This is a genomic window from Bacillus sp. NEAU-242-2 (assembly GCF_027853835.1).
In the GTDB taxonomy this organism is placed as follows: Bacteria; Bacillota; Bacilli; order Bacillales; family Bacillaceae; genus Bacillus; species Bacillus velezensis.
Genome location: NZ_JAPNNY010000007.1, coordinates 1 through 57,671 on the forward strand (window position 1 = coordinate 1; position 57,671 = coordinate 57,671).

The window sequence follows — 57,671 nt, forward strand, 5'->3', positions numbered from 1 at the left end:
CTGATGCGCTCTTCCGGGTAGTCGGGGTCAATCGGCACAAATGCCGCGCCCGCTTTTAAGACGCCGAGTACGCCCGCGGCCATTTCCAAGGACGGTTTCGTTAAAATGCCGACACGTTCGTCAGCCGAGACGCCGCAATCCATGAGAATGCGCGCGATCCGGTTCGCCCTTGCGTTCAGCTCGCCGTACGTCCATTTCGCGCCGTTGTATGCCGCGGCCGGCCGGTTCGCGTGGCGGGCGGCCGTTTCTTCAAAGAGACGGTGAACCGTTTTGTCCCGCGGCACAGAGAGTGTTTTTCCTTTCCATGCGTCAAGGAGGGCTTGTTTTTCTGTTTCATTCACCAATGAAAGCTCAGAAAGCTTCGCAGCCGGATTTTCCGTTGCGGCTTTTAACAGTTGAAGCCAATAATGCTTCCACGTCTCTGCCGTTTCCGGTTTAAACAGCGCGGTGTTATATTCAAGCACAAACGTTAAGCCTTCGTCTGTGTCCTCAGCCGTCATCGTCAGGTCAAACTTGGCTGTTTTTCTGTCAAACGGATGGTGCTTCAGCTCAATTCCTTCCATGACCAGATCTTCAGCATTTGCATTTTGCATTGAGAATACCGCATCAAACAGCGGATTTCGGCTCGTATCACGCTGCACCTCAACCTTTTGCAGAAGGTCTTCAAGCGGATAATCCTGCGCGTCAAATGCATGTAAAGCGGTTTGTTTCACTTCTTTAAGGTAGTCCGTGAACGTTTTGTCCGCTTCCGGATACGTACGAAGCGCGAGTGTATTCACAAAAACACCGATGACGTTTGCGAGATCCGCATGTGACCGTCCCGCAACCGGCGAGCCGACAATGATGTCATGCTGTCCGCTCAGTTTTGAGAGAAAGGCGCTGTACGACGCCAGCAGCACCATGTACATGGTAGAATCCGTTTGTTTCGCAAGACTGCGAAGAGCCGACGTCTGTTCCTCAGTCAGAGAAAAGACCAGCTTGTCTCCTTCAAAGGTTTGCACGGCCGGACGGCTGTAATCAGCCGGCAGCGTCAATACCGGAAGCTCGCCGTCAAGCTCCCGAAGCCAATGCTCCTCCTGCTTGCGGTACTGCTCTGATTGAATAAATTTCTGCTGCCATACCGCATAGTCTTTATAATGAATCCGCAGCGGCTCAAGCGTTTCGCCGCCATACAAGCGGGACAGTTCATCTATCAGCACGCCGACTGAAGCGCCGTCCGAAATGATATGGTGCATATCAAACAGCAGCAGGTGGTCATGTTCAGCCAGCTTGACCAGCCCCGTTCTGACGAGAGGAAGCTGATCCAGACGGAACGGCCGGATAAAGCTCTGAATAATCTGTTCAGCATCTTCTTCAGAGGCTTCATAATATTCCATGTCGATATCAGCTTCCGCCCATATACGCTGAACCGTTTCTCCATCCTTTATGTCAAATGTCGTTCTGAAGGCTTCATGGCGTTCTGTCAGCTGTTTCATAACGGATTTCAGCTTTTCTGCATCAAGCTTTCCTTTTAAGCGGAGCACAGACGGCATGTTATAGCTTGTTTCAGCGCCTTCCAGCTGCTGAAGCACGAACATCCGCTTCTGCGGTGAAGAAACCGGATACGTTTCCCGCTCGGCCGCCGGTGCGATGCTCTCAGCCGCCTTCCGTTCAGCCCCTTCAATCAGCTGCGCCAGCCCCGCAGCCGTCGGAGAAGTGAACAGATCCTTTAAGGTAAGCTGCACGCCGAATGTCTTCTGGATAAGGGCCAGCAGTTTCATCCCCGCTAACGAGTGGCCCCCGATCTCAAAGAACTGATCATGGACGCCGACCCGTTCCATTTGCAGCACCTCAGCCCAAATATCCGCCAGTTTTTGTTCTGTTTCATTGCGCGGCGCCGTATATGACACGGCATTCGCTGCGGTCACATCCGGCATCGGCAGCGCCCGTCTGTCGATTTTTCCGTTCCCTGTAAGAGGCAGTTCATCCAATTGAATAAAGACGGACGGAATCATATAAGCCGGAAGATCCTTCGCCGTATGCTCCCTCAGCTCCCGGGAAGAGATTTCCCTGAGGCCGACAAAATACGCGCAAAGAAGTTTGTCACCCGCGCCTTGATCCACAGCGAGCACAATGCATTCCTGAATCTGGTCATGGCTTTGAAGCTGATGCTCAATTTCGCCAAGCTCAATCCGCTGACCGCGGATTTTCACCTGATGGTCGATACGTCCGATAAACTCGATATCGCCATTCGGAAGCCATCTGGCCAAGTCGCCCGTTTTATACATCCGTTCACCTTCCTTAAACGGATGCTTTACAAATTTTTCTTCCGTCAGTTCAGGACGGTTGTAGTAGCCTTCTACGAGACCTTCCCCGCTGACGCACAGCTCTCCCGCGATACCCGCCGGCTGAATGCGTCCGGCTGAGTTCATAATAAAGACTTCCGTATTGCTGACCGGTTTACCGATCGGAACGGAGAGCGTATCCTCTTCAATGACATCCACCGGATGGTATGTCGCAAACACCGTGCTTTCCGACGGACCGTACATATGAAGCAGTCTTCCTTTTCCGACTGCCGCCAGCGCCTTTTTGACATGTTCTACAGACGCTCTTTCGCCCCCGAACATGATTTTCCGAAGCGTCGTCAGACAGGACGGCTCCATATCAACAAGCAGGTGGAACAGGGCCGTCGTAATCATCAGAATGCTGACGTTCTCCCGTTTGATCACACGGGACAGGCGCGACATGTCCAGCACCGTATCTTTCGGGACGATCACAAGCTTTGCACCGTTTAACAGCGAACCGAACATATCAAACATAAAAGCGTCAAAGACGTAGTTTGACAGACCGAGCACTGTATCCTCTTCAGAAACGGTCAAATAGTTCGTGTTTTTTACCGTCCGCAAAATGTTGGCATGTGTGACGATGTTTCCTTTCGGCGTTCCCGTCGTGCCTGATGTATAAGTGAGATTGGCAATCGTTTTGGAATCAAACGGCAATGCTGGATTGCGAGAGTCCTTTTCATAGCTCGCCTCATCATCAGCAAGCACAATGACGCCTTGAAAACCGGCCTTTTCCGCAAGCGGCTTGAGGCTTTGCTGAGTCAGGAGCACATTCGCCCCGCTGTCGCGGAAGAAATGCTGAATCCGCTGAACCGGATGCTCAGGATCAATCGGCACATAGGCGGACCCCGCTTTTAACACAGCCATAATGGAAACAATCATGTCCATTGACCGTTCACATAAAACAGCCGCGGTTTTCCCGCCGCCTCCGACCGAAAGAATATGCCGCGCAAGCCTGTTGGCGCGTTCATTCAGCTGCTGATACGACAGAGTTTCCCCTTCGAACTGAAGAGCCGTCCGGTCAGGGTTCTTTCGGGCCTGTTCTTCAAAGATCTGCACGATCGTTTGCTCTTTCGGGTATGCCGTGCGCTCCGGATTGAACCGCTGTAATTGGTTCAAAGCCTCCCGTTCAGAAAGCAGATCATATTCGCTGATTTTCGCATCCGGCTGAGCTGCCGCACTCTCCAGCAGACGGACATAGTGCGCAAGCATGCGATCCGCAGTTGAGCGCTTAAACAGCTTCGTGCAATAATCCAAATCGAGCGCAATGCCTTCCGCTGTTTCCCGGGCCTGCATTGTCAGATCGAATTTAGCGATATTGAAGTTGGTTTCATGAAGAGACAGCGTCAGGTTGCCGATCTCCGGAATTCCGTCCGAAGCATTTTGCAGACTGAACATCGTGTCAAATATCGGATGCCTGCTCATGTCCCGGGGCACGTTCAGCTCCTCGGTCAGCCACTCAAACGGATAATCCTGATGGAAAAACGCGTCCAGCACCTGCTTGCGCACATGACCTAACAAGCCGGCAAATGTCTGATCCTGCTTCACGGAGCTTCGCAGCGCAAGCGTGTTGACAAACATCCCGATAAGCCCCTCGGTATCAGAGTGATTTCTTCCCGCTGACGGTGTTCCCACGATGATGTCTTCCTGTCCCGAATACTTAGAAAGCAGCGTATAGTATGCCGATAACAGCACCATGTAAAGAGTGGCTCCGTTTTTCTCGGCAAGCTTCTGCAGCCGTTCCCGCAGCATTTTCGGCAGCTTGACGGACACGCGGTCACCTTCAAAGCTTTGCACCTGCGGCCGCGGATAATCAGGGAGCAGCTGAAGCACCGGCAGTTCGCCGCTGAAGACTTCTTTCCAGTACGCCCGCTCCTTCTTGTAGCCTTCTTTCGCCCGTTCCGCCTGCCATACGGCATAATCTTTATATTGAATGCGCAAATCAGGCAGCTGATTTCCGCCGTAGATGTCAGCCAGTTCCTTCAGCATGATGGAAATAGACACCCCGTCAGAAATCAGGTGATGCATATCAAACAGCAGCATATGGCGATTGTGACCGAGCGTTTGCAGGCCGATTCTGAACAGCGGCGCCTCAGATAAATCAAAACGGCGCACAAAGTCCTTCATGACCTGTTCATTCGTTCTTCCGCGCGCTTCGATCATTTCAATATGAAACGGAACATGTTCGTGAATCACCTGTCTCGGCGTGCCGTCCTCTGATTGAAACGATGTTCTGAGCGCTTCATGCCTGCTGATTAAGGCAGAAAATGCACGCTCAAGCTTTTCACGGTCTAAAGCGCCCTCAATCATGGCCGCAGCCGGCATGTTATATCCGACTCCCGCGTCTTCAAATTGGCTCGCGATATAAGTCCGCTGCTGAGCGAGCGAAAGCGGATAGCTCGCCTGCTTCTCAGCCGGCTCAATCGCACTGAATGCCTGTCCTTCGTTTCGGTTTTCCGCATAATCGGCAAGCGCCGCAATCGTCGGATGCTCAAACAAGTATTGCAGCGGAATTTCAACGCCCATTTGCTTATGAATTTTCGTCAGAAGCGTCATCGCCTTTAATGAATGACCGCCTGACTCGAAGAAATGATCATAAATGCCCGCCTTATCCATTCCGAGGACTTCCTGCCAGATGACGGTGAGCGTTTCCTCCGTTTCATTTCTCGGCGCGGCATATTCGGATGAGCTGACAGCCTGCACATCAAGCGCAAACAGCTTTTTGCGGTCCGCCTTACCGCTCGGCGTGAGCGGAATTTCGTCCGTTTTTGTAAAGTAAGCGGGCACCATGTAATCTGGAAGGTGCTTGGACACATACTCCCTGTACTCGGCAGGGTGAAACTCGGTTCCTTTTTCCTGAACGATATATGCGCAAACATCTAAGCTGCCCTGCTGATCCGGCCGTGCCAGCACGACGGCCTGCGCCGCGCCCGGAGCTTTTCTGAGCACCGTTTCAATTTCTCCCAGCTCAATACGGTAGCCGCGGACTTTCACCTGATCATCTTCACGGCCGATATATTCGATCGTCCCGTCCGGCAGCCAGCGCGCCATATCACCCGTGCGGTACATGCGGCCGCTTCCGTTAAACGGATCTTGCAAAAACTTCTCTGCGGTCAAATCCGGAAGATTTAAATAGCCGCGGCCTACACCGTCACCCGCGATATACAGCTCACCGGCCGTGCCGTCGGGCTGAAGCCGCTGGTGCTTATCCAATATATACAAACGGGCGTTGCCGAGCGGTTTTCCGATCGGAACGTACGCCGCCTGTTGATTCATTCCGTTATCGGCTGACACCTGATGCACGGATGCATCTACGCACGTTTCTGTCGGCCCGTACACATTCGTCAGACGCGGCGCCCTGCCCGATTGATGAAAGAGCGTCATCAGCTGTTCAGCAACAGCGGCGGACAGGCCCTCTCCCCCAATGAGCATGTGGCGCAATTCAATTCCGCTGACATCTCCCGCCGCAACCATCATCTGCAGATGCGCAGGGGTTCCGTCAGTGGCTTCAATCCGGTTTTGACGATAATAGTCCAGCAGTGCCGAGCCATTCGTTACAGTCGTTTTCGGCACGATATAAAGCGTCTGTCCCAAAAGAAGCGAGGCAAAAATCTGTTTGACGGACGCATCAAAATGAAACGGAGCCAAAAGCGCCATTCTTAATGTCTGCTCACCGCATTGATAAATCTCCTGCTGCAGTGATTGCACCAGATGATGAACTTGCCGGTGCTCAATCATCACGCCTTTCGGCCGCCCGGTTGTACCTGACGTGTAGATGATGTAAGCCAGCCGGTCTGATTGTGTGCTGACACCGTCCGCAGCCGTTTCAAACTGAACAGCCTCGTCAAAATCAATCGGTTCGGCATCCGATACAGGCGCCTGTATTCCGGCCTCCGTCAAAACAGCCTTCGCTCCGCTGTCCTCCAAAATGTACTGAATCCGATCCGCCGGAAAATCAGGATCTATCGGCACATAGGCGCCGCCCGCTTTCAAAATTCCCAATATTGCCGCAATGACACGCTCAGAACGGCCAAGCAGCACCGCGACAGGAGTATCGGCTGATATCCCGGCTTTAAGAAGGCGTCCGGCAATTCGGCCTGACTGTTCATGCAATGTGCGATAGGACAATGTTCGGCCTTCATACACCACCGCCGGTTTGTCAGACAGTGACTTCACTTTCTCTTCAAACAGCCCCGGTATCGTCATCTCCCCGCGGTAATTCACCGGATTGCCGGAGGCCCGTGTCAGCAGCCGCTCTTTCTCGGATTCAGAAAGAAGAGTAAGCTCATCAATTATGCGATCAGGAGATGAAATCGCATCTTCAATCAGCGTGATCAAACGTTCAGAAACAGATACAATCTCCTCTCCCTTGAATATGTCGCTGCGATAGTCAAAATCAATCGTCAATTTCCCAGTGTCCCATCGTTCCTTCACATGAATCGAAATATCATTTGTACCGCTTCCGCTGAAAATAGGGTCTGTCAGGAAGGACAGATTCTCTTTTTTCTGCCACTGCATCACCTGGTACTCCAGAGCTACCGTAAACAATCTGCTCAGCGAACTTTTCGAAGCGCGCAAATCATTGACAAGCAGGTTATACGGATATTTTTGGTGGCGGAGAATTTTCATCAGATCCTTCATCCGGCCTTTAACGAATTCCAAGAACGACTGTCCTCCGTCAACGCTTGTCCGCACAGGCACCGTAGATACGAACATCCCGAGCATCTGCTTTTCTTTCGCATTCGTCCGGTTTCCCATAAACGTACCTGTGACAACGTCATCCCGGCCGGTCACTTTGTAGAGATAAGTGATCAGAGCTGATTGGAACAGAGATAGTACGCTGACTTTATGCTCCTCGCAGAATGAATGAATGCGGCCATATAAGTCGTGAGGAATTTCTTGAGAAAACCGTTTCGCATCAAGACCCGCATCTGCCTGGCTCCGTTTCAGGGACACAAGCTCCGGCACGGTCTCAAACTGCCCGTTCCAAAAATCCCGATCCTTTTTAAACCGCTTCGACTGCACATATTCCTGCTCAGTCAGCACATGCTCGATAAAGGAAGGAATCTCCGTCTGTTCCTCACTTGATCCGCCCGAAAGCTCCAAATAAATATCAGTAATCGCATTGCCCAGAATCGTCATGGAAATCCCGTCTGAAATAACGTGATGCACATTAACGTAGAACCAGACCTCATTTTCGCTGATGGTATACACGGAAAAACGGAATAAATCCTGATCATATAATGCCAGAGGCTTGCTTGCCTCGTCACGTCCCCATTTTGACAGCTCTTCCGCAGAGCAGCCGGCTTGCCTGATGTCTGTATGTTCGATAGTCAGCGGACGGTATTCGCTCACATATTGAACGGGCTCCCCCTCATCATCAAGCCGCAGACGGATTCTCATCGACTCATACCGCCGGACGAATTCCTGTATCGCTTTCTCAACGTAATGAGCCTGTACGCCGTCATCAGAAATGAGTTTCCCGAACCCGGCAAGATTTGAAATACTTGTGTTCGGATAGAATTTTTCTGTATACCAGATACGTTTTTGAGCATTTGTTAAAGGATAAAAAGTTATTTCCATATGTGTGCGCCTCCCCTTTTTAAGATAAAATTGTCAATTCTCCCTTAGAAACAGCCTCCCTCAATGTCCCTAACTCATTATCAAGCCAAAAGAACCACTTACCTCCAAAACGATCCCGATTCAATCACCGCCGAAATCCGCAATCCACTCACCCGCACAGTCCGAAATGCGGCTCAAATTTATGAGAAATCAAGACAAGAATCCAATGTTTGTAAGCAACAGGGTTTACCTATTTCTTCATGAATTACTATATATCTACTTACGTTCACTTTATATGAAATTATTGTTTTTATCACCGAAAAATGGGTGAAAAGTTTCATTCGGCACACCGAAAAAAATTCCGACAATTCCAGAGGGTATTTTGCGGCATCCCGCAATTTATTTTTAAAAATATTATTTATGTAAAATTAAAAATCTTTAAACTATAGTATAAATCTTTCGAATATCCAGTTATGGCAGAATGAAAATAGTTTTCATATATTAGCTGATGGGGAAAAAACAGCGCAAGAACCGAAACAGGAGATTTAATCGTTCGCAATATGATTTCATTAAACCGCAAAAAAAGCACTCTATTTTACATAGAGCGCTTCAAAAAGATTCCTTTATTGCAGTTTTATCAATGTTGATTAATTCCATATATTCTTTTCCCCACTTATACATGGCATCCAAAATCGGCATAAGGGTCTCTCCTTGCTCCGTTAATGAGTACTCCACTTTCGGAGGGACGACAGGGTAAACTTCCCTGTGAACGATCAGATCCTGCTCCAGCTCCCTGAGCTGATTCACAAGAATTTTGTGCGTAATATCCGGAATTAAAGCTTTCAGCTCATTAAAACGCTTTGTCCCTTCTTTTCCCAGGTGCCACATAATCAGCATTTTCCACTTCCCGCCTATCACGGCAAGCGTCAATTCCTTTTCGCAATTAAACGTTTTCTTATCCATTCGGCTCACGGGCCATTCTCCTTCCTCTTACTTTTTGTACGTTCGTCATCTATTCATACACGCTTACTTTTTTACACAACTTTCATCAGTTTATACTACCACGCAGTTTTGCTGAAACAAAGCGCATTGCCTGCGGGGACAGTATCCTCAAAGTAACTATTAGACTTCAAAGTGCGTACTTCTCAACATGCGGGGCACTCTATAGAATGTAAATACACAAAAAAGAGGAGTGGATATAAAGTGGAATTACAGCTGGCATTAGACTTAGTGAATATCCCGGAAGCAATTGAACTTGTGAAAGAGGTCGAACAATATATAGATGTTGTAGAAATCGGCACTCCCGTTGTCATTAATGAAGGCCTGAAAGCCGTACAGGAAATGAAATCAGCCTTTCCTCACTTGAAAGTGCTTGCCGATCTTAAAATCATGGATGCAGGCGGCTACGAGATCATGAAAGCGGCAGAAGCGGGCGCCGACATCATCACCGTTTTAGGAGCGACAGACGACTCAACGATCAAAGGGGCGGTTGCCGAAGCAAAAAAACAGCAGAAAAAAATTCTCGTCGACATGATTAACGTAAAAAACCTTGAAACACGTGCAAAAGAAATTGACCAACTCGGTGTTGATTATATTTGTGTTCACACAGGTTATGATCTTCAAGCAGAAGGAAAGAATTCATTCGAGGAACTGACGGCGATTAAAAAAGCGGTCAAGAGCGCTAAAACCGCAATTGCCGGGGGCATTAAACTTGATACGCTTCCTGAAGCCATCAAACAAAACCCAGATTTAATCATTGTCGGCGGAGGCATTACGGGAGCTGACAATAAAGCGGATGCTGCTGCTAAAATGAAACAGCTGATTTCACAAGGATCATGAAAACGACTGAATACTTACATGAAATACTCAATGAAATATCCCGCACCGCAGCATTAATAGCCGACAGTGAAGCTGACAAGCTTGCGGATCAGATTTTATCAGCAGATCAAATCTTCACGTCCGGAGCGGGGCGTTCCGGCTTTATGGCTAAAGCGTTCGCCATGAGGATGATGCACATCGGCCTGAACGCTTACATCGTCGGGGAGACGCTTACCCCTCCCCTCCAAGAAGGCGGTCTCGTCATCATCGGCTCAGGCTCAGGCGAAACAAAAAGTCTGCTTCATACGGCTGAAAAAGCCAAAAGCCTTAACGGCATCATCACTGCATTAACGATTAACCCCGATTCAAGTCTCGGCAAACTTGCGGATCTTACGATAACGATTCCCGGCTCTCCTAAGGAAGAGACCGGCGGAGACAGAAAGACGATTCAGCCGATGGGTTCTTTATTCGAACAAACTCTTTTGCTGTTTTACGATGCGGTTATTCTAAAAATCATGGAGAAAAAAGAATTGAATTCAGCAGACATGTTTACAAAGCATGCGAATCTGGAATGATTTGCTGACGGCCTTCTTATCAGATGGCCGTCTTTTTATCGTCTTGTTGCGCACGGTCATGCAAGCCAAGGTTTTCGGGTCGGACACTCGCAGACGAAGATATCCTGCCGGTGAGCTTATCGCTATAATAAGTCAATTGACGATACGGCCGCAACCGTTCATTTCTGAATAGAGAAACGGCAAAAAACACTTTCTGATCGGATATTTAATGAATAAAATTGATTTGTGCGGATGGTTTTACAGATATTCAGCTGAATTGCGGCTGAGAAATATATTTTAACAGCTTTACAGCCGGCTGATTCTGCTTTATTCTTGGACCAGCTTTACAGCAATTTAAAACTGGAGGTGATTGATACTCTTGAAAACATTAAAAGCACTGCTGCTTGTTCTTATCATCATTGCCGGAGCAGTCGCGGCCCTGATCAAGGGTGATCTTTTCTCAGATAACGAGCAGACCGTTCAGAAGAGTGATTACGATAAAGTAATCCTATTTCCGTCCGATCGATATCCGGAAACAGCAAAGCATATTAAGGACGCGATAAAAGAAGGGCATTCCAGCATATGCACCATTGACAGAGACGGAGTACATAAGCGGCGTGAGCAATCTCTTAAACATGTGCCTGTCAAAACGGGATACGATAGGGATGAATGGCCGATGGCGGTTTGTCAACAGGGCGGAAACAATGCCTCCGTAGAATATATTTCTCCGGCAGACAACCGCGGAGCCGGCTCTTGGGTCGGACACCAGCTTACCAATGATCCCGACGGAACGAGAGTATTATTTAAAATCAAGTAAAAAAACAGGAGGAACAGCGCATTGAATAAATCATGGAAACCGCAAGAACTGGCCATTTCTTATCATCAATTTACAATCTTCCAAAAAGATTCAGAACCGCCTGTTATCGATTGGACCGATGAAGCCATTGAAAAAGGATATGCGGAAGCTGACGGAGCTGTTTCATTTGAAGCAAGGAGAAATACGAGGGCATTTATCGTCCTCAGGCTTAACACAAGTGAACCGGTACTATCCTATGAGAAAAAAGCGACTGTTCCCTTTGAGGCTGTAAAAGATGGAATTGAGATTGAAAGCGTGATGTCAAAGCGGCTTTTCTTTAATATTCCGAAAGGCCGATACAGCCTTACCTGTTATTCAGTGCCTGCCGAAATATCCGATCTTCATGCAGATACGTATATTATTGATGCAGACGCAATGTAAAAGAAAGCCCTGAGAGAATCATATTTCTCTCAGGGAACTTTCCTATAAACTTTTACCGTTTGTTTCAATTACATTCTGGTACCAATAAAAACTTTTTTCCTGATCCGTTTCAAATCCTTTTCATCTTCTTTATCTCGATTGATTATACACAAAACCGTAGCGTTTTTGATAGCCGTTCAGCCAGCTTAACAGATCCGTGAATGACCAGCTGCAGCAGCCGATGAGATGAACTCCGTCACTAATAGCCACTCTGCACTGTTCACCCATACTGAAGGTCCTTTACCGTCTTATTCCAAGCTCCTTCAACCTGATAGGCAGACGAAGCTGCCCCCCCATAGAAATGTATCAGGGAACAGACCCTGTTTTTTATGTACCATGTGTTTCATCCTCCTGATGCGTATGATATTGATATCACACGTTATGAAACTCATTTCAGAGCAATCCCGATAAAAAAGCATCCGGCTTGCCGGATGCTTAAGAATGATGATGCCGCTTTTCCAATTTATGAGGCGGAGGCTTCGGGACAAAGCCATTTTGTTTCATCATATTAAAGCGCCTGTCCATATGCTGTTTAATATGTTCTGCTTTTTCTTTCGGCAGGACCCCGTACTCAACATATTTGGATATGACATGTTTGCGTTTTTCGAGCACTTCTTTTTCAAGTGATTCAATTTCTTTTTTCTGCTGTTCCGTGAGTGACATTGTTGAAGGCATTTTTGTTTCGGCGTGTGCCGGCATTGTGAAAACCATTGCTGTAATGAAAAACGCAGCTAAAGACAATGCAGCTTTTTTCATGACTCTCTCCTCCTTTAACGTTTGTTATATGTTGCTCCCTCATCCACTTTTTATGCAAAAAAAAGAGCGAAGTTATTCGCTCTTTTCAATCGATTCGTCCGGCAGCGCGTATGTGACATACGTTCCCGCTACAAAATCGTGGATTGACCGTTTGTCTTCTCTCATTCCGACCATGAATGCGCTCACGATCACACCGATTCCAAACGTCACGCCATATATCAGGCCGCCCACAAGCACTCTCAAAATCATAGTGAGAAAGCCTACCTGAGTTCCGTCTTTTTTGACGATGCGGATACCGCAGATCTTTTTGCCGATAACATAACCGTTCCAGTATACAGGGAGCAAAATACCATAAAGAGTCAAAATGATGCTGATCATTGCGCTCTCATTCGGATCTTTTCCTGTTGCCAGCATAAAAATAATCGCCAAAGGCACTGAAGTAATTAAATAGTCGAGTACAACGGCTCCCAATCTGATCCAAAATCCCGCCGGTCTGTAAATATTCATCATGTTTCCCCTCGCTATGGCTTCAAAATCACTTTAATGTTGCCATCTTCTTTTTTGTCAAATATATCATATGCAGCAGGAGCTTCCGCAAGACTCATTTTGTGTGTAATGATATCCGTCGGATCAATTTCATTTTGTTCAATCATTTGATACAGCATCGGCATCAGATGAATAACGGGTGCCTGGCCCATTTTTAAAGAAACGTTGCGTGTGAAAAAATCGCCGAGCGGAAAGCCGTCCGCTTCAGAAATGTATGCGCCCGTGAGCTGCACGGTTCCGAACTTCTTAACGGCTTCTGATGCTGTAAGAATCGGGCTGATCGTTCCGAACTGATTCGGTTTTTGCTCTGCTTTTTCTTTTGAAAGCGGCGTGCCGTCCATTCCGACACAATCAATCACTACATCCGCGCCCCCTGACGTTTGTTCGTGCAGCAGTTTCCCGATCTCATCATGTTCTGAAAAATTGAAGGTCTCTGCTCCGTTTATGCGTCTCGCATGTTCAAGGCGGTGCGGGACTTGATCAACTGCGATAACCCGTTTAGCTCCTTTTTTCCACGCGAATTTTTGCGCCATTAAGCCGATCGGACCTGATCCTAGAATAACGACTGTATCTCCTTTCTTCACTCCGCTGTGCTGAACGCTCCAAAAGGCGGTCGGCATGACATCTGACAGAAGCAGCACCTGCTCATCTTCAAGCTCACTGTCTGCCGGAACCAGAAAAGAAGAGAAATCAGCGTAAGGAACACGTAAATATTCAGCCTGTCCGCCGGGATAATTTCCGTTAAACTCCGAAAAACCGAATAAACCGCCGGCATCTGTATGAGGATTTGGATTTGATTCATCACACTGGCTTTCCATCTGGTGCTTGCAATAATGACATTCTCCGCAGCCGATGTTAAAAGGAATCACGACCCGGTCGCCTTTTTTCAGCTTTTTGACTTGACTGCCCGTTTCTTCAACGATTCCCATCGGCTCATGCCCGACAATATAACCCGGATCGGCGGGTATTCCGTTTTTATATAAATGAAGGTCTGAACCGCATATCCCGGTTGCGGTAATTCGAACGATGACATCTCTCTCATCTTGAGTGGCGGGTGCCGGGACTTCTTTCACTTCCATATGTTCTTTTCCTTGGTATGTCAATGCTTTCACACTTGGTCAGCTCCTTTTTCATCACTCCTTCCCTTTTCACCTGCTTCTAAACTTGGCCGGTATGCTATTCAGCCCGCTGAATATCCCATTGAAAAGGATCTTCAAGCTGCGACCAGTCGGAATCGAACTCAGACGGCGTGAGCAGGCACTGATCCAATTCCTTTGTAATGGCGGCTTCATCTAAATCTGTTCCGATAAACACCAGGTTCGTATGACGATCTCCGAATTGGTCGTCCCAATCTTCCAGAATCTCCGGTTCCTGCTGTTTGATCTGCTCCTGCTCAAGTTTCGGCATTGCCGCCACCCAATAAGAAACAGGCTCAATCGAAACCGCCGGACCCGCCTGAGACATCAGCAGCGCAAGGCTGTTGCGGGTTGCGCACCAAACAATTCCTTTTGCGCGCACAATGTTGTCAGGCATTGATTGATGCAGCCAGCTGTCAAAACGAACGGTATGAAACGGCAGACGCCGCGAGTACACAAACGAAGTGATGCCGTACTCTTCCGTTTCCGGAGTGTGCGCTTCATGACCTGCCGTCAGTTCCTTTATCCACCCTGCTGATGAACTCGCTTCCTCAAACTCAAATAAACCGGTATTCAATATGCATTCGGCGGGCACTTCTCCGCGGACGGACCGGATCAGTCTGGCACGGGGCTGTAATGCGCAAAGAACCGTTTCCAGCTGTTCAAGCTCTTTTTCGCCCACCATGTCGCATTTATTTAAAATGAGCACATCACAAAACTCGATTTGGTCAATTAATAAGTCGGCAATCACCCGTTCATCCTCTTCTCCCGCCGCTTCCTTCCGGTCAAGAAGGGTGTCACCGGACTGGAAATCATGCCAGAAGCGGTTTGCATCCACCACGGTCACAATTGTGTCCAGCCTGCAGAATGTTGTCAGATCAATGCCCATTTCTTCATCTATATAAGAGAATGTCTGGGCAACGGGAATCGGTTCGCTGATCCCTGTTGATTCAATGACAATATAATCAAACCTGCCGTCTTTCGCGAGTTTCTCAACTTCGACTAATAAATCTTCACGCAGCGTGCAGCAGATACAGCCGTTGGATAATTCCACGAGTTTCTCATCCGTCCTTGACAAACCGCCTCCCTGCTTTACCAAGCCCGCGTCTATATTTACTTCGCTCATGTCATTGACGATGACGGCAATTTTTAAACCGTTGCGGTTTTGTAGAATATGATTCAAAACGGTCGTCTTTCCGGCACCAAGATAGCCGCTCAATACTGTAACCGGAATTTTTTTCATATCAATAGCCTCCTGACAAAATAGAATGATTACGATTTATATCCCGCAACTCCCTTATTATCACGATGTACATGGCTACAAATCGTAATTGTTACTATTTATTTTGATATATTCTCCGTTAAAAATCAAGTAAAAGTCAGACATCATACATTGTTTGTCCCCATCCATTGGTCTGACACGCAAAACGTCAACGATTTAATTGGTGAAGCCTTCGATCCGGACTGTAAAATGCCCGGTTTTAAGATGTGTGCGGTACGAATCAGCCCTATCTAATTTTTCATAAAATTTTTAGATTTTTTCGTATTTTTTGTTACATTTCATAACATGCATCTTAAATATTTGTTTTTGCTGTGCTACGCTGAAAAAAACAAAGATAGGAGCGGATCATCTGATGGGAAAAAAACAGCTAGTCCTTGTTGGAAATGGAATGGCCGGGGTAAGAGCGATTGAAGAAATACTGCGTGTTTCAAAAGATGAATTTGAGATTACAATATTCGGGGCCGAACCTCATCCCAACTATAACCGAATCCTTCTGTCAAAAGTGCTGCAAGGCGATACCGACATTCAAGACATTACGTTAAACGATTGGAACTGGTACAAAGAAAACAACATTCAGCTGTACACCGGTGAAACAGTCATCAAAGTTGACACGGAAAACAAAACCGTCATCACCGATGCAGACAGAATCCAGCCTTACGATGAACTCATCCTGGCGACAGGCTCTGTCCCTTTTATCCTTCCGATTCCGGGCGCAGACAAACAAGGCGTCACGGCATTCCGAGACATAAAAGATACCGACACGATGCTCGCCGCGTCAAAACAATATAAAAAAGCAGCCGTCATCGGCGGAGGACTGCTGGGTTTGGAAGCCGCGCGCGGACTGCTGAATCTCGGCATGGACGTGTCTGTCATCCACCTCGCCCCATTCCTGATGGAGCGCCAGCTTGACGCAGCGGCGGGACGCCTGCTGCAAAACGAGTTAGAAAAACAAGGCATGACCTTTTTCCTTGAAAAACAAACCGAAGAAATTCTCGGTACTGACCGTGTCGAAGGCGTACGCTTCAAAGACGGCACAAGCATCAAAGCTGATCTGGTCGTCATGGCTGTCGGCATCCGCCCGAATACACAGCTTGGCACAGAAAGCGGCATCCCGGTTAACCGCGGAATCATTGTTAACGATTATATGCAGACTGAAATTCCGCACATTTACGCGGTCGGTGAATGTGCCGAGCACCGCGGAATCGCATACGGTCTTGTGGCGCCGCTCTATGAACAGGCAAAAGTGCTGGCCAAGCATATTTGCGGCATTGAAACAAAACCGTACGAAGGCTCCGTTCTCTCCACTCAATTAAAGGTATCAGGCGTCGAGGTCTTCTCTGCCGGCGACTTTGATGAATCAGAGGACAAAAAGGCAATTAAAGTGTTCGATGAACAGGACGGCATTTATAAAAAAATCGTCCTGAGGGGCAATCAAATTGTCGGCGCTGTTTTGTTCGGAGACAGCAGCGAAGGCAACCGCCTGTTTTCTATGATTCAAAAAGAAGCAGATATCTCTGAAACCTCCAAAATATCAATCTTACAGCCTCTTGATCAGGAAGCAGGCGCAAGCATGACCGCGGCGATGAGCGACGATGAAATCATCTGCGGCTGCAACGGCGTTTCAAAAGGCGCGATTATACAAGCCATTCAGGAAAAAGGCTGCACATCAACGGACGAAATCAAAGCATGCACCGGGGCATCCCGTTCCTGCGGAGGCTGTAAACCGCTCGTAGAAGACATTCTTCAATATACACTGGGCTCAGAATTTGACTCATCCGCGCAAAAAGAAGCGATTTGCGGCTGCACCTCACTGTCGAGAGATGAAGTCGTAGAAGAAATCAAAGCCAAAGGGCTCTCACATACAAGAGAAATCATGAACGTGCTCGGCTGGAAAACGCCGGAAGGCTGCTCCAAATGCCGCCCTGCCCTCAACTACTACTTAGGCATGATTAATCCGGCTACATACGAGGATGACAGAACATCCCGTTTTGTGAACGAACGGATGCACGCCAATATTCAAAAGGACGGAACATACTCAGTCGTTCCCCGGATGTACGGGGGCGTAACCAACTCTCAAGATCTCCGCAAGATCGCCGATGTCGTCGACAAATATGAGATCCCGCTCGTTAAAATGACCGGCGGCCAGCGAATTGATCTCATCGGCGTGAAAAAAGAAGATCTGCCGAAAGTATGGGCCGAGCTTGATATGCCGTCAGGCTACGCGTACGGAAAAACACTCCGCACGGTAAAAACGTGCGTAGGCGAACAATTCTGCCGCTTCGGGACGCAAGATTCCATGGCACTGGGTATTGCGCTTGAGAAAAAATTCGAAGGGCTCAATACGCCTCATAAGGTTAAAATGGCCGTGTCCGCCTGCCCGCGGAACTGTGCGGAATCAGGCATTAAGGACCTTGGTGTTGTCGGCATCGACGGAGGCTGGGAGCTTTATGTCGGCGGAAACGGCGGAACCCATTTGCGCGCCGGTGATTTGCTGATGAAAGTAAAAACGAATGAAGAAGTCTTAGAATACGCGGGTGCTTACCTTCAGTACTACAGAGAAACGGCAAACTATCTGGAGCGGACATCCGCATGGCTTGAGCGCGTCGGTTTATCTCATGTCCAATCCGTATTAAACGATCCGGAAAAACGGCAGGAGCTCAACGACAGAATGAATGAGACACTCTCTGTCCACAAAGATCCGTGGCAATACTTCCTTGAAGATAAAAAAGCATCTAAAGATCTATTCGAAAATGTCGTCACGACTTCATAAAACAGTAAGGGGGAACGGACATGGTTAATAAAGATATGACAAAGGTTTGCATAGGCAGAGTAAACGAATTACCCGAGGAGTTAGGAAAAACCGTATATATAGAAGATAAAGAGCTTGCCGTATTTAAGCTTTCTGACGGGAACGTCCGCGCCGTCGAAAACCGCTGTCCCCATAAAGGAGGCGTCCTGGCTGAAGGCATCGTCAGCGGAGAATACGTCTTCTGCCCGATGCATGACTGGAAAATTTCCTTAGGAGACGGAAAAGTCCAAGAGCCGGACCATGGCTGTGTCAAAACATACGAAACACTGATCGAAGGAGAGAATGTATACCTCCTGTATTGATCAAAGACCGGATCACTTTTTCAAGTGGTCCTTCATTTTTTAAATTGCTGAAGGGATGACGCCATCATGAAAAACGGAATCGTATATTTTGTCGGTGCCGGACCAGGAGACCCGGGGCTGATCACCGTAAAAGGAAAACAGGCTCTGGAGAAAGCGGATATCATTTTGTATGACCGGCTCGCAAACCCAAAGTTTCTAGAATACGCCTCACCGGACTGCCGGTTCATTTATTGCGGAAAGCTGCCCGACCGCCATTTTATGAAACAGTCTGAGATAAATGCCCTGCTGATAGAAAAAGCGGCGGAGGGCTACACCGTCGTCCGCTTGAAAGGCGGAGACCCAAGTGTGTTCGGCAGGGTCGGCGAAGAAGCAGAGGCGCTTCATCAGCATGGCATCCGCTACGAAATGGTGCCCGGCATCACCTCGGGAATTGCAGTGCCGCTGTATGCGGGAGTCCCCGTCACCCATCGTGATTTCGCTTCGTCCTTCGCGATGATCACCGCTCATGATACATCATTGCACGGCAGGCCGAATCTCGACTGGGAAGGGCTTGCCCGAAGCGTTCAAACGCTTGTGTTTTACATGGGCGTTAAAAATCTGTCATTTATATGCCGGAAGCTTATGGAGTACGGAAAATCCCCTTCCATTCCCGTACTCGTCATTCAATGGGGAACGTGGGGGCGGCAGCGGAGTGTTAAAGGAACGCTTCAGGATATCCATGACAAAGTTCAAAGCCAAAACATCACCAACCCTGCCATTATCGTCATCGGTGATATTGTCAATTTTCAAACACACAGCTGGTTTGAAAGCAAACCCTTCATCGGGCGGCATATCATGGTGGTCACTCATGGCGATGATGAACATACACTGACAGACAAGCTGCGCGAGTATGGCGCCGATGTTATTGAATGGCCGAAGCGGATCGTTAAAAAAATGCCCGCAAACGAAAACATCCTGAAACAGATCAGCACCTTTGAACAACTATTTTTCACATCACGCCTTGCGGTATGCGAATTCTTTGACACACTGGCTTTCAAGCAGATCGACATCCGCCGGGTGACCGCAAGCCTGAATGCAGCGACTGAAGCCGCAAAGACGGAACTGACAAAACGGGGCTTTCTCCTATCCGAATGGCAAAATGATTCTCCGCATTCTCTCATTGTAGGAAGCCGTCAAGCAGCAGAAAACTTGTCAGACTCAAAATCATGCCCGTTTTATATCACCCATGAACATATCGCGGATGAGCGGTTCACTTCCATGATCGAACGCACGATCAGTGAGTCTCCTCTGCAAATGATTATCTGTACGGGCAAAGAATCCGCTCAGCATTTGATCAGCGCCGGAAAACAAATCGGCATATCACCGAATCCGTCAGGAAACCGCCCTCCCGTCATCTGCATGGGCGAAGACGTCCCCGCCGGCTGCGGGTTTACCGCCGTGAAAAATCAGGAACAGTTATTTGCGTTTATACGAAATGAAATGAAAGACATGCTCGTTCACAGCTGATACGCCGGAATGCTTTTCTGACCCCCGGGCTCAACATCGGGGGTCAGCCCTTTTTTATTGTGTCACCAATTTTTTATGATGAGTCGAATACATCGCCATCTGATCCGCCTGCGGGTCCAAATAGGCTTTGGCGCTGTTCACGGCGGTCGGCCCCTCCGTGAAACCGCCGGCAATCAATCTGAGCTTGCTTTCATAATGGGCGGCGTCACCGGCGACAAACACGCCCGGAAGATTCGTCCGCATATGTCTGTCAGCTTTAATCCTGCCTTCTTCTATCTCAAGCCCCCAGTCCTTCATCGGACCGAGATCAATTTTAAACCCGTGGTTGATAATGAGCTCATCAAGCTTGATGACTTCAGAAAGTCCGGACTCAGTTTGGCAAACGGTGACGCTCTCGATCCGTTCCCCGGTGCCATTGAGATGCTTCAGACGATACGGCGCAAGCACCCGCACGGAAGACCGCTTCATTTTCGCCACGCTGCTTTCCAAACCGCCAAACTCCTCACGGCGGTGCAAAACGGTAACAGATGCTGCAATCGGTTCCAGCTCATTCGCCCAGTCAACCGCGGTATCTCCCCCTCCGGAAATCACGACATGCTTATCTCGAAACGCATCAAGCTTCTCCACCTTATAATGAAGGTTCTTTCCTGAATACCGGCTCGCATCCGCGCTGTCAAGTTCATTGACCTCAAGCGTCCCCATGCCGACGGCCAAAATCACCGTGCGCGTATAGTGCTTTTCCCCTTTGGAACTTTCCAGCACAATGGTTCCGTCTTCCAGCCGTTCAAATCCGGTCACCCGCTGATTCAACACGATATCCGGCTCAAATGTCGCCGCCTGCTCCTTCAGCTGCTTAATCAGCTGTTCCCCGGCAATCCCGGGTATTCCGCCGATATCCCGGATGATTTTTTCAGGGAAAAACATAGACACCTTCCCCCCGAGCCGCGGTAAAAACTCGATCACCTTCGTTTTCAGCTCCCGCATCCCGCAATAGAAAGCCGCAAACAGGCCGATCGGGCCTCCGCCTATAATCGTGACGTCATACACCTCATGATTTTCCGCCATCGTTCTGCCTCCCGTTTATATCTATACTTCATACATTTTTAATTGAGAATCAATATCAATGAAAGTATAACACATATTGAGGAGCAGTGTTTATTCATTTCTCATCTTGCGGGAAAGGAGTGATTCAGAAGCGAGGTTCTGAGATTGATAAGCGGGAAGGTATTAAAACTGAAACCAGTACGGCGACTGGTTTCTTTTTTATCTCTTTTTCATCAGCATGATATCGAGATACAGCTGGCACCTTGTCCTGAAGTCGTTTAAATTAATTGATGTCATGTCAAGAATCTGTTTGATGCGGTAGTTCAATGTGTTTTGATGAATAAAAAGCTGTTCTGCGGCTGGTTTTGTTTTGCAGTTATTGAGGAGATAGATTTCTAACGTTTTCAGCAGTTCGGTGCTGCTTTCTCTGTCTTTGGCTTTTAATAACGCTAAATCATCGTTTACATATTCCAGTGAGGCGTTTTTTTCTTCGATGCTTTCAAGATAGCGGTAAATCCCGAGCTTACTGTATTCGTACGGGATATTTTCCTGATTTCCGGTAATTTCGGCGGCCTTTATGACTTCAAGGGCTTCTATATAACTTTTCCCGAGCTTCAGGATGCTGCTGTATTCATTGCCGATTCCGATATAGATGGGAGTGGGGATCTTCTGAAAGTGAAAATGAGTCAGCAGTTTGTGGATGAATTCAGATGCTGCCGAAGTGCCGGAGCTTTTTTGCGAGAAGCTTGCGACGACGATGACAATATTGGAATCAATGGTTAAGACGTGGCTGACTTTATCCCGCAAATTCAAGTACGATTTGATATTTTCCTTTACATCTTCGACTGCCTCCCCATCCCCATTTGCGGCATGCAGGACGACTACCGAAAAAACCGACGGCAGCACGGCGTTCATCTTTTCCGCTTCCCGCCTGAACTCCTTTTCAGAGGAGAATTGCTGAAAGATCGCCCGTTTCACCAGGTCTTCCGCTCTCTCTTCTTTTTCCTGTTTCAGCCGGTTCGTTTTATAGATGATTTTTCCGACATGGAATGAAGTTTCATATAAAAAATCGAGCTCCTCGTCCGTCAAGTTTCGGTCGAGCTCCTGAATCCAGATGTAGCCCATCACTTCCCCTTTATGTTTTGCGCTTACAACCACTCTCTGATTCAGTCCGATACTGTCTATTTTTTCGACACGGAACGGTTCAGGAACGGTTTTCAGCTTTTCGATCACCCCGTCCTTCAGAAACCTTTCAAAAATCTGCACGGGGCATTTTTTTGAGAATATCGTCTGCTGGTTGGCGGAGTCGAAGTGATTAATGTAATAAGAATTATAGGCAAGCAAAAAGAAATCCGCGCTTTCCAGAATAACGGGCTTCTGCAATTCATAACTGATGAAATCAATTAATTTATCAATGTCCGTAAATGAAAAAACTCTCTCTAAAAGCTCTTCCATACCTATTTCTCCTATGCTCTTTTTATCTTTATCATACTCTGAGGGGTGACTTTTTGTATAGAAAAAAATTCATATACTCCCAAAACGGAATGATCCGAAAGCCTGTATCGTGAAAAGAGGAAAAAGGGCGGTCCCTTCTTCCTCTCGTTCCTTGCTTTTATTGAGAAAGTGTATCACGGTAGTCATGAAACTGATCTGTGACATCTTTTGACGGAGCCTGTGTCAATAAGCTGACGACAAATACAGCGGCAAGGCTTACAGCAAAGCCCGGAATGATTTCGTACAAAAAGTCTGAAAGACCGGCATTCGCCCAAATGATTACGGTAATCGCTCCCGCAATCATGCCGGCGAGTGCCCCCCATTTCGTCATCCGTTTCCAAAATAAACTGAGCAGTACGACCGGCCCGAATGAAGCGCCGAATCCCGCCCATGCATAGCTGACAAGACCAAGTATCGTGTTGTTTTTCTCCCAGGCGAGCACCAGGGCGACGATTGACACCGCAAGCACTGCCATTCTCCCCAGAAATACGAGTTCCTTATCAGAAGCTGAACGCCTGAACATGGACTTATACAAGTCCTCCACTAAAGAACTGGACGTAACGAGCAGCTGAGACGAAATCGTACTCATAATGGCCGCTAAAATCGCAGAAATGAGAAATCCCGTAATAATCGGGTGGAACAGAATATTGCCGAGCTGAATAAAAATGGTTTCCGGATCATCCAGCTTCAACCCGCGCTGGTGGTAATACGCGATTCCCGCAAGACCCGTAAACAGCGCGCCGAGTGCAGACAAAATCATCCATCCCATTCCGATCCGTCTGGCGCGTTTGATCTCTTTCACAGATGTGATCGCCATAAAGCGCACAATAATATGCGGCTGCCCGAAATAGCCGAGCCCCCACGCAAATAAAGAAATAATGCCAAGGACGGTGGTCCCTTTGAACATATTAAACAGTTCCGGGTTGACGGAACGGATATCGGCAACGGTTTCCCCCGGGCCGCCCGTATGGAAAATCGTCACAATCGGCACGAGAATAAGCGCCGCAAACATGATGATCCCTTGGACAAAGTCCGTCCAGCTTACCGCCAAAAAGCCCCCGAACAAGGTGTAGGCGACAACGACGCCTGTCACGGCCCACAGGCCGGTGTGGTAATCCCACCCTAAAATGCTGTTGAATAAGACACCTCCGGACACCATGCCGGATGATACGTAAAAAGTGAAAAAGACGAGAATGACGAGACCCGAAAACAGTCTGAGAAGCTTCGTATGATCACCGAAACGGTTTTCAAGGAAACCCGGAATGGTGATGGAATTCCCCGCTTTTTCGGTATACGTTCTCAGCCTCGGCGCCACGAAAAGCCAGTTCGCCCAAGCCCCGAGCACAAGTCCGATTACAATCCAAGCGCCGCTTAATCCCGTCGAGAACATGGCGCCAGGAAGCCCCATCAAGAGCCATCCGCTCATATCCGCCGCTCCCGCGCTGAGCGCTGTGACGGCAGGGCCTAAAGAACGCCCACCGAGCATGTAATCCGTCAGATTCGACGTCCGTCTGTAGGCGAAATAACCGATAAACAGCATGCCCGCCATATAAATACAAATGGAAATAATCAACTGAATGTTTGCTATGGCATTTCCTCCTCCGCTTTATAGGTTTATGGTGAAATGGACACCCCCCGCGAGGAGGATGCCCATTCAGTCCCTCTTAAAACATTTCACTGATTGTTTTCGCCTGCATGTGGAGGGCCAAATAATCCGGGCCGCCCGCTTTTGAATCAGTGCCGGACATTTTGAAGCCTCCGAACGGATGGTAGCCGACAATCGCTCCGGTACAATTGCGGTTGAAGTACAGGTTGCCGACATGGAATTCCTGTTTCGCCCGTTCAATATGTTTGCGGTTATTTGTAATGACCGCGCCTGTCAAACCGTATTCAGTATTGTTGGCCACTTCCAGCGCCTCATCAAAGTTTGATACTTTAGAAAACGCCACGACAGGCCCGAAAATTTCTTCCTGCATGAGTCTGGCTTTCGGATCAAGGTCAGCGAAGATCGTCGGCTTGATAAAGTAGCCTTTTGAATCATCTCCGGTGCCGCCGCTTACTAAACGGCCTTCTTCTTTTCCGATTTCAATGTAGCTCATGATCTTGTCGTAAGAACCTTGGTCGATGACAGGTCCCATATACACGTCAGCGCTGTCAGGGCTTGCCGTCACTTTTGATTCAGTGATTTCGATGACGCGCTCCAATACTTGATCATACACTTTTTCATGGACAACTGCACGTGAACCTGCAGAACATTTTTGTCCCGCGAAGCCGAATGCTGATGTAAAGATGGATTGAGCCGCCAATTCAATGTCCGCGTCCTCATCGACAACAACCGTATCTTTACCGCCCATTTCAGCGATAACACGCTTTAAATGCTGCTGGCCCGGCTGCACTTTCGCCGCGCGTTCGAAAATTCTCGTACCGACTTCACGTGATCCCGTAAACGTAATGATGCTTGTTTTCGGGTGATCGACGAGATAGTCTCCCACTTCCGCTCCGCTTCCCGGCACAAAGTTGACAACGCCCTTCGGAAGACCTGATTCCTCAAGCACTTCTACGAATTTCGCCGCGATGACCGGTGTCGCGCTTGCCGGTTTAAGAACGACCGTGTTGCCCGTTACGATCGGTGCCACCGTCGTTCCCGCCATAATCGCAAAGAGGAAGTTCCATGGCGGAATGACGACCGTTACGCCGGTCGGTGTGTAGACATATTGGTTCTTCTCGCCGTCGCGGCTGTTGACCGGCTTGCCTTTTGCCAATTCAACCATCTGGCGCGCGTAGTATTCCATAAAGTCGATGGCTTCCGCCGTATCCGCATCAGCTTCGTTCCAAGGTTTTCCCGCTTCCTTGACGAGCAGGGCGGAGAATTCGTGCTTTCTGCGGCGGACTTTGGCAGCTGCGCGGAACAGAACGGCCGCTCTTTCTTCAGGGGATGTGTATCTCCACTCTTCGAACGCTTTCGCAGCCGCTTCAATCGCCTGCTCAGCGTGCTCCTGGGACGCCTTTGACACTTTTCCGACGACTTCTTCTTTGTCTGCAGGGTTAATGGATACGATTTTCGCTTCCGTCTCTACCTTTTCACCGTTGATGACGAGCGGATAATCTTTTCCCAGATACTCATTTACCTTCGCAAGCGCTTTCTTAAATTCTTCAACGTTCGATTGATCTTGGAAATTCGTGAATGGTTCGTGTTTATAAGGTGTAGTCATTGTCATCTCTCCCTTTTTTACTTCTTAGTCATTCCTTTAAAGGCGAATGCGATGTTTGAGGGGCGTTCGGCGAGCCGTCTCATGAAATAGCCGTACCAGTCATCCCCGTAAGGCAGGTAGACTCTCATGCGGTATCCTTCTTCCACCAGGCTGAGCTGGGTTTGCGAGCGCATGCCGTACAGCATCTGAAACTCAAAACGGTCGTTTGGAATGCCGTGCTCTTTGGCAAGCTGTTTTGTAAACTCGATCATTTTGTCATCATGCGTGGCGACTGCCGTATAATGTCCTTTTAAAAGCTGTTTGCGGATGAGTCTTTTATAATTTTCATCGACGTCGCTTTTTTCAGGATAGGCCACCTTTTCCGATTCTTTATAGGCCCCTTTGACAAGCCGCAGAAACGGATTCAGCGGGCTGAGGTCATCAAGATCCTTCTCCGTTCTGTACAGATAAGCCTGCACCACGGTGCTTACATATTCATACCGGCTCCGGAAGTCTTTAAAGATATCCAGCGTTTTCTGGCATCTCGTTTCATCTTCCATGTCAATCGTCACCATGACTTTATGTTTTTCAGCCGTCTGGAGGATTTTCGTCATATTTTCATAGACGAGATCGAGATCTATATCAAGACCTAAAGACGTCATTTTTAATGACACTTGGGAATTCAGCTGTTCATCAGCAATTAAGGCGATGGTCTGCATGCACTCCTCGGTGCGTTCTTTCGCGACGTCACCGCTGTTTACAAATTCCCCCAAATGATCGACAGTAACTGACAGCCCCTGGCTGTTCAAATGTCGGATTGTCGGGATAGAACTGCGGAAATCCATTCCTCCGATGATTTTGCCGGCTGCCACACGGCTTCCCCAGCTTCGCGCCATCTTATTGAGAAAGCTGCTCTTGGATAAAAATAAGAAAAAATCTCTTGTAATCACTTCCAACCTTAACACCCCGCAATCTAAGAAGTATTTGTATGAGTCTATTGTAAATGGACAAAACATCCTCTCACAATATTCTAAAAATACAAAGATTCTGATAAATTTTTGTGGTTTTACCACAATCAGCTTCTTAGATAGCAGGCGGATTATGCCGAAAAAAGGCGGACGGAAATGACGGCAATCGTCAATTTCCGCCTTTTTCCCCCCACGCCTCTTCGACGGTCTGAATCAATAGCTGATTCAGTTCCTCCGTTATGTCAGGTTTCGGCGTTTTGATGGTTTTGACATAGTGCCCGATGCGTTCTATTTCTTCTTCTATAAACGCATGAATCATCGTATTTCTCGGTTCCGGAGCCAGCTCCTGACCGCTTTTTTTCCTTGTAAGCAGTATATTGATTTCAGAAATGAGCGCTTCATCCGTCAATAAGGCATCGGCCAGTACGGGAAATGACATCGGCGGTACGGAGCCGAACGTTTCAATCCATCTGCAGGCAAGGAGAGGACGCAGAACATAAAAATACTTTTTAATCTTCACTTCACTGCCCTGCAATTCCGTTTTTTCATTCCGTTTTGCCATATTGAGATAATGATAAATGCCGGCTTCAGGCGAAAAGGCGCGGATTTTCAGTTTTCGAAGCTTTTCAGCCGCTGAGAAAGCTTCATAATAGATCATCTCAGAAGAGAGCCATTCCAAAAGAGGCGGATTTGATTTTTTAAAAAGCCGCAGCGCTTTTCTCAGTTCCCAGCCGCTGATGTCAAGCATGTCATGAATCGGCTCTTCTATGACATCCCTATGCGGTTCGATCGAAAAGTACCATTCTTTTTTCGGCACATAGAGAAACCGCACATCGTAGTCGCTGTCGCTTGACGGAAATCCCCATGCGCGGCTCCCTGATTCTACGGCGTAAAGCACCTTGACGCCGTGCTGTGCTTCAATTCGTTTTAATTCTTCGATGATCCTTTGTTCCATCTGTATCCGTCCTTTTCCGTGATCATTCCTGAAAAAAGCCCAAGTACTTGGGCTTTTCGCTGTTGTCAGCCTTTCAGATGCGCTTTCAGAAAGGCCAGCTTTTCCGTATGGAAAGAAGGTATGTATTCATGTCCGAAATATCGGTACACCTTCAATTCTTTTTCCGTTTCCAGATGATTGTAAGCGGCAAACACCGTCGACGGCGGAGTCACGCGGTCAATCAGCCCGATGGACATGAGCACCGGAACTTTTACGCGGTCCGCCAGATTCATGATATCAAAATAGGCCAGTGTATTCATCGCGGCCTTCTCCGTCTCAGGGCTGCCGTTCTTTCTGAAAAAGGAGTTAATCTCAAGATACGGCTCATCAAGAGCGACATCAATGGCCCGCTCAAAATTGCTTAAATAAGGATAATCGGCCGCAACCGCTCTCGGAATGTCAGATAGTGCCGCCGCGGCGATTGAAAGTCCGCCTCCCTGGCTCCCGCCGATGACGGCGATTCTCGTTTCATCCACTTCATCAAAGCCGCTGATGACTTCCAAAGCCCGGACGGCGTCTAAGTACACGCCGCGGTAATAATATGTATCTTTATCTAAAATCCCTTTCGTCATCCAGCCGGGAACGTGTCCGTGCGGTGAGACGCTTGTATCTGTGCTGCTGTGCTGACCGCGGACAAGCATGCCGAACGCGGCATATCCGTGAAGCGCCCAATTTACGATGTCATGTGTATCCCCGTCATAGCTCGCGTTGTAGCCGTGATATTTCACGATGGCCGGATGCGGTCCTTGCCGGTCGGGAACGGCGTACCATCCCTCAATTTCCGCCTTGCCGAAGCTCCGGTATGTCAGCCGGAATACTTTCACACCGTCAGCCGGGTAGCTTTCAGCCGTCAATTCAGGCTTTGCCTCTTCCTTTGCAAGCTCATGTAATGATGATGCCCAAAAATCCGAAAAGTCATGAGGAGCGGTTTTATTTGGTTTATAGGTTTGCAGTTGGTCGAGCGGCAAGTCGTATAATTGCATATCCGATTAATCTCCTTTGTTTTATAAGATTTAATTTTCTGACTCTATCTTAACACGATTTTACACTCATTTTCTAAAAATTTTAATAAACGTTTGTTTAAAAGAAAACAAAAAAGCCGTACGCTCACAGCGTCACGGCTCTTTTTACATCGGCTGATACAGATCCCAGCCGATTTTTAACGTTTCTACGATATAATCGGCGATTTCTTCTGGTTCCAGATTATCCGTCGCCACTTTTGAATTATGTTTATCATAGATGCTTTGGCGCTCGTTAAAGAGCTGCTGCATTTCATCCATGGAACGGTTATGCAGAACGGGACGGCTTTCAATCAGCAGGTCAGCCCGCTGCTTCCAATTCTCCCATGATAAATCAAGATGGAGCACGAGACAGTTTTCAAGGCAGCACTGTCTGATTTCCTCTTGTTTAAACGAACCGCCCCCAAGTGACACGATCTTGAATTTCGTATTGCGGCAGATATCTAATATATAATCCTTTTCGGTCTGACGGAAAAAGGCTTCACCTTTTTTCTCAAACATTTCAGGGATGGACATATTGAAATCTTTCTCAATCTGCAAATCAATATCAATGAAGTCTCTGTATAATTTCTTAGCGACCAGCTGGCCGATTGTTGTCTTTCCGACCCCCATGAATCCGATCAGTACGATATTTCTTTCTCTTACGGGAATGGCACGTTTTGCGTTCATCTTCGGCGAAATCCTCCTAAGAAATGAAAAAGTTATGTTTATTATATGATAACTCAATATTGAAATATAGAGATAATGCAATGAAAGAAAACCCATCCTTTATAAGAAGAGATGAGTTTTTCTTTCTATCGGAGCGTAATGCGTTCCACCTTTCCGACAATGAAAATATAAGAAAATGCCCCGATAAATGCGACAGCGCCGACAAACAGAATCGCTCCGTTATATGAACCGGTCGCAGAAACGATAAACCCGATGATAAGCGGGGTGATAATGCCGGCCATATTGGCGAAAAAGTTAAACACGCCTCCTGCCAATCCGATTGTTTCGCTTGGCGCCACCTCACTCAGCATCGTCCAGGATATATTGGACATGCCCTGCGCAAAAGAAGCAATGGATAAGATCGTCAAAACCGCAGGAGCAGAATCCGTAACATTCGCGAGCACGATGGAGCCTGTCAGCAGAAGACCGAGGATGACGGGGGTTTTTCGGGCAACGTTCACCGACACGCCCCGTTTCATCATTCCGTCAGACCAATATCCGCCGAACAATACGCCGAAAAAGGCGGCGATATACGGGATTGATGCGGCGAAGCCGACTTTCAAGAATGCCATGTGCTTTGCCTCCGCCAGATAAGTCGGAAACCATGTCAAAAAGAAGAACAGCGTGGAGGCTACGGCGAATTGGCCGATATACAAGCCGACAAGCTTGCGGTATTTAAGAAGCTGGACGAAATCCCGCCACGTGATCCTGCCGGCTGATTCAGACACCTCTGTCAGTCCGCCGCCTTCTCTAATATAATCAAGCTCTTCCCGGTTCACTTTCCGGTACCGATTCGGCTCGTGATACATTTTGAACCAGAAAACGGAGAAAACAAGCCCGAGCACGCCTGAAGAAATAAAGACGGCGCGCCAGTCAAATGCCGTTAACACCCAGAATAAAACCGGTGTGGCGAACGCCAGCCCCACATATTCCCCCGCCGTATAAACACCCGTCGCAAAGGCGCGTTCCCGCCTTGGAAACCATGTCGTGACAATCCGGTTGTTTGCCGGAAACGCAGGCGATTCAGCCAGCCCGATAATCAGGCGGCAGCCGAATAAAAACCCGAAACTGGCCGCAAAAGCCTGCACTCCGGTGAAAACAGACCAGATCATTAAAGAAACGCCGTACGTCCGTTTTGATCCGAATTTGTCCAAAATGAGCCCGCCGGGAATCTGCATACCCGTATAGGTCCAGCTGAATGCGGAAAAGACGACGCCCAAAAGCGCGGGGCTTATGTTCAGCGATGTCTGAATGGACGGGGCGGCGATGGATACACTGGCACGGTCTATATAATTAATCGCAGTGATAAAAAACAAAAGAAACAGTATCACATAACGAGCGCGAGTCGGTTTATTGCGGACGGGACTGAAGTCCGTCAGCTCCGTTTCATTTTTCAATGGCTTCTCCCCCCTTACTCGAATGAAATTAATTGTACAACACTTCGGTCAATTATTTAATACTTTGACGCAAAAAAGCGCTAAACAATTTGTGTGCCGCACTGACACCCTGCTTATAAAAGTGTCTGCCCTTTTCACCTGTTTATCCGTATCTCACCCGGGGAAAAGTACACATATGATAGACAGTTACGGGAGGATTACCGATGAAACTGAGTTTTTGCACGACAGGATTTAAAAAAAAGCATATTTTCGACATCATTTCTTTCGCGAAGGAGCACTCCTTTGACGGAATCGAACTGTGGTACGGACACGCTAAACAATATATAGAGGAAATCGGCCCGCTCGACAGACTTGATCAGCAGCTTCAGGAGGAAAGCCTCGGGGTGCCTGCTGTCAGTTTGTACACTGACTTCGCCGCTCAGGATGAAAGGCAGACGTTAAAGGATGTTCAAAGGGCATTAAGCGCGGCACGACAGCTGCACAGTCCCTTGATCAGAGTCTTTGCCGGCAATCTTCCTTCGCATCGGACGTCACCGGAAAAGTGGCAACGTGCGGTTGATCAATTTCAGCAGGCGGCACGGCTCGCAGATGACTATGAAGTCGATATCGGGCTTGAGATTCATTACGATACGTACGCGGATACACCGGAGGCGGCGCTGGCATTTTTGGAGGATGTCGGACATCCGCGGGTCCGCACCATTTTTGACGGCTCCAACCTACACGTCAATCACGTTGACCAAATGTCCGCTTTAGAAAAGCTGTATCATACCGTAAGCCATATTCATCTGAAAAACTATCACTGGAATTTTGACAACTGGTATCTCAGCAAGCCAACTCCGATTTTTCAAGGAGATCTCGATCAAAAAGCATTTTTAAAAGAGCTGATGAACAGACAATATGAAGGTTTTGTTTCTCTTGAGTATTTTGGAGAACATGCCTTTACGCATATAAAGGAATCGCTCCGGGAATATACGTCTGTTTTTTCCCGCTGACTCTTCGATCGAAGGGTCTTTTTTTTGTATCATATAGAAAAAGGGGGATATCATGATGATCATTTGGATAAATGGGGCTTTCGGTTCCGGAAAAACACAAACAGCGTTTGAACTGCACAGAAGACTGAAACCGTCTTACGTATATGATCCTGAAAAGATGGGGTTTGCGATGCGTTCGATGATACCGCCGGATATCGCTGAAGATGATTTTCAAAGCTATCCTCTGTGGCGGGAATTCAATTACAGCATGCTTTCCTATTTGTCAGATACATATCAGGGCATCATCATTGTGCCCATGACCATTACGAACGATCAATACTTCCATGACATTATCAGCAGGCTGAGACAGGATGGCCGGACCATTCACCACTTTACCCTGCTGGCTTCAAAGGAAACATTGCTGAAACGCCTGCGCACCAGAGCGGAAGAAAAAAACTCCTGGGCCGCAAAACAAATCGACCGCTGCATCAACAGCCTGTCTGATAGCCTCTTCACAGAACATCTCCATACAGACCAAATGTCTATTCAGCAGGTCGCAGAAACGATCGCTGCCCAAGCAAATCTGCCTCTTGAGCCTGATTCGAGAGGCAGCCTTCGAAGATTCACCGACAGATTGATGGTGAAGCTGAATCATATCCGTATCAAATAAAAAAACGTTTTGAAAACATGTCCCTGATCCATGCAAATGGATCAATAAATAAAAAGTCCCTCCGAAGGGATGTTTTTTTCAATTTAAGAAAAAAATTTTAGAAATAAAGAAGGAATTATATGGATAATCATCTAATTATTAACACTGCAATACATTTCATTTGAAAAGGGAGTGTTCGAAATGAAATTCAAAAAAGTGTTAACCGGTTCTGCGCTGTCTCTTGCCTTACTGATGTCTGCCGCTCCTGCCTTTGCCGCATCACCAACAGCATCCGCATCCGTGGAAAATAGCCCAATCTCAACGAAAGCAGATGTTGGCATTAATGCCATCAAGCTCGTTCAAAGCCCTGACGGCAATTTCGCTGCTTCATTCGTTTTAAACGGAACAAAATGGATTTTCAAAAGCAAATATTATGACAGCAGCAAAGGGTATTGGGTAGGGATTTATGAAAGTGTAGATAAATAAAAACGATAAACAAAAACCTCCCTTTCAAAAGGGAGGTTTTTTTATTTCTATTTCCACCAATCATCAAACATCGATGCCGGCACCTGGCGCTTGTGCTCCGTACTGAGGTAGCGTTTTTCCAGCGCCTCAATCACTTCGGAAGAAACGTCCTTTCCTTCTAAATAATCATCAATGTCATTGTATGTGATGCCGAGTTCGGTCTCATCCGTCTGCTGCGGTTTTTCATCAAGCAGATCGGCCGTCGGTAATTTCAAATACAGGCGTTCCGGCGCGCCGAGCTCTTCTAATAAACGTCTGCCCTGGCGTTTCGTTAATCCGGTCAGCGGCAGCAGATCAGCTCCGCCGTCACCGTATTTCGTGAAGAAACCGGTCACCGCTTCAGCCGCATGGTCGGTTCCGATGACAAGCAGCCCCTCTTGTCCGCCGATGGCATATTGCGCGATCATCCTCATTCTGGCTTTTACATTTCCTTTGTTAAAGTCAGACAGCTGATCGCCCGTGTCTTTTTTGTACTGATCGGCGAACGCGCTGACAGCGGACTTAATATCAAATGTCCATGATTTATCAGGTTTAATGAATTTGAGCGCCAATTGGGCGTCATCCTCATCCTGCTGTGTGCCGTGCGGAAGACGGACGGCGATAAATTCCGCGTTTCCGCCTTCTTCTCTGATGCTTTCAGCCGCCAATTGGGCGAGGCGTCCCGCAAGCGTGGAATCCTGCCCGCCGCTGATGCCGAGCACAAAGCCTTTGGCACCTGTTTTTTTCAAATATTGTTTCAGAAAGTTCACTCTGTCCTCAATTTCTTGTTTCGGATCAATCGAGGGTTTTACATGGAGATCATTCATAATTTGTTTCTGGATGCTCATCCCAATCACTCCTCCTGCATTGTTTCTTTATGATTCATTTCCCGTTCATGCTGAAAATGAATCATGCCACTATGTACGACTCTTTGTTAAATATAGCACAGGTGCAGTTTTTAAGTGAATCAAATACACCGGGATCAGCTGATTTCCACCCGCAGCGCCGTGATGCTGTCGCCGTTGCATTTTCCTTTTTCGATCGGACAGGATGAAAATGCAACGACGAGATCCATTTCCGCACGGAGCCGTACATAATCACCCGCGTCAGAAAGAGGCGTTTCGACTGATAAGTTCCCCTTCTCATCGAGCACCGTGTTCATAAAGATGGCAAATGGGTAATGCATATGCGGCCGCGGCACCCCGAACGGTTCAAGCGCCCCGCTCATATTGTCATAGCACGTATCCTGGAGCTCATCTTTATGCTTTCCGTATAAAAGCCTGTTCATATCCGGACGGCAGGCGGGAAGCAGCAGGTCATGCTTGCCGACTGTATCCTCAATCAGCGTCAGCATCGGCTTGTATAAATTCGAATAAATATGATCACCCGTTTTTACATGAATGGACTGGTTGGCATCAATCGTCGCGCCCTGATCAAGATGCTCATAAAAGTCCTTGGCATGATACGCCGTAAAATCAGCCACCTGCTGTCCTTCCACATCGACTACTTTTATGATCTGCCCTTTGTGAACCTTCAGGCCAAGCCCTTTTTTCGGCGGTACGATAAATTGCTGTGTCATCAGACTGCTCCTTTTTTTCTTCTATTATGAACTCCGGCCGTTTGTTTCATGTAAAGCAATTTATTGGATGTATATTCCCCTTCTGACGGCCGCAATCTAAGCTTTGATAAAGGGGTTGAACTTCATGAGTAAATCACAGGACCAGCCTAAAGGAAATCTCGCTTGGTGGCAGCTCTCCTTAATCGGTGTCGGCTGCACAATCGGGACGGGCTTTTTTCTCGGGTCCAGCATCGCTATTGTCAAAAGCGGATATTCCGCGCTGATCTCATTTCTTATTGCCGGGCTTGGCACCTATTTTGTCTTTGAGCAGCTCGCGAAGCTTTCGGCCAAACAGCCCGAAAAGGGGTCTTTTTGCGCCTATGCGAGAAAGGCTTTCGGCACTTGGGCCGGTTTCAGCAACGGATGGGTGTACTGGTCGTCCGAGATGCTGATCACGGGAAGCCAGCTGACAGCGATCTCGCTGTTTACGAAGCATTGGTTTCCGAATGTGCCGCTGTGGATTTTCGCCTCCATTTATGCGGTGCTCGGTCTTTTGATTATATTTACGGGGCTGTCCGTTTTTCAAAAAACGGAAAATGTGCTCGCTGTTGTCAAGACGGCGGCGATTTTTATGTTTATCGTGATCGCCATATTGGCGCTGTGCGGTATATTTTCTCATAAACCGGATGTGCAGGTGCCGAACGAATCAAAGGATTTGTTCCCGCACGGAGCGATGGGGTTATGGACGGGATTGATTTATGCGTTTTACGCCTTCGGAGGAATTGAAGTCTTGGGGCTGATGACCGTACACTTGAAAAAACCGGAGGAAGCCTCAAAATCAGGCAGACTGATGCTTGCCGTACTTGCAGTGATTTACGTCATTTCTCTCGGCCTGGCGCTGCTGTTAGTGCCGCTGGGCAAATTCACCGAACAGGACAGCCCGTTTATTACATCGCTGAAGGGTTTTCATTTAGATATCATTCTTGATATTTTTAACGGAATTTTTATTATTGCGGGATTTTCCACGCTCGTCGCCTCGCTGTTTGCCGTGACGACATTGCTTTGTACAATGGCCGATGACGGGGATGCGCCGAAATGCTTCAGATTAAAGGAAAACAAAAAAATCTGCTGGCCCGCGCTCGGATTGACGTTTGCCGGACTCATCGTCTCCATCATCCTGTCATTGGTGCTGCCGAAAAATATATATGAACACATGACAACCGCGGCGGGCCTCATGCTTCTGTATACGTGGCTGTTCATTTTGTTCTCGGGCAAGAAACTGCTTGAAACGACAAAGATGGGAACCGTACAGATTGTTATCGCCCTTGTGCTGATTGTCGCGGCCGTCTCCGGGACGCTGTTTGAGAAATCGAGCCGGCCCGGTTTTCTGGTCAGCCTTTGTTTTCTCGCCGTCATTGCGATCGTGACATGGATCGTACAAAAAAAGCAGGGACACAGCCCTGCCGGATCATAGCTTATTTCATCGGTTTAAACAGTCTCTTCAAATAAGAAAAGGGACACTTTGACACTTGCGTCTCATCATCACGGAGGAAATATTGCTTCCATTCTAAATTGTCTTTTCCTCCGTACCACCCCAATCGGGGATGAAGAGGGGCTTCATCATACGCCTCTAAGCGTTTTCTGATCAGCCGGCTCATGTTTCGTCCGAACGCGGTTGAATCATTTAATCCTTCAAAAACCCATCTCGGCTGAAACGCCAGCATAAAAAACGGGAAGCTTCTGCTTTGTCTCGCTTCATGCGCAGGCGTCGCGCACAGAATAAAATACGGCTCGCCGTCAAAGCAGAACTCCCATTTATAATGTTCAGGGTCTTCCGGCATGTCTTCCGGCCAGTCTTTCGGGTCGCAGCCGCTCAGCCGGTTTAAAAAAGACCAGAACAGCTCTTCATACGCCTCAACGGAATAATGCTCAGCTAAATCCTCAGGCGTATCAAAAATCACAAGCAGCGACGCGTATCTTCCGGTATTCCTTGAGATCTTTCCGTACTCTGACAGCAGCATCCCCACTTCCTCCGGGGTTCCCTCTTCGCGGGGATCACCCGCAAAGGATATCCGGAGCTGATCTGTCAAAAATCCCTGACGTCCGGGAATGCACGGAAACGTATCCGCTTTATCGCCTACTTTTTCTGATAGAAGCTCAAAAGCGATTCTCTGCCAATTTGGCAGATCCAATAACTTTTCCTCAAGGCAACTTTTTGTGTACAGCCCGCTTGCCATCGGCCCACCTCCAGTATCGTCATGATACGTTATGACGGAGATAGGCGATGGGTGACTCTTCTATTTATGAGATGAGCATTTGAATCCCCTGCCATCCGAAATAAAACCCGAAAACGATCAAAGACACACCCGCCGCTCCCGTCAGCCAGCGGAGCGCTTTTTCATGAAGGAGATTTCTGAAAGTGCTCGCGGCGACCGCCATGCAGAAATCCCAGATCAAAATGCCGAGAAGAATGCCGGAGCTGTAAATCAAAAGCTGATTTGCATCGAAGGATTCAGCGGTTTTGGCGAGAATGCTCCCGTATATGCCGAGCCAGAATAAAATGCTCAGCGGATTGGAAAGAGAAATAAAAAACCCCGCGCCGAATGTTTTGTAAAAAGCCGGTTTTCCTTTTCCGCTTCTGACATTCATGGCTTCCCTTATATTTTTTAACGTTTCGACTCCCGTGTAGGTCAGCACGAAAAAACCGAAGAGCCACAAAAACGTTTTTACAAAAGGAGCGGTCAAAAATTGAGACAGCCCGAAATAGATCAGAATCATATACAGCCCGTCCGCGGCCATAGCGCCGAGACCGAAAATCCATGCATGCCAAAAGCCATTTTTGATGCCTTTGTCAATTTGCGCCGCATTGACCGGTCCGACAGGTGCTGACAATGACAGCCCGAGAACGATGTAGCTTAAAAAGATGTTCATTGGCTTCCCCCTCATTCATGCAACTTGTACAAGTTATTCATGAATGGGCCGTGCTATGATATTTTATTTTAATTTCTCAAGCTCGTCTTCCATTATGTCCGTCACTTTTCCTAAAAAATCGAATATCAGCCGCAGTTCTTCTTCTTTATATTGCCGGCAAAGGCTGATCGTGGACTGGGATAAGGAGCTGAACAATTGCTTCACATTCGCTTTTCCGGCTGTCAGCGGCACGATGATCACCCGCCGTTTGTCTTCGGGGTCTTTTTTCCTCATGACATATCCCGCTTTTTCGAGCCGGTCAATGAGCGCCGTTACCGAACCTGTGCTGAGGCCGGTTTTTTTCCCGAGCTCGCCTGCGGTCATCGGGCCTGCTTCATTTAAGATATCAGCTGATTTCAAATCGGTCGGAAACAGACCGAGAGATTGAGCGGCCGCCTGATGAAAAAGGATCGTCCTTGTGGCCATCTTCCGGAATAACTGTATGGCGGTTTCCTCCGTCTCGCTTCTGGTATTTCTTGTTGACAACTGACAGGCCTCCCTATAAAATCAATTTATCTTGACGATCAAGATAATTTTCGGCAAATCTAATATGATCATAGCAAATTTAATGATCAAAAGTAAGTATGGGAGGAAAAAAGCATGGAACAAACAGCCGCGAAGGACGCCTCGACAAAGTTTGTCGTCATCGGTCTTTTGCTGGGCATTTTAATGTCGGCTATGGATAATACAATCGTTGCCACTGCGATGGGAAATATCGTGGCGGACCTCGGAAGTTTCGATAAGTTCGCGTGGGTGACGGCATCATACATGGTAGCCGTTATGGCCGGTATGCCGATTTACGGAAAACTGTCCGATATGTACGGACGCAAGCGTTTCTTTTTATTCGGTCTTATTCTTTTCTTAATCGGATCTGCATTATGCGGAATCGCTCAAACAATGGATCAGCTCATTATTTACCGCGTCATTCAGGGAATCGGCGGAGGTGCGCTGATGCCGATCGCCTTCACGATCATTTTTGATTTATTTCCGCCGGAAAAACGCGGGAAAATGTCGGGCATGTTCGGTGCCGTTTTCGGCCTTTCCAGCGTTCTCGGGCCGCTTTTAGGCGCGCTCATTACCGACTCCATCAGCTGGCACTGGGTGTTTTACATCAACGTGCCGATCGGTATTCTATCATTGTTTTTCATTCTTCGTTATTATAAAGAATCTCTTGAACATAAGAAACAGAAAATCGACTGGGCCGGCGCAATCACACTGGTGGTTTCCATTGTCGGTCTGATGTTCGCTCTTGAGCTCGGCGGAAAAACGTATGATTGGAACTCCGTGCAGATCATCGGTCTGTTCGCTGTGTTCGCCGTGTTCTTTATCGCCTTTTTTATCGTGGAAAGAAAAGCGGAAGAACCGATTATCTCATTTTGGATGTTTAAAAACCGTTTATTTGCTACGGCACAGATTCTGGCGTTCCTTTACGGAGCCACGTTCGTCATTTTAGCGGTGTTTATCCCGATCTTCGTTCAGGCTGTGTACGGAAGCACCGCGACAAGCGCGGGCTTTATTTTGACGCCGATGATGATCGGTTCTGTTATCGGAAGTATGATCGGCGGAATTTTCCAGACGAAAGTGCGGTTCCGCAATTTAATGCTGATTTCCGTGGTCGCTTTCTTTATCGGAATGCTGCTGCTTTCCAATATGACACCGGATACGGCGCGTACGATGCTGACGGTATTCATGCTGATCTCAGGATTCGGCGTCGGCTTCAACTTCTCACTGCTCCCGGCTGCGTCCATGAACGATCTGGAGCCGCGTTACCGCGGAAGCGCCAACTCAACAAACTCGTTTTTGAGATCATTCGGTATGACGCTCGGTGTGACGATTTTCGGAACCATCCAGACGAATGTGTTTACCAACAAGCTCACAGATTCATTCAGCGGCATGAAAGGAGCGGGCGGCGCGATGCAGAACATCGGAAATCCGCAGGACATTTTCCAGGCCGGCACGCGCGCCCATATTCCGCCGCACATTCTGGATCGCATTATTGACGCCATGTCGCAAAGCATCACATATGTATTTACGCTTGCGCTGGCGCCGATCGTCATTGCGGCCGTTACCATTTTGTTTATGGGAAAAGCGAGAGTAAAAACCTCTCAGGAAATGGCGAAAAAAGCGAATTAAAAAAAGCAGTACATGGCGTTTGTCATGTACTGCTTTTTTGTTTACTCTGCGAAATGCGGAGCGAGAATATCTTTCAGCACGTTTGCGCTGCGGCTGAATTGAGCCTGTTCTGTTTCATTCAGCTCAAGTTCCGTCACACCTGCGATGCCGTTCCGATTGACGACGGCCGGAACGCCGATAAAGACGTCGTTTACACCGTATTGGCCGTCCAGATATGTGCTGACGGTTAAAATGCTGTTTTCATTACGCAAAATCGCTTTTGTGATGCGGGCGAGGCTCATCGCCACTCCGTAATATGTCGCGCCTTTTTTCTCGATAATATGGTAGGCCGCGTTTTTCACATCGTCAACGATCTGATCCAGCTCGTCCTGTTTGTAAGCTGCATTTTTCTCCAGCAATTGCTGTACCGGCACTCCGCCGATATTGGCGTGACTCCATACAGGAAGCTCGGTATCGCCGTGCTCGCCGATAATGTGGGCGTGTACGTTTTGCGGAGCGGCGCCGAAGTATTCACTCAGCATATAACGGAATCGCGCAGAATCCAGTGTCGTGCCGCTGCCGATGACGCGTTCTTTCGGAAGCCCGCTGAATGTCCATGTCGCATAAGTGAGAATGTCGACCGGGTTTGTGGCAACGAGGAAGATGCCGTCAAATCCGCTTGCCATTACTTCACCGACAATGCTTTTAAAAATGGCGAGATTTTTTTCGACCAGCTCAAGTCTCGTTTCGCCCGGTTTTTGATTGGCTCCGGCACAGATGCACACGATATCGGCATCCTTGCAATCCTCATATATGCCGTAAGACGTTTTAACCGGATGAGGCGCAAATGCCTTTCCGTGATTTAAATCCATGACATCGCCCATGGCTTTTTCTCTATTTACATCAATGATCACAAGCTCATCTGTGATCCCTTGGTTAATTAACGCAAATGCATAACTGCTTCCAACAAAACCTGCTCCGATTAATGCTACTTTGTTCACTCGTTCGTTCATCATGTATGCTCATCCTCCAGTGTTTCGTGGTGTCTGTTTTTAACTTGTGAAGTATTTCACATTTATATTGTGCAACACTTCACAAACTTTTGCAAGAGAAAAGTTTGATTTTTGGACAAAAAAATATCGGTGATGGTTTCCAGATTGTTGACAACATCCTAAAACGGAACCGTTTTAGGATGTTGTCATCTTTTCAGCGTGATTGAAGATGCGCTGTCCTTTTCCCAGAAGCGAGGGTTTGCCGGCACGCTGATGTGATGATGGCCCTATCCATTAATGCGGAAGATAACCGTCTAAACCGGAGTTGTTATACAAACCATTCTGCACATAATCAAAGCCGGGCTGGTTCTGTCCGGGCACTTGGGCGCTGCCATTGTTAAAAATCACTTTGGCATTGGCCGTATCCGCATTCGCAGGCAGCGTCAGCGTGTAAATTCCATTTGCATTCTTAGTCATTGCTTTCCCCGGCCACGATCCGGTTAATTCTATGGCCCTGCCTCCATCATGTTTGTAAATATAAGCATTTACCTGGCCCCAATGATCCGGATTTTGATAGCCAATGATGTTGGTTTGGGCCGGGTCTTTTTTGACAAACGTGTATTCTTGGGTTCTCTCTGCACCCTCGCCGTTCGTTCCGGTTAACTTGATGTTGTATGTCGTGCCGATTGGATCTCCTTTCCCGATCGTTAATCGGTCTCCATCCTTAAATGCTGTCTGCTGCCCATTATTGATTTGGTAAACGGCTTTTGTTGTTTTCGCATTTGCACGCAGGGTGACCGTCAGCTGATCATTGAAAGAATGGACTGCCCCCGTTTGGTAATTCTCAAGAAAGACCTGAGGCGCATTTCCAATATCATCAGAATAAAGAACAGCCGCGGATCTGGCATTGATCGTACCTGTCAGTTTGCCGTTCGCCACTTGAAATGAACCGGCGCCGGCCCTATTATCATACCTGCCGTCAGGCAATTTCGTTGAAGTATTGACGGTGACAGAAGACGATCCTGCATTAGCCAGCACAACGCCTTTTGAGCCGCGCTGATTCATAAATATTTGATTGTTCCCATTCGGATTCGAGAGTTCCTCAGGCTGCCCGGCCATTACATTGTGAAATTGATTGACCGCGGTGATCGCCTGATCTTTAAATAAGGCGCTCCCGCGATCTCCTATTTGACTTTTTCCGGGAAATCTTACACCATTTCCTCCGCCCTCAGGTCTGGAAAAGAAAAGAGGCGTGCTTCCTGAGCGGGAACCAATCACTGCCCAGCCTAAACGAATATCGTCATCACTCATCCATGTGGACTCTTCCTCATCATTGGCATACGTATCATGTGATTCCACCCATGTGACTAACTTGTCCGCAGACACGTCAGATGCATAAGGGGAGATATTCGACACACTCAGATTACGGTTCTTTAAAGCGGATCTGATGGAATGCCCATAGTTAGAAGCCGTCACATTCATATAATTCGCATAAGCAGTATCTCTGGACGCGCTGTCTTGCAGGATTTCTCCGTATTGGAACTCCGCCGATGTATTGGTGATATTCGGCCAAAATCGGCTGCCGTAATTCCCATCATCCGGAAGCTCTATATGCTTGGCGGCATCATAGCGGAACCCGTCTGCTCCGTCATTCAATGCTCTTTCCAAGAAACGTTTCAGATAGGCCTGCACCTCAGTATTCTGTGTATTCCAATCATACAGCCCAAGCAATGAATTTTGAGTGACGTCCCACCTGTCCGACCAATTTTTAATTTGTGTGTTTCCATGGGTCCAGTTTGGAATACGCTTAATCTCGTCAGAAATCGCGGCGTAATCGCTGGTGGTATGATTGATAACCGCATCGACAATGACTTTTACGCCATACTTTTCCGCGGCTGCACACATGTCCTTAAATTCTTGTTCAGTGCCTAAGTAACGGTTGCCGATTTGGTACGATGTCGGCTGATACAGCCAGTACCAGTTCCTCATGCTTTTATCTCCTTGGTTCCCTTCCTTTACTTGGTTAATCGGAGACGTCTGAATGGCTGCATAGCCCGCATCACGAATATCTTTCATATTTTGTGTTAACGTATTGAACGACCAATTCCAGGCATGAAGGATGGTCCCGTTTTTAACCGATGACGCGGTCATCCCATTCGATTTGTTTGCAGTTTCAGCGTTCGCAGCCGCCGGGCCTGACAAAACCAAATGAAACAGCAATAAAAATCCGGCGAATAACGGCAGTAAAGAGGTTTTGAATCGTTTTTCAAACATTTTTGACACTCCTTATTTCATTTTTGAAGACTGACTGCGGAGTCAAAAATTCCTCTTACTCTTTCTTCAGCTCCTTTCAACTGTTGTGAAGACTGGAGAATTATGTTAACGCTTACATTTCAACTTATCACACTCTCTCTATCAAAGCAACGTGACAGAGTGAATTCAAATCTATATTCCTATCAATTAAAAAGACTTCCCGCTTTCAAACAAAAAAAAGAAACCACCTGTCAGGATGATTTCTTTTTTATTTCTTTTTTATTTCTTTTATCGCTCTTCTGTAAGACAGCTTCACAATGACATACCGAAGCAAAAACAGAACGCCTCCGCAGACGATAAAAAGAAAGATCATTTTCAGCCAAGCAAAGAATGTATGGGGAAACCCCCTGTCGTACATCGTAAGCGCCGCCACCGCAAAAGTGACCGCAATTGAATCTATCCGCTGCTGCTTCACCCGCTTTTTCAGTTCTTCTTTGGTGTCTATTCTCGGCATGAGCATTCCCGACGCTCCCGCCCTGATGCAATAATAAACAATTATAATGAAGAAAACCGCCAAGCTTCCGGCCCATTCCCTAAATGGACAGTTCAGAACAAGTCCGCGTACGATGATGTCAAGCAAAGACAGTGTGCCCACAAGCATTCCGACTTCTGACCAAATCATTCGTTCTTTCTCTTTCACACTCTCACTCTTTCCATTCACGTTTGAAAGTCCGTTCCGACGCTGATTCATGACTTCCTCCCGTACTATTAAGAATGGCTTACAACTCCCATTATATCTTGCCGATTCATAATGATAAACCGAAATATCATTGACAAAATGTTTAATAAGGACCCCAATTGATCAGGACGCCTATGCAGATAAACACAAGGCCGATGACAAACCAAATCAGCGCCAGCGGAATCATGAAGCGAAGCCACTTTACGTACGGAATGCCGCTGGCAGCCAGTACGGCCATCAGCACGCCGGAAGTCGGATTGACACAGTTTACGACGCCTTCCCCGAGCATGACCGCTTCAACCGCGACCTGTCTCGTGATGCCCATCAGATCGGCAAGCGGCGCCAAGATCGGAATAAATACGACCGCCTCCCCTGAGCCCGATGATATCAGAAAATGAAGCAGGGCGCTGGAAATATACATTCCGATTGCGCCTGCCATCGGGCTGAAACCGTGCAGCAGTGACGCAAGCCCATTGACTACCGTATCAAGCAGCTTTCCGTGTTCCAGAATAACGGAAATGCTTCTCGCCATTCCGACGATCAGCGCGCCGTAAACGAGGCCCTGACAGCCTGTAATAAACGTTTTTGCGATATCATTTGCCGCCATTCCCGCAATCAGGCCTGACACGATTGAGATAAAAATGAACACGGCGGCCATCTCTGAATCAGACCAGCCAAGAGTAAGCGCGCCGTATAAAAAGCCGGCAAGCGACAAAGCCGCGACAGCCAGAATCAATTTATGGCGGACGGTAAACGGGACTGGCTTGTCCTCCGGATCGGAAGCCTGCGGGATTGAACCTGCCGCCGGAAACCAATCGTTTCCCAGCAGACTGGCGTCCTTTGCTTTTCTGAGCCTTCTCGTATACCGATAAATATATAAAATAGATGATAGCAGAAAACAAATGTAGACGGCAATCCGCAGGCCGATGCCGGAAAACAGCGGCAGCTCCGCGATGCTTTGTGATAAACCGAGCGGTGAAGGTGATAAAATCGTCGCGTTAAACCCGGCATAGCAGCCGATATAAATGACGGCCGCTCCGGCCACGGCGTCCCATTTCAGCGAACGGGCGACGATCAGGCCGATCGGAATAAAACCGATCACGGAATTAACGACGATGCCGGTTGTGCCGAGGATCGAAAATAGAGATCCGACAATCGCAATAAACAGCAGCTGTTTTGCGCGGAACGTACTGATGACATTACTGATCAATCCATTGATGGCGCCCGTTTTCTCCAAAATCGCAATGGTGCCGCCCGTAAACAGGATTAAAAAAATAATCGGCGCGGAACTTGTCATCCCTTCCTGAATCGCGGTAAAAAAAGCGATCGGGCTGACAGGAGACTGTTCTAAAGAATGATAACTTCCCGGGACGGCGGACGTCACACTGCCCTTTGTCACCCTGTCAAATTCCCCTGCGGGAACGATGTACGATGCTATCGCGCATAGTAAAGCGACAATGAACAGCAGCACATAAGCATCAGGCATCACAAACAATTTCTTCTTTTTCAATACAGGTTCGGCCTTCGGCACAGCCATAACATCACCATCCCGCTTTAAATTTATAAACTATTCAGAAAATACAGATATGTGCTATATTATATACAGACCGATTGCCTGTTTTCAATATCAAAAAATAAAAAACAGACAGCTTTTGAAGGAGGACTTACGGCATGAACAGACTCACAGAGCATGAAAAGCAAGTCATTATGGACATTTTTGACCACCTGCACGCCAATCCCGAAGTAAGCTGGAAAGAATATCAAACAACTGAATATCTGACTAAAAAACTGAAAGAGGCCGGCTGCCGAATCCGTACGTTTGATGATTGCACCGGTGTTGTCGGCGAAATCGGAGAAGGCTCGCCCGTTGTGGCTGTCCGGGCGGATATTGACGCGCTGTGGCAGGAAGTGGACGGTGTCTTTCAGGCGAACCATTCATGCGGACATGATTCACATATGACGATGGCGCTCGGCACGATGATGCTTTTAAAGAGTCAGCCGAAGCTTCCGAAGGGCACCATCCGCTTTATTTTTCAGCCGGCTGAAGAAAAAGGCGGCGGAGCGCTGAAAATGATTGAAAAAGGCGTACTGGATGATGTTGACTTCTTATACGGCGTGCACGTGCGCCCCGTACAGGAAACGGCAAACGGCCGATGCGCACCGTCCATCCTGCATGGCTCAAGCCAACATATAGAAGGCCTGATTATCGGAGAAGAAGCCCACGGCGCGAGACCGCATCTCGGGCTTAACAGTATCGAAATCGCCGCTCTTCTCGTCCAAAAACTCAGCTTCATTCATCTTGATCCCGGCATCCCGCATTCCGTGAAGATGACAAAGCTTCAGGCAGGCGGAGAAAGTTCCAATATCATTCCGGGAAAAGCATCGTTCAGCCTTGATCTCCGCGCACAAACCAATGCCGCCATGGAGAAATTAACCGCCGAAACCGAAAGAGCCTGTGAGGCGGCGGCTGCCGCATTCGGCGCAAAAATCGAACTGCAAAAAGAACACAGCCTCCCGGCAGCCGAGCGAAACAAGGAGGCGGAAGCCATCATGGCATCTGCGATCAGCAGCATTCTCGGAGAAGAACATGTGGATGAACCCCTTGTGACAACCGGAGGAGAGGATTTTCACTTTTACGGGTTAAAGGTGCCGAACTTGAAAACGACGATGCTCGGCCTAGGGTGCGGCCTGGAGCCGGGACTTCACCATCCCCAAATGACATTTGACCGAAGCGCCATCTTTACTGGCGTTGAGATATTAACGGCCGCCGTCCTCAAATCGTTTGAAGCATAAAAAAAAGCAGCCCGTTACAGGGCTGCTTTTCCTCATTACTTCTTCAGATCTTCAATTGAATTGACGTTTTTCATGTACTGAGGAACGACCAGACCCATCTTGACGCCTGTCAGACTCGTTCCTACATCTTCATATTTACCTTTATATTTAGACGCATATGCCTTATGGGTATTCGGAAGCCAAGCAGACAATGACGCATCCGCGCTGCCTGTCGCAATCGCAGTCCACATCGGTCCTGCCTCCACTTGCGTCAGCTTCACGTCATAGCCGAGGTCTTGAAATACTTTTCCGATTACATTCGTACTTGCGATTTCACTGTCCCATGCCACATAAGCCAGGTTGATTTTATCCCCTTTGACTTTATGGGCGCCTTTTGTCCATTGAGCCACTTGGTCTTTATGTTTTTTCACATATTCAGCTGCGGCTTTGGCCGGCTTTTCGCCTTCCTCAACGGCAATCATGACTTCTCCCATATCGTCCTGCGTCCATTTGAACTGGCTGAGAACTTTGGCCGCGTTAGGCTGTTCCTTACTGAAGCCGGTTCTTGTAATCGTATGAATCTGCTCGGCAGTTCCGTACGTTTTTTTCGGATCATCAAGGAACTTCAGCTTGTATCTGGAGAACATCCAGTGCGGCGTCCACCCCGTTACGATGATCGGCTTTTTCCGGTCATATGATTTCTTCAATGTCGCCGTCATGGCAGCACTTGACGCCGTGACGACATTCCAGTCTTTCAATCCGTAATCCTTCACGGCCTCATCCGTCAGGGCCATGATCCCCGATCCCGGATCAATACCGATAATGGTTTTGTTCACCTGATCCGCAGCCGTTGCCTTACCATCAGTCTGCGAACCGCAGGCAGCCAAAGAAAGAGCCAGCGCAGCGGTAACGCCGACACCGATGATTTTCTTAAGCATCAGGCATTCCCCCTGCTCTTCTTCTTCACTTTAATGTTTTGCGTGATACGGTCGAGTGTAATCGCTACGATAACGATCGCGATACCCGCTTCCACTCCGACACCGGTTTTCAACTGTGTCACGGCGCTGTATACTTCAGAACCGAGACCCGGCGCACCGACCATGGCCGCGATAACGACCATTGACAAAGCAAGCATGATGCTTTGGTTAATACCGGCAAGAATTGTTTTTGTGGCAAGCGGAAGCTGCACCTTGAACAGACGCTGAGACGTCGTTGAACCGAATGCTTCCGTCGCTTCAATCAGATCAGCCGGAACCTGTTTAATACCGAGAACCGTCATGCGGATCGTCGGAGGCATCGCGAAAATAACAGATGCCACAACGCCTGGCACAACCCCGATATTAAAGAAGAAAATTGCAGGCAGCAGGTATACGAAAGCCGGCATGGTCTGCATTAAATCCAGAATCGGTGTGACAATGCGGCGGACCGTTTCTTTCTGAGACGCCCATATGCCGATCGGAACCCCGATAATAATGGAAATCAAAACAGATGTGACGACAAGCGCCAACGTTTGCAGCATCGGCGACCAATAACCCAAATAATCAATAACAAGGAATCCGATTAACGTAAAGAGTGCAATTCCTTTCGTACTGATCCACCAAGCGAGAGCTGCAAAAATAACAGTCAATAAAATAGACGGGATGAAACCCAAACCGCTCACAATCGCGTTTACGAAAGCGGCCAAACCGTTTGAGATTCCGTCAAAGAAACCTCCGAACGTCATGGTAAGCCAGTCAACAAACCGGTCAACGATATCTGCTAACGGAATTCTAGGCAATCTGTCCATTTACTTCACCCCCTGAACAGAAGAATCCTGAGCTTGTTCAGCAGAATCTTCAACATTTATATAATCGTTATTTCCTGAAAGCGCGCCGATTAATGCGCCTTTTACGACAATGCCTCTCATGCGGTCCTTATCGTCCGTGACGGCGATCGGAATATTCGCATCAGACACGACATCGAAAATTTCCGTCAAGTATGTGCTTTCATGCACAGTCGTAAATTCAGTATTTAAAATATCCTGAAGCGATAAGTCGGATTCCACCGCTTTTTTCGCATCCGCCGCGTGAATGACGCCGAGAAGCTGTTTCTGTTTATCAACGGCGTAAATAGAAGAAATACCGAGATTCTTCATGAGCTGCAGCGCTACACGAGGCCCTTTGTCAATCCGCACGGTTTCAGCGCGCTTCATGATGTGGCCCGCTGTCAGAACTTTGGATAAGTCAACGTCCTCAACGAATTTTTCAACGTATTCATTGGACGGGCTCATCAGAATTTCTTCAGGCGTCCCGATCTGAACGATGTTACCGTCTTTCATCAGCACGATTCTGTCACCGATGCGCAATGCTTCATCAAGATCATGCGTGATGAAGATGATCGTCTTGCCGACAGAGTCATGAAGGTCTAAAAGCTCATCCTGCATGTCTTTGCGGATCAGCGGATCAAGCGCACTGAAAGCTTCATCCATCAGAAGAATGTCAGGATCATTCGTCAATGCGCGGGCAAGTCCGACACGCTGCTGCATTCCTCCGCTGAGCTGATCAGGGAATTGGTGTTCAAAGCCTTCAAGACCGACAAGTTTAAGCGAATCAAGCGCTTTTTGCTCACGCTCTTTTTTGTCGACGCCTTGGAGCTCCAACCCGTATTCCGTATTTTCAAGAATCGTTCTGTGCGGAAACAGCGCAAATTTTTGAAAGACCATGCTGATTTTTTTCCGGCGCACTTCCCGGAGCTGGTCTTTTGACATATTTGTTATCATGTCACCATCAATATAAATATTCCCGGCAGTCGGTTCAATAAGCCGGTTTAACAGCCGAACTAAAGTTGATTTACCGCTCCCCGATAGACCCATGATGACAAATATCTCCCCATCATATACATCAAAGTTTGCTTGATTGACACCAACGGTTGATCCGGTCGCTTTCAGGATCTCTTTTTTGTTTTTTCCGCTGGACAGCATCTGAATGGCTTTTTTTGTCTGTTTTCCGAAAACCTTAGATACATTTTCGACTTTTATCTTAATTGGTTTCTCATCCAAATTCATATTTTCCCTCCATAATAAGCAATCTTTAATACCGTAACACGTTTGTAATAAGTCAAACAAACATCATAATCCCTTTTATTTTGTATCATTACTTTAAAAACATCCCTGTGTCTTATTTTCCTCTGGTATGCTTCTAAATACTCTCTAATCCTCCTTATTGAGGATAAATTATAACGGAAACCGGGCTTTTATCAGGCTTGAGAACGTTTCCATCGAATGTGCTGCAAACTGATTTCCTATCCTTTTTTTACAAATACAAGAACTTTTTTGCGACATTGTCCCGGAAAAAGAAGTTTTCGCTTCCTAAAAATAAGGAATTTTAAGGAAAAATATAGGTCTGCCAACAGACAGCCCCACTAAAAAAAGCACCCCAAAAGGGTGCTCATTGCGCAAGCTCTGTCTGTTTCGTTTCTTTTCCGAGAATAAGAATAGTGATGACGGCAATCAGGATGGCCGCACAAAAGACGGCGAAAATCACTGTAAACGAAACGTTCCGTCCTGCAAGCGATCCGGCGAGAAGCGGACCGAAAATGCCGCCGATTCTGCCGACGGCCGCCGTTGTTCCGGAACCGGTCGCACGGATCGCCGCAGGATACTGCTCCGGTGTATAGGCGTAAAGCACGCCCCATGCGCCGAGATTGAAGAAGGACAGCAGCATGCCGGCTGTGAGCAGCATGCCCAATGAATCCGCGGCACCGAAGAAATAAGCGCTGCCCGCCGTTCCGAGCAAATAGATGACTAAGATGGTCTTCCGCCCCGCTTTTTCGATCAGCCACGCCGCTGAGAAATATCCGGGAAGCTGGGCAAGTGTCATCAGAAGGACGTATTCGAAGCTCTCAATCATGCTGTAGCCTTTCATCAGCATCACGCTCGGCAGCCATAAAAACATGCCGTAATAAGAAAAGACGACGCAGAACCAAACGACAGACAGCAGCACCGTCGCCCGGATATACGGTTTCGTCCAGACACTTCCCGCCTGCCCGCGTATGCTTTTTTTCTGCGGCAATGCCTGATGCGCCGGTGATTCCGGAAGGCTTTTCCGCAAGTACAGCGCATAAAACGCGGCCAGCGCCGTTAAGAGCAGTGCGGCCTGCCAACCGAATGCCGGTATGACAAAGTAGGAAATCACCGCCGCAAGAAGCCAGCCCGCGGCCCAAAAGCTCTCAAGCAGCACGATGATCCGTCCCCGCTTTTCGGGAGCGGACGCTTCTGACACGAGCGTCGAGGCAACAGGCAGTTCCCCGCCAAGCCCCATTCCGATCAGAAAACGCAATATGAGAAAAACCGTCAATCCCGTTGCGAAAGCGGATATGCCGCTTCCGACAGAAAAGAATAACAGCGTGATCATAAACACTTTTTTCCGGCCGATCCTGTCGGCCAGCATTCCGAATACAAACGCACCCGCTGCCATACCTATGGAATTGACGCTTCCGATCCATTTCATTTGATCGGGTGTTAAATTCCAATCAGTGTGTAGCGCGGCGATAATAAACGATAAAATTCCGACATCCATCGCATCAAACAGCCAGCCCATTCCGGCAATCGCCAGAAGTTTTCGCGGAGTGACGGCAGGTTGTTTGTTCATAAGCAGCACCTCAAATCGAAAATGATTACCGTATAAGTTTACACATGTCTTTACACATTGTCATTACCTTTTTCACAAAAAAATCCCGCTTGCCGTAAGCAAGCGGGGTGTGCGTTAATTCTTTAAGACTGCGTTTTTAATATTATCCTGAAGCTGTTGAATCCGTTTCGCTCCGTCTTCTCTGATACGTCTGTTCTCTTCCTCGATCTGTTTCGTTTCCTGCATACCGCTGACAATCGTATTCCAAGACGTTTCAATCGTCTCAATGTCAATGCTCGGACGGCCTGCCATACGGGCGATCTCCACGCTTTGGTTTGAAATATTTTCAGCGTTGCGCTTCAGCATTTCATTCGTGCGGCGGTCCAGCTCGCTCATTGAATCAGCCACAAGCTTTTGCCGTTTGACTGTGACAGCCTGAATAATGCCGTTTTTGAAAATCGGAATTGTAATGACGAATGCGGAATTGATTTTCCCGATGAGCTTCGTATTTCCGCGCTGAAGGAGGCGGATCTGCGGCGCTGTCTGCAGCGCCACCATCCGCGCCATATCTAAATCATAGACACGTTCCTCAAGCGCCTGAAGCCCGTCACGCAGCGTGTCAAGCTGCATTTGCGCAAGCTGGTTCCCGCCGGCCGCTTTTTCTTCATAAGAAGGAATGAGCGCCTGCATTTCCTCAAGCTTCATCTGCCCGGCAACGACATATTTTTCAAGCTCCATGTAGTAGTTAATGTTGTTTTCATACATCTCTTCAAGCGTATGGTTCGTCTTTGCCATTTCATCTTTGTATTTCGAAATTTCGACGTGGATTTTTTCAATTTCTCCGCCCAGGGTGCGGTACTTTTGAAAAATCTTTTCAATCATGCTGTTGCCGCGTTTGAACATTTTAGCGAGAAATCCTTTTGGTTCATCGAAATCATTTTTGTCGAAACGGTCCATGATTTTTCCGAGCTGCGTCAGCATTGTGCCTGAATCCGTGACACTTGTTGTTTTCATCATATTTAAGATGCGGTCGGAGAACTTCGAGATTTCAACTGCCGGTTCTTTTCCGTACTCAAGCAGCTCCATTTGGTTTTTCACGTCAATCTGCTGCGAAATGCGCTGCACTTCAGGGTCTTGGCGCAGCTGCATCCGGATGTCATCTGCTTTTTGTTCAGAAATCTCTTCATTTTTATCAAGAACAAGCGGATTTTGATTTTCTGTCATGTTTATTTACTCTCCCTGCTTTTGCGTAATGGTTCTAAACAGCTTTCTTACGAGTGACGGCTCCTTATATTCCTGCCGAAACACCATGTCCTCCAGCCAATGGACATCAAATTGGCTTTCTTCAATATAATGCTCAATGTCCTGATGGCCCGGCGGATTATACAAGATGATATCGACGCCGAATTTATTTAAAAACAAAAGAGCGGCGGCATCAGAACGTGTGAGTTCGCCATTTTGTTCCGTATGATATAAAACGAGTTTCGGAACGGTTTGGGCGTAATCAAACGTCTGAATCAATTGCAGCAGCGAAGCGGGCAGATTCGTCGCCTGGCGGAACAAATAGATTGCGGCATCCCTTGACTGCTCCCCGGGCAAAGTCTTCAGCCCTGGGTTTCTGCACATGTCAGAAATCACATTGGCGATGGCGCTCTGCACACCTGAAGGCAGATGCTTGTACTGCCAGATGTTGCTTCTTTTCAGCCTGTCCGCGTCAATCTCTCCTTTTTCATTTAAAACCTGACTGTAGTGATACTGGTAGTTGGCTTTCAGCTCTTCCGTAAACGGAAAACTGCGGATCATGTGTGTCTCCTGATAGTCCGCGGCGGTATGAAGTCTGTTCCAATATTCTTTCGTATCTTTGGAAACCCCCATCACTTTCGCAAAAAGGTTCGGAACGGCCACCCGCTCCCTGTCCGCTTTAAATTGCGGCCGGATAAACGCCCGCTCCTTCGCAATGAGAAATAACTCATCATATGTCGTTTTTAAGGTCACGGACTGCGGGGTGTGCTCCCTGAACTGCCAAGGCTTATACATCATGGATTCCTCATGGTTCAGCACATGCTCAATTTCTTTCGTTGACCGGTAGGCCGTCGTGGACGTTCTGTCCGGCTTTTCTTTCGGAAAAGGCTCAAGACCGCCTGTTGCGGGGAGCTTTATCACAAAGCTGAGCTCCTCATCCGGATCAATCAAGCTGAACGGGTCTTCCGCAGCCGGATGAAACAATAGGACATCACAGCCGATCAGCATGAGATAATAGAGAAAATAGAGCTGGCTTTTGGTAGCGTCTCCATACCACACCACCTTCGGCATCTCACGCTCTATATCGGCTTGTTCGAGCCATGGATTCAGGTGGTTCAGCGAAAACTTTGACACATCCAAGAGCACACGCCGGAAATCGGGATGATTCAGCCCGTTTTCATGCCGGTCCGCAAAGGTTTCCAAAAGCGTCATAAACGCGGTCCTCAGCCGGCGGTGCATAAGCGGATCAGCGTGTTTGGCAAGCAGCCTGCCCCCATCGAGAAACGCGACAAACCTGGAAACCGAAAGCCCTTTCTCTTTTTGATTGACCGAATGGATGTGCTGCAGCGCCTGAAACGTTTCCGGCGCGATGGTCTTATCCAGCGTCTCGCTCAACACATGGATGTTTTCATGAGAAGACAGCTCGAAAAGCTTACTGTAATACTCCGTCTCATCATAAGGAGTGCCCAAAATCCGGACGGCAAGCCGGGTAAACGCCAGCCCGTTTTCCCGCTCGTAACCGGGACGTTCCGGCAGCGGCAGCATCAGAAACGTTTCCCAGTCATCATTTTCCGGCTCGGCCTTTCGGATCACCAATTCTTCCTGCTTCATCATTTTCCTCCTTTCTCTTCATAATAATCGGTACAAAAAAGGAAGGAAATGAACTCTCCCTCCTTTTTTGTTTTATTCTTCTTTAGATGCAGCCGTCTGCTCCTGAACCTGCTTTTGTTTGTTGAAATAGTGGATAATAAACGTCACCACAAACGCAGCGATGATGATTCCGAAGAACACCACGTGCGGCATTTCATAATCAAAGGCGCTCGCCGCCATTTTCACGGCGATAATCCCGATCAGCACAAAAGCCGTGTTTTCAAGTTCAGGGATTTTATCAATTAACACAAGGAATACTTTTGCGACTGTACGCATCATGAGAATGCCTAGCATACCGCCGATCAAGAGCACCCACACTTTTTCCGATACCGCAAACGCGGCTAAAATGCTGTCAACAGAGAAGGCCAGATCCATTAACTCAACTGAAACGACAGTGGCCCAGAAAATTCCGAACGTACGGACCATCCATGAATTTTTCTTCATGCCTTCCGTATCGTCATCACCTTCTCCGATCCAGAAATGCTTAATGACGAGCCAAGCCAGGTACAGCGCGCCAAGCACTTTGATCCACCAGAACTTAATGAGCAGCATCCCGATTCCGATAAAGATAAAACGGAAAATATATGCCCCGAACAATCCGTATGTTAATGCTTTCTTCCGTTGTTTTTCAGGCAGATGCCTTACCATAACCGCAAGCACTAACGCATTGTCGGCCGACAGCAGCCCTTCCAGCAGAACCAAGGAACCGATCAGCCCCCATGATACAGGGTCAGTCAGCACCTCACCCCACATTTTCCAATCAAAAAAGGAAGCGTAGGTCGACATAATATGATGTAGAAAATCCAAGTTTTTTCCTCCTATTTAGTAAAACGGTAATTTCCTGCTTACACCTGCAAGCCGTAATTCCGGCAAAGTGATGCCAGACCGCCGGAAAACCCGCTGCCGATGGCGTTAAACTTCCACTCAGCCCCATGGCGGTAAAGCTCACAAACGACAACCGCCGTTTCAATCGAGAAGTCTTCCCCTAAATCGAAACGAAGCAGTTCATTCTGGCTGTTTTCATCGACGACGCGCACGAACGCGTTCGAAACTTGTCCGAAATTTTGGCCGCGCGCTTCCGCATCATGAATCGTGACGGTGATGCCGATCTTTTCAATATTTGCGGGTATTTTTGAGAAGTCGACGATAATTTGTTCATCGTCTCCCTCTCCCTCGCCCGTCCGGTTGTCTCCCGTATGGATGACGCCCCCGCTCGGGTGTTCCAGGTTATTGTAGAAAACAAAATCAAGATCATTAACACAGTTGTCATGGGCATCGACAAGAAAAGCCGACGCGTCAAGGTCAAAGTCATGCCCTCCGGAGTACTTGTTCGTATCCCAGCCTAAGCCGATCACCGCTTTTGTAAGACCGGGGTTCGTTTTTGTCAGATCAACACGCTGTCCTTTCGCCAATTGAATAGCCATGTGCCGTCTCTCCCTTCTGTGCTTGATATGGTTTTAGCCGATTTGCAGGCCGTAATCTGTCGCAATACGGGCCAGTCCGCCTTGATAGCCTGAGCCGATCGCGGAAAATTTCCATTCGCCGTTATGTCTGTAAAGCTCTCCTGCGATAATGGCTGTTTCAATTGAGAAATCTTCAGCCAGATCGTAGCGGATCAGCTCTTCATTTGTCTCTTCATTGACAATGCGCACGAACGCGTTGGAAACTTGTCCGAAGTTTTGGCCGCGCGCTTCCGCTTCATGAATCGTGATGACGAATGAAATTTTATCAATAGCGGCAGGCACCGCGCTCAGGTTGACCCTTACACTTTCGTCATCGCCCTCGCCCTGGCCTGTCAGGTTGTCGCCTGAATGTGCGACAGAGCCGTTTCCGCCTTCAAGCTGATTATAGAAAATAAAATCATCGGGCGACGCGCATCTTCCTGCTTCATTTAATAGAAAGACGCTGGAATCTAAATCAAAATCATGTCCGCCATCGTATTTGTTTGTATCCCAGCCAAGGCCGACAACGACTTTAGAAAGACCCGGATTTGTTTTAGTCAAATCTACTTTTTGTCCTTTTGCCAATGAAATTGCCATGTGTGCACTCTCCTTTTTATCGTTTAGGCGTATCGGTTAACGATATCGCCGATTTTTGTATCGTTTGTGCCTTCTCCCACCGCGGCGAATTTCCACTCGCCGTCCTCGCGGTAGATTTCAGCCGCGATCAGGCTCGTTCTGCCTGAATAGTTATCTCTTAAATTGTAAGTCACCAGTTCTTCGCGATTAGCCTGATCAACGACGCGGATGAACGCGTTTTGAATCATGCCGAAGTCCTGTTTTCGTCTGACGCAGTCGTAAATATTGACGACAAACACAAGTTTATTAATCTGAGCGGGCACTTTCGCCAAATCGATGAGAATTTGTTCATCATCGCCGTCGCCTTCACCCGTCAGGTTGTCACCCGTATGTACGACACCGCCGCACCGGCTTTTCAGATTGCCGAAATAGATGACGTTTTTGCTGTCTGTCATTTTATCATTTTCAAGCATCAGTACGGAAGCGTCACAGTCGATATTGGCACCGCCTCCGCCGAACAGCTTTCCGAAAAAGCCGCCGGATGATACAGGGTCCCAGCCGAGTCCGACCAGCAGTTTTGACAGGCCGGCTTTTCCTTTTGTTAAATCAATCCGCTGTCCTTTTTGTAAAGAGATCGCCATATGATTCACTCCTATTCTGTAAGGGTGCCGCTAAGCACGCCGCAAGTGCGCATTTTTACTAAATTCCGGGACAAGAATCCCGGTGTTTATTAAGATATACGTCTTTTATTATATCAAAGTTTCATAAAACATAAGAATTTTTGGCGAAAAACGGCGAAAAATTACTTCCTATATTCTCCTTCGTTCCGGAGAGAATAGAGAAAACAAAGAAATTGACGGGGACTGAACATTTTTCCTATCCTTGTATCAATACATGTCAGGAAAGGGGCAGACGAGTGATTGATTTAAGCATACTTGATCAGGCGCCCGTATCCAAAGGAAACGGGCCGCACGAGACGCTCCGCCGTTCAGCGGAGCTCGCCCGCCTCAGCGAAGGTTGGGGCTATAAGCGGTACTGGTTTGCCGAGCATCACGGCACAAGAGGGCTCGCAAGCGTTTCGCCGGAAATTATGATCGCTCATACCGCCGCAGCCACAACATCCATCCGAGTCGGATCAGGCGGCGTGCTGCTGCCGCAGTACAGCCCCTATAAAGTCGCGGAAACTTTCCGTCAGCTTGAGGCGCTGCATCCGAACCGGATTGACCTTGGGGTCGGACGCTCACCGGGAGGCACGACGAAAATCCGGCTCGCCCTCACAGACGGGGTAAAGAAAAGCATGACCGAGTTTAACAGGCAGCTTCAGGATTTATCATCCTTTCTGACAGATTCGGTTCCCTCGGACCATGCTTATGCCGGAATAAAAACAGCGCCTTTGATTGAAACAGCCCCGCAGCTTTGGGTGCTCGGCCTCGGGGAAAACAGCGCCAGACGCGCCGCTCTTCAAGGTGCGGGCTATGTCTTCGGCCATTTCATTAATCCGGAACGCGGGGAAAAAGCCTTTCAGATCTATCGGGACCATTTCCGGGCTTCCGCCCATTTTTCCGCTCCCGCCTCGCTCTGTGCCATTTTCGTCATATGCGCAGCTACGGATGAGAAAGCGGAAGAACTCGCCTTAAGCCAGGATTTATGGCTTCTTCGTGTCGGAAAAGGCGCCGACAGCCGCGTGCCGAGTGTGGAAGAAGCGAAGGCTTATCCGTATTCGCCGGAGGACCGTAAACAGATTGCAGAAAACAGGAAGCGGATGGTGATCGGCTCACCTGCCGCAGTGAAACGCCGTCTGCTTGAACTTTCCGAACGTTATCAGACAAAAGAGATGATGGTGCTGTGCAACGTCTTTGATTTCGAAGCAAAAAAAGAGTCATATGAGCGTCTTGCTGATATATTTCTGTAAAAAAAAGCCGTCAAACGGAGCAGCAGATGAAACTGCTGC

48 protein-coding genes and 2 pseudogenes are annotated in these 57,671 nt (G+C 48.0%); 15 read left to right on the forward strand and 35 right to left on the reverse strand.

The window, feature by feature from the left end; all coding sequences use genetic code 11:
- Positions 1-7,904: surfactin non-ribosomal peptide synthetase SrfAA (gene srfAA, locus OWN49_RS17460; protein WP_265958221.1), on the reverse strand; the 7,904-nt coding region annotated here is incomplete at its 3' end.
- A gap of 588 nt (positions 7,905-8,492) precedes the next feature.
- Positions 8,493-8,855: a winged helix-turn-helix transcriptional regulator gene (locus OWN49_RS17465; RefSeq protein WP_016936795.1), complete on the reverse strand. Its 363-nt coding sequence runs from the start codon at positions 8,853-8,855 to the stop codon at positions 8,493-8,495.
- Positions 8,856-9,086: 231 nt separating this feature from the next.
- Between OWN49_RS17465 and hxlA the strand changes: the two genes are divergently transcribed.
- From hxlA to comJ, 4 genes are all read left to right on the forward strand, one after another.
- Complete coding sequence (hxlA, locus tag OWN49_RS17470) at positions 9,087-9,722, forward strand: 3-hexulose-6-phosphate synthase (protein ID WP_014304319.1); 636 nt, start codon at positions 9,087-9,089, stop codon at positions 9,720-9,722.
- A complete protein-coding gene (gene hxlB / locus OWN49_RS17475) occupies positions 9,719-10,276 on the forward strand; it encodes a 6-phospho-3-hexuloisomerase (RefSeq protein WP_077721772.1) in 558 nt (185 codons plus the stop codon). The genes hxlA and hxlB overlap by 4 nt, the downstream gene beginning before the upstream one ends.
- 358 nt (positions 10,277-10,634) lie before the next feature.
- Positions 10,635-11,072, forward strand: a complete 438-nt coding sequence (locus tag OWN49_RS17480) for a NucA/NucB deoxyribonuclease domain-containing protein (RefSeq protein ID WP_029325718.1) — start codon at positions 10,635-10,637, stop codon at positions 11,070-11,072.
- 21 nt (positions 11,073-11,093) lie between these two features.
- A complete protein-coding gene (gene comJ, locus OWN49_RS17485) occupies positions 11,094-11,492 on the forward strand; it encodes a competence protein ComJ (RefSeq protein ID WP_043866822.1) in 399 nt (132 codons plus the stop codon).
- Positions 11,493-11,534: 42 nt separating this feature from the next.
- Here comJ and OWN49_RS17490 read toward each other — a convergent pair.
- From OWN49_RS17490 to OWN49_RS17510, 5 genes and pseudogenes are all read right to left on the reverse strand, one after another.
- Positions 11,535-11,753: pseudogene (locus tag OWN49_RS17490) on the reverse strand (family 1 glycosylhydrolase); the annotation flags it as partial.
- A gap of 213 nt (positions 11,754-11,966) precedes the next feature.
- Complete coding sequence (locus OWN49_RS17495) at positions 11,967-12,242, reverse strand: YckD family protein (protein WP_369719109.1); 276 nt, start codon at positions 12,240-12,242, stop codon at positions 11,967-11,969.
- Positions 12,243-12,359: 117 nt separating this feature from the next.
- Positions 12,360-12,794 (reverse strand): RDD family protein, encoded by a 435-nt coding sequence (locus OWN49_RS17500; protein WP_021494203.1) that lies wholly within the window; start codon positions 12,792-12,794, stop codon positions 12,360-12,362.
- 14 nt (positions 12,795-12,808) lie between these two features.
- Complete coding sequence (locus OWN49_RS17505; RefSeq protein ID WP_176283108.1) at positions 12,809-13,945, reverse strand: zinc-dependent alcohol dehydrogenase; 1,137 nt, start codon at positions 13,943-13,945, stop codon at positions 12,809-12,811.
- Positions 13,946-14,009: 64 nt separating this feature from the next.
- Positions 14,010-15,212 carry a GTP-binding protein gene (locus OWN49_RS17510; protein WP_176283107.1) on the reverse strand — a complete coding sequence of 401 codons (1,203 nt, stop codon included), beginning with the start codon at positions 15,210-15,212 and terminating at the stop codon, positions 14,010-14,012.
- Between the two features lie 144 nt (positions 15,213-15,356).
- Between OWN49_RS17510 and OWN49_RS17515 the strand changes: the two are divergent.
- From OWN49_RS17515 to cobA, 4 genes and pseudogenes are all read left to right on the forward strand, one after another.
- Positions 15,357-15,485 (forward strand): annotated as a pseudogene (locus OWN49_RS17515) (hypothetical protein); the annotation flags it as partial.
- Positions 15,486-15,603: 118 nt separating this feature from the next.
- Entirely contained in the window at positions 15,604-18,021 is a 2,418-nt protein-coding gene (gene nasD / locus OWN49_RS17520; RefSeq protein WP_176283106.1) for an NADPH-nitrite reductase, read from the forward strand.
- Positions 18,022-18,041: 20 nt separating this feature from the next.
- Positions 18,042-18,362, forward strand: a complete 321-nt coding sequence (nirD, locus tag OWN49_RS17525; RefSeq protein ID WP_076851415.1) for a nitrite reductase small subunit NirD — start codon at positions 18,042-18,044, stop codon at positions 18,360-18,362.
- Positions 18,363-18,428: 66 nt separating this feature from the next.
- Positions 18,429-19,868, forward strand: a complete 1,440-nt coding sequence (gene cobA, locus OWN49_RS17530) for a uroporphyrinogen-III C-methyltransferase (RefSeq protein WP_077721766.1) — start codon at positions 18,429-18,431, stop codon at positions 19,866-19,868.
- 54 nt (positions 19,869-19,922) lie between these two features.
- Here cobA and OWN49_RS17535 read toward each other — a convergent pair whose 3' ends face one another.
- The 9 genes from OWN49_RS17535 to OWN49_RS17575 all read right to left on the reverse strand — a co-directional run bounded on the left by OWN49_RS17535 (position 19,923) and on the right by OWN49_RS17575 (position 30,683).
- Positions 19,923-20,933: an NAD(P)/FAD-dependent oxidoreductase gene (locus OWN49_RS17535; protein ID WP_070081340.1), complete on the reverse strand. Its 1,011-nt coding sequence runs from the start codon at positions 20,931-20,933 to the stop codon at positions 19,923-19,925.
- Between the two features lie 198 nt (positions 20,934-21,131).
- Positions 21,132-22,367: a PucR family transcriptional regulator gene (locus tag OWN49_RS17540; RefSeq protein WP_003156600.1), complete on the reverse strand. Its 1,236-nt coding sequence runs from the start codon at positions 22,365-22,367 to the stop codon at positions 21,132-21,134.
- A 157-nt stretch (positions 22,368-22,524) separates the two neighbouring features.
- Positions 22,525-23,979 carry a sodium/proline symporter PutP gene (putP, locus tag OWN49_RS17545; protein ID WP_076851418.1) on the reverse strand — a complete coding sequence of 485 codons (1,455 nt, stop codon included), beginning with the start codon at positions 23,977-23,979 and terminating at the stop codon, positions 22,525-22,527.
- 91 nt (positions 23,980-24,070) lie between these two features.
- Positions 24,071-25,618: an L-glutamate gamma-semialdehyde dehydrogenase gene (pruA, locus tag OWN49_RS17550; RefSeq protein ID WP_071181519.1), complete on the reverse strand. Its 1,548-nt coding sequence runs from the start codon at positions 25,616-25,618 to the stop codon at positions 24,071-24,073.
- Between the two features lie 17 nt (positions 25,619-25,635).
- Complete coding sequence (locus OWN49_RS17555) at positions 25,636-26,547, reverse strand: proline dehydrogenase family protein (RefSeq protein ID WP_087920787.1); 912 nt, start codon at positions 26,545-26,547, stop codon at positions 25,636-25,638.
- Positions 26,548-26,734: 187 nt separating this feature from the next.
- Positions 26,735-27,520, reverse strand: coding sequence for a nucleotidyltransferase domain-containing protein (locus OWN49_RS17560; protein ID WP_025650333.1), 786 nt, complete (start codon positions 27,518-27,520; stop codon positions 26,735-26,737).
- A 65-nt stretch (positions 27,521-27,585) separates the two neighbouring features.
- Positions 27,586-28,542, reverse strand: coding sequence for a cephalosporin C deacetylase (gene cah, locus OWN49_RS17565; RefSeq protein ID WP_176283105.1), 957 nt, complete (start codon positions 28,540-28,542; stop codon positions 27,586-27,588).
- A gap of 144 nt (positions 28,543-28,686) precedes the next feature.
- Positions 28,687-29,247: a shikimate kinase gene (locus OWN49_RS17570; RefSeq protein ID WP_003156609.1), complete on the reverse strand. Its 561-nt coding sequence runs from the start codon at positions 29,245-29,247 to the stop codon at positions 28,687-28,689.
- Positions 29,248-29,372: 125 nt separating this feature from the next.
- Entirely contained in the window at positions 29,373-30,683 is a 1,311-nt protein-coding gene (locus OWN49_RS17575; protein WP_032857845.1) for an MFS transporter, read from the reverse strand.
- A gap of 203 nt (positions 30,684-30,886) precedes the next feature.
- Between OWN49_RS17575 and OWN49_RS17580 the strand changes: the two genes are divergently transcribed.
- The 3 genes from OWN49_RS17580 to OWN49_RS17590 all read left to right on the forward strand — a co-directional run bounded on the left by OWN49_RS17580 (position 30,887) and on the right by OWN49_RS17590 (position 32,789).
- The gene (locus OWN49_RS17580) at positions 30,887-31,675 is read left to right on the forward strand and encodes a sugar phosphate isomerase/epimerase family protein (protein ID WP_176283104.1); all 789 of its coding nucleotides are present in this window, start codon (positions 30,887-30,889) and stop codon (positions 31,673-31,675) included.
- A 55-nt stretch (positions 31,676-31,730) separates the two neighbouring features.
- Positions 31,731-32,324: a tunicamycin resistance ATP-binding TmrB gene (gene tmrB, locus OWN49_RS17585; protein WP_176283140.1), complete on the forward strand. Its 594-nt coding sequence runs from the start codon at positions 31,731-31,733 to the stop codon at positions 32,322-32,324.
- Positions 32,325-32,504: 180 nt separating this feature from the next.
- Positions 32,505-32,789, forward strand: coding sequence for an antimicrobial peptide LCI (locus OWN49_RS17590; RefSeq protein WP_071392156.1), 285 nt, complete (start codon positions 32,505-32,507; stop codon positions 32,787-32,789).
- Between the two features lie 47 nt (positions 32,790-32,836).
- On the opposite strand, the gene nadE is transcribed toward OWN49_RS17590, so the two are convergent.
- Together nadE and OWN49_RS17600 are read right to left on the reverse strand one after the other, a co-directional pair.
- Entirely contained in the window at positions 32,837-33,655 is an 819-nt protein-coding gene (nadE, locus tag OWN49_RS17595; protein WP_007409061.1) for an ammonia-dependent NAD(+) synthetase, read from the reverse strand.
- 134 nt (positions 33,656-33,789) lie between these two features.
- Complete coding sequence (locus OWN49_RS17600; RefSeq protein ID WP_011996295.1) at positions 33,790-34,386, reverse strand: DUF1989 domain-containing protein; 597 nt, start codon at positions 34,384-34,386, stop codon at positions 33,790-33,792.
- Positions 34,387-34,510: 124 nt separating this feature from the next.
- Here OWN49_RS17600 and OWN49_RS17605 point away from each other — a divergent pair, with 124 nt between their 5' ends.
- Positions 34,511-35,839: an amino acid permease gene (locus OWN49_RS17605; protein ID WP_032857841.1), complete on the forward strand. Its 1,329-nt coding sequence runs from the start codon at positions 34,511-34,513 to the stop codon at positions 35,837-35,839.
- Position 35,840: 1 nt separating this feature from the next.
- Here OWN49_RS17605 and OWN49_RS17610 read toward each other — a convergent pair whose 3' ends face one another.
- From OWN49_RS17610 to OWN49_RS17620, 3 genes are all read right to left on the reverse strand, one after another.
- Positions 35,841-36,602, reverse strand: a complete 762-nt coding sequence (locus OWN49_RS17610) for a YqcI/YcgG family protein (RefSeq protein WP_101562683.1) — start codon at positions 36,600-36,602, stop codon at positions 35,841-35,843.
- 64 nt (positions 36,603-36,666) lie between these two features.
- Positions 36,667-37,296: a LysE family translocator gene (locus OWN49_RS17615; protein WP_007409057.1), complete on the reverse strand. Its 630-nt coding sequence runs from the start codon at positions 37,294-37,296 to the stop codon at positions 36,667-36,669.
- 63 nt (positions 37,297-37,359) lie between these two features.
- Positions 37,360-37,821 (reverse strand): MarR family transcriptional regulator, encoded by a 462-nt coding sequence (locus OWN49_RS17620; RefSeq protein ID WP_017419364.1) that lies wholly within the window; start codon positions 37,819-37,821, stop codon positions 37,360-37,362.
- Between the two features lie 114 nt (positions 37,822-37,935).
- On the opposite strand from OWN49_RS17620, the gene OWN49_RS17625 reads away from it, so the two are divergent.
- Positions 37,936-39,468 carry an MDR family MFS transporter gene (locus OWN49_RS17625; RefSeq protein ID WP_045206666.1) on the forward strand — a complete coding sequence of 511 codons (1,533 nt, stop codon included), beginning with the start codon at positions 37,936-37,938 and terminating at the stop codon, positions 39,466-39,468.
- A 41-nt stretch (positions 39,469-39,509) separates the two neighbouring features.
- Here the strand turns inward: OWN49_RS17625 and OWN49_RS17630 are convergent, their stop codons facing one another.
- From OWN49_RS17630 to OWN49_RS17645, 4 genes are all read right to left on the reverse strand, one after another.
- On the reverse strand, positions 39,510-40,463 hold the full coding sequence (locus tag OWN49_RS17630; protein WP_176283103.1) for an L-lactate dehydrogenase: 954 nt from the start codon (positions 40,461-40,463) through the stop codon (positions 39,510-39,512).
- A 270-nt stretch (positions 40,464-40,733) separates the two neighbouring features.
- Positions 40,734-42,713: an alpha-amylase gene (gene amyE / locus OWN49_RS17635; protein ID WP_176283102.1), complete on the reverse strand. Its 1,980-nt coding sequence runs from the start codon at positions 42,711-42,713 to the stop codon at positions 40,734-40,736.
- A 247-nt stretch (positions 42,714-42,960) separates the two neighbouring features.
- Complete coding sequence (locus OWN49_RS17640) at positions 42,961-43,443, reverse strand: DUF6773 family protein (RefSeq protein ID WP_172614427.1); 483 nt, start codon at positions 43,441-43,443, stop codon at positions 42,961-42,963.
- Between the two features lie 91 nt (positions 43,444-43,534).
- A complete protein-coding gene (locus OWN49_RS17645) occupies positions 43,535-44,968 on the reverse strand; it encodes a YfcC family protein (protein ID WP_176283101.1) in 1,434 nt (477 codons plus the stop codon).
- Positions 44,969-45,102: 134 nt separating this feature from the next.
- Between OWN49_RS17645 and OWN49_RS17650 the strand changes: the two genes are divergently transcribed.
- A complete protein-coding gene (locus OWN49_RS17650) occupies positions 45,103-46,224 on the forward strand; it encodes a M20 peptidase aminoacylase family protein (protein WP_172614425.1) in 1,122 nt (373 codons plus the stop codon).
- A 35-nt stretch (positions 46,225-46,259) separates the two neighbouring features.
- Here the strand turns inward: OWN49_RS17650 and OWN49_RS17655 are convergent, their stop codons facing one another.
- The 10 genes from OWN49_RS17655 to OWN49_RS17700 form a co-directional block, all read right to left on the reverse strand.
- On the reverse strand, positions 46,260-47,141 hold the full coding sequence (locus tag OWN49_RS17655; RefSeq protein WP_007409051.1) for a glycine betaine ABC transporter substrate-binding protein: 882 nt from the start codon (positions 47,139-47,141) through the stop codon (positions 46,260-46,262).
- A complete protein-coding gene (gene opuAB / locus OWN49_RS17660) occupies positions 47,141-47,989 on the reverse strand; it encodes a glycine/proline betaine ABC transporter permease subunit OpuAB (protein ID WP_176283100.1) in 849 nt (282 codons plus the stop codon). Before opuAB ends, OWN49_RS17655 begins: the two co-directional genes overlap by 1 nt.
- Complete coding sequence (opuAA, locus tag OWN49_RS17665; RefSeq protein WP_069448531.1) at positions 47,990-49,246, reverse strand: glycine/proline betaine ABC transporter ATP-binding protein OpuAA; 1,257 nt, start codon at positions 49,244-49,246, stop codon at positions 47,990-47,992.
- 382 nt (positions 49,247-49,628) lie between these two features.
- Positions 49,629-50,831 (reverse strand): MFS transporter, encoded by a 1,203-nt coding sequence (locus OWN49_RS17670; protein ID WP_176283099.1) that lies wholly within the window; start codon positions 50,829-50,831, stop codon positions 49,629-49,631.
- 114 nt (positions 50,832-50,945) lie between these two features.
- Positions 50,946-52,034: a toxic anion resistance protein gene (locus OWN49_RS17675; protein WP_003156642.1), complete on the reverse strand. Its 1,089-nt coding sequence runs from the start codon at positions 52,032-52,034 to the stop codon at positions 50,946-50,948.
- Positions 52,035-52,040: 6 nt separating this feature from the next.
- Positions 52,041-53,663, reverse strand: a complete 1,623-nt coding sequence (locus OWN49_RS17680) for a YceG family protein (RefSeq protein ID WP_070081333.1) — start codon at positions 53,661-53,663, stop codon at positions 52,041-52,043.
- Between the two features lie 72 nt (positions 53,664-53,735).
- Positions 53,736-54,509, reverse strand: coding sequence for a TerC family protein (locus tag OWN49_RS17685; RefSeq protein ID WP_003156644.1), 774 nt, complete (start codon positions 54,507-54,509; stop codon positions 53,736-53,738).
- Between the two features lie 38 nt (positions 54,510-54,547).
- Positions 54,548-55,126, reverse strand: a complete 579-nt coding sequence (locus tag OWN49_RS17690) for a TerD family protein (RefSeq protein ID WP_003156645.1) — start codon at positions 55,124-55,126, stop codon at positions 54,548-54,550.
- Between the two features lie 33 nt (positions 55,127-55,159).
- Complete coding sequence (locus OWN49_RS17695) at positions 55,160-55,741, reverse strand: TerD family protein (protein WP_003156648.1); 582 nt, start codon at positions 55,739-55,741, stop codon at positions 55,160-55,162.
- Between the two features lie 23 nt (positions 55,742-55,764).
- Positions 55,765-56,361 (reverse strand): TerD family protein, encoded by a 597-nt coding sequence (locus OWN49_RS17700; RefSeq protein WP_003156649.1) that lies wholly within the window; start codon positions 56,359-56,361, stop codon positions 55,765-55,767.
- A 275-nt stretch (positions 56,362-56,636) separates the two neighbouring features.
- On the opposite strand from OWN49_RS17700, the gene OWN49_RS17705 reads away from it, so the two are divergent.
- Positions 56,637-57,632, forward strand: a complete 996-nt coding sequence (locus OWN49_RS17705; RefSeq protein WP_003156651.1) for an LLM class flavin-dependent oxidoreductase — start codon at positions 56,637-56,639, stop codon at positions 57,630-57,632.
- Positions 57,633-57,671 lie beyond the last annotated feature (39 nt).

Excerpts from the sequence above, each read along its gene's own strand:
- OWN49_RS17580 (WP_176283104.1), top strand. The coding sequence starts at position 30,887 with ATGAAACTGAGTTTTTGCACGACAGGATTTAAAAAAAAGCATATTTTC.
- OWN49_RS17700 (WP_003156649.1), bottom strand. The coding sequence starts at position 56,361 with ATGGCGATCTCTTTACAAAAAGGACAGCGGATTGATTTAACAAAAGGA.
- pruA (WP_071181519.1), bottom strand. The coding sequence starts at position 25,618 with ATGACTACACCTTATAAACACGAACCATTCACGAATTTCCAAGATCAA.
- nasD (WP_176283106.1), top strand. The coding sequence starts at position 15,604 with ATGGGAAAAAAACAGCTAGTCCTTGTTGGAAATGGAATGGCCGGGGTA.
- OWN49_RS17535 (WP_070081340.1), bottom strand. The coding sequence starts at position 20,933 with ATGGCGGAAAATCATGAGGTGTATGACGTCACGATTATAGGCGGAGGC.
- OWN49_RS17695 (WP_003156648.1), bottom strand. The coding sequence starts at position 55,741 with ATGGCAATTTCATTGGCAAAAGGACAAAAAGTAGATTTGACTAAAACA.
- opuAA (WP_069448531.1), bottom strand. The coding sequence starts at position 49,246 with ATGAATTTGGATGAGAAACCAATTAAGATAAAAGTCGAAAATGTATCT.
- cobA (WP_077721766.1), top strand. The coding sequence starts at position 18,429 with ATGAAAAACGGAATCGTATATTTTGTCGGTGCCGGACCAGGAGACCCG.
- hxlB (WP_077721772.1), top strand. The coding sequence starts at position 9,719 with ATGAAAACGACTGAATACTTACATGAAATACTCAATGAAATATCCCGC.
- OWN49_RS17650 (WP_172614425.1), top strand. The coding sequence starts at position 45,103 with ATGAACAGACTCACAGAGCATGAAAAGCAAGTCATTATGGACATTTTT.
- OWN49_RS17500 (WP_021494203.1), bottom strand. The coding sequence starts at position 12,794 with ATGAATATTTACAGACCGGCGGGATTTTGGATCAGATTGGGAGCCGTT.
- OWN49_RS17640 (WP_172614427.1), bottom strand. The coding sequence starts at position 43,443 with ATGAATCAGCGTCGGAACGGACTTTCAAACGTGAATGGAAAGAGTGAG.
- OWN49_RS17670 (WP_176283099.1), bottom strand. The coding sequence starts at position 50,831 with ATGAACAAACAACCTGCCGTCACTCCGCGAAAACTTCTGGCGATTGCC.
- OWN49_RS17615 (WP_007409057.1), bottom strand. The coding sequence starts at position 37,296 with ATGAACATCTTTTTAAGCTACATCGTTCTCGGGCTGTCATTGTCAGCA.
- OWN49_RS17630 (WP_176283103.1), bottom strand. The coding sequence starts at position 40,463 with ATGATGAACGAACGAGTGAACAAAGTAGCATTAATCGGAGCAGGTTTT.
- opuAB (WP_176283100.1), bottom strand. The coding sequence starts at position 47,989 with ATGGACAGATTGCCTAGAATTCCGTTAGCAGATATCGTTGACCGGTTT.
- cah (WP_176283105.1), bottom strand. The coding sequence starts at position 28,542 with ATGCAATTATACGACTTGCCGCTCGACCAACTGCAAACCTATAAACCA.
- OWN49_RS17625 (WP_045206666.1), top strand. The coding sequence starts at position 37,936 with ATGGAACAAACAGCCGCGAAGGACGCCTCGACAAAGTTTGTCGTCATC.
- OWN49_RS17540 (WP_003156600.1), bottom strand. The coding sequence starts at position 22,367 with ATGGAAGAGCTTTTAGAGAGAGTTTTTTCATTTACGGACATTGATAAA.
- OWN49_RS17570 (WP_003156609.1), bottom strand. The coding sequence starts at position 29,247 with ATGAACGCAAAACGTGCCATTCCCGTAAGAGAAAGAAATATCGTACTG.
- OWN49_RS17605 (WP_032857841.1), top strand. The coding sequence starts at position 34,511 with ATGAGTAAATCACAGGACCAGCCTAAAGGAAATCTCGCTTGGTGGCAG.
- OWN49_RS17510 (WP_176283107.1), bottom strand. The coding sequence starts at position 15,212 with ATGAAAAAAATTCCGGTTACAGTATTGAGCGGCTATCTTGGTGCCGGA.
- nadE (WP_007409061.1), bottom strand. The coding sequence starts at position 33,655 with ATGAGCATCCAGAAACAAATTATGAATGATCTCCATGTAAAACCCTCG.
- amyE (WP_176283102.1), bottom strand. The coding sequence starts at position 42,713 with ATGTTTGAAAAACGATTCAAAACCTCTTTACTGCCGTTATTCGCCGGA.
- nirD (WP_076851415.1), top strand. The coding sequence starts at position 18,042 with ATGGTTAATAAAGATATGACAAAGGTTTGCATAGGCAGAGTAAACGAA.
- OWN49_RS17590 (WP_071392156.1), top strand. The coding sequence starts at position 32,505 with ATGAAATTCAAAAAAGTGTTAACCGGTTCTGCGCTGTCTCTTGCCTTA.
- OWN49_RS17560 (WP_025650333.1), bottom strand. The coding sequence starts at position 27,520 with ATGGAACAAAGGATCATCGAAGAATTAAAACGAATTGAAGCACAGCAC.
- OWN49_RS17645 (WP_176283101.1), bottom strand. The coding sequence starts at position 44,968 with ATGGCTGTGCCGAAGGCCGAACCTGTATTGAAAAAGAAGAAATTGTTT.
- OWN49_RS17655 (WP_007409051.1), bottom strand. The coding sequence starts at position 47,141 with ATGCTTAAGAAAATCATCGGTGTCGGCGTTACCGCTGCGCTGGCTCTT.
- OWN49_RS17610 (WP_101562683.1), bottom strand. The coding sequence starts at position 36,602 with ATGGCAAGCGGGCTGTACACAAAAAGTTGCCTTGAGGAAAAGTTATTG.
- OWN49_RS17680 (WP_070081333.1), bottom strand. The coding sequence starts at position 53,663 with ATGAAGCAGGAAGAATTGGTGATCCGAAAGGCCGAGCCGGAAAATGAT.
- OWN49_RS17675 (WP_003156642.1), bottom strand. The coding sequence starts at position 52,034 with ATGACAGAAAATCAAAATCCGCTTGTTCTTGATAAAAATGAAGAGATT.
- tmrB (WP_176283140.1), top strand. The coding sequence starts at position 31,731 with ATGATCATTTGGATAAATGGGGCTTTCGGTTCCGGAAAAACACAAACA.
- OWN49_RS17495 (WP_369719109.1), bottom strand. The coding sequence starts at position 12,242 with ATGGTTTTCACAATGCCGGCACACGCCGAAACAAAAATGCCTTCAACA.
- OWN49_RS17600 (WP_011996295.1), bottom strand. The coding sequence starts at position 34,386 with ATGACACAGCAATTTATCGTACCGCCGAAAAAAGGGCTTGGCCTGAAG.
- OWN49_RS17690 (WP_003156645.1), bottom strand. The coding sequence starts at position 55,126 with ATGGCTATTCAATTGGCGAAAGGACAGCGTGTTGATCTGACAAAAACG.